Source organism: Nibrella viscosa, from assembly GCF_039541875.1.
Lineage (GTDB): Bacteria > Bacteroidota > Bacteroidia > Cytophagales > Spirosomataceae > Nibrella > Nibrella viscosa.
Genome location: NZ_BAABHB010000016.1, coordinates 1 through 57671, shown reverse-complemented (window position 1 = coordinate 57671; position 57671 = coordinate 1). Strand labels below are relative to the sequence as shown.

Annotated in this window: 50 protein-coding genes and 1 rRNA gene; 26 read left to right on the top strand and 25 right to left on the bottom strand. The window is 54.6% G+C overall.

The features are described from left to right. Positions 1-17 precede the first annotated feature (17 nt). Complete coding sequence (locus ABD931_RS25695; RefSeq protein ID WP_345270894.1) at positions 18-905, bottom strand: YicC/YloC family endoribonuclease; 888 nt, start codon at positions 903-905, stop codon at positions 18-20. Between the two features lie 108 nt (positions 906-1013). Further along, positions 1014-2621 carry a 4-hydroxythreonine-4-phosphate dehydrogenase PdxA gene (gene pdxA / locus ABD931_RS25690; RefSeq protein ID WP_345270893.1) on the bottom strand — a complete coding sequence of 536 codons (1608 nt, stop codon included), beginning with the start codon at positions 2619-2621 and terminating at the stop codon, positions 1014-1016. Between the two features lie 57 nt (positions 2622-2678). On the opposite strand from pdxA, the gene ABD931_RS25685 reads away from it, so the two are divergent. Both ABD931_RS25685 and ABD931_RS25680 read left to right on the top strand, forming a co-directional pair. Further along, positions 2679-3626 carry a 2-hydroxyacid dehydrogenase gene (locus ABD931_RS25685; protein WP_345270892.1) on the top strand — a complete coding sequence of 316 codons (948 nt, stop codon included), beginning with the start codon at positions 2679-2681 and terminating at the stop codon, positions 3624-3626. Positions 3627-3782: 156 nt separating this feature from the next. Then, on the top strand, positions 3783-3929 hold the full coding sequence (locus ABD931_RS25680) for a hypothetical protein (protein ID WP_345270891.1): 147 nt from the start codon (positions 3783-3785) through the stop codon (positions 3927-3929). A gap of 62 nt (positions 3930-3991) precedes the next feature. On the opposite strand, the gene ABD931_RS25675 is transcribed toward ABD931_RS25680, so the two are convergent. Both ABD931_RS25675 and ABD931_RS25670 read right to left on the bottom strand, forming a co-directional pair. Continuing rightward, positions 3992-5512, bottom strand: coding sequence for a sodium:solute symporter family protein (locus ABD931_RS25675; RefSeq protein WP_345270975.1), 1521 nt, complete (start codon positions 5510-5512; stop codon positions 3992-3994). A gap of 31 nt (positions 5513-5543) precedes the next feature. After that, positions 5544-6509 carry a dihydrodipicolinate synthase family protein gene (locus ABD931_RS25670; protein ID WP_345270890.1) on the bottom strand — a complete coding sequence of 322 codons (966 nt, stop codon included), beginning with the start codon at positions 6507-6509 and terminating at the stop codon, positions 5544-5546. A 142-nt stretch (positions 6510-6651) separates the two neighbouring features. Between ABD931_RS25670 and pafA the strand changes: the two genes are divergently transcribed. The 3 genes from pafA to ABD931_RS25655 all read left to right on the top strand — a co-directional run bounded on the left by pafA (position 6652) and on the right by ABD931_RS25655 (position 10138). After that, entirely contained in the window at positions 6652-8313 is a 1662-nt protein-coding gene (pafA, locus tag ABD931_RS25665; RefSeq protein ID WP_345270889.1) for an alkaline phosphatase PafA, read from the top strand. Between the two features lie 8 nt (positions 8314-8321). Continuing rightward, the gene (locus ABD931_RS25660; RefSeq protein ID WP_345270888.1) at positions 8322-8723 is read left to right on the top strand and encodes a methylglyoxal synthase; all 402 of its coding nucleotides are present in this window, start codon (positions 8322-8324) and stop codon (positions 8721-8723) included. A gap of 257 nt (positions 8724-8980) precedes the next feature. After that, positions 8981-10138, top strand: a complete 1158-nt coding sequence (locus ABD931_RS25655) for an acyltransferase family protein (protein WP_345270887.1) — start codon at positions 8981-8983, stop codon at positions 10136-10138. A gap of 5 nt (positions 10139-10143) precedes the next feature. On the opposite strand, the gene ABD931_RS25650 is transcribed toward ABD931_RS25655, so the two are convergent. Next, entirely contained in the window at positions 10144-10524 is a 381-nt protein-coding gene (locus ABD931_RS25650) for a hypothetical protein (RefSeq protein ID WP_345270886.1), read from the bottom strand. A gap of 142 nt (positions 10525-10666) precedes the next feature. Here ABD931_RS25650 and ABD931_RS25645 point away from each other — a divergent pair, with 142 nt between their 5' ends. Then, a complete protein-coding gene (locus tag ABD931_RS25645; protein ID WP_345270885.1) occupies positions 10667-11824 on the top strand; it encodes an acyltransferase family protein in 1158 nt (385 codons plus the stop codon). A gap of 7 nt (positions 11825-11831) precedes the next feature. Here ABD931_RS25645 and ABD931_RS25640 read toward each other — a convergent pair whose 3' ends face one another. After that, positions 11832-13325 carry an ATP-dependent DNA helicase gene (locus tag ABD931_RS25640; RefSeq protein ID WP_345270884.1) on the bottom strand — a complete coding sequence of 498 codons (1494 nt, stop codon included), beginning with the start codon at positions 13323-13325 and terminating at the stop codon, positions 11832-11834. A 139-nt stretch (positions 13326-13464) separates the two neighbouring features. On the opposite strand from ABD931_RS25640, the gene ABD931_RS25635 reads away from it, so the two are divergent. Beyond that, complete coding sequence (locus ABD931_RS25635) at positions 13465-14817, top strand: sensor histidine kinase (protein WP_345270883.1); 1353 nt, start codon at positions 13465-13467, stop codon at positions 14815-14817. Positions 14818-14849: 32 nt separating this feature from the next. Then, positions 14850-15686 (top strand): SGNH/GDSL hydrolase family protein, encoded by an 837-nt coding sequence (locus ABD931_RS25630; protein WP_345270882.1) that lies wholly within the window; start codon positions 14850-14852, stop codon positions 15684-15686. Between the two features lie 48 nt (positions 15687-15734). On the opposite strand, the gene ABD931_RS25625 is transcribed toward ABD931_RS25630, so the two are convergent. After that, positions 15735-17888 carry an FUSC family protein gene (locus ABD931_RS25625; protein ID WP_345270881.1) on the bottom strand — a complete coding sequence of 718 codons (2154 nt, stop codon included), beginning with the start codon at positions 17886-17888 and terminating at the stop codon, positions 15735-15737. Positions 17889-18107: 219 nt separating this feature from the next. Here ABD931_RS25625 and ABD931_RS25620 point away from each other — a divergent pair, with 219 nt between their 5' ends. Both ABD931_RS25620 and ABD931_RS25615 read left to right on the top strand, forming a co-directional pair. Then, positions 18108-19049, top strand: coding sequence for a sugar phosphate isomerase/epimerase family protein (locus ABD931_RS25620; protein ID WP_345270880.1), 942 nt, complete (start codon positions 18108-18110; stop codon positions 19047-19049). An 84-nt stretch (positions 19050-19133) separates the two neighbouring features. Further along, positions 19134-20087 carry an NAD(P)-dependent alcohol dehydrogenase gene (locus ABD931_RS25615; protein ID WP_345270879.1) on the top strand — a complete coding sequence of 318 codons (954 nt, stop codon included), beginning with the start codon at positions 19134-19136 and terminating at the stop codon, positions 20085-20087. 390 nt (positions 20088-20477) lie between these two features. Here ABD931_RS25615 and ABD931_RS25610 read toward each other — a convergent pair whose 3' ends face one another. Further along, the gene (locus ABD931_RS25610) at positions 20478-21026 is read right to left on the bottom strand and encodes a GAF domain-containing protein (RefSeq protein WP_345270878.1); all 549 of its coding nucleotides are present in this window, start codon (positions 21024-21026) and stop codon (positions 20478-20480) included. Between the two features lie 141 nt (positions 21027-21167). Here ABD931_RS25610 and ABD931_RS25605 point away from each other — a divergent pair, with 141 nt between their 5' ends. The 3 genes from ABD931_RS25605 (at position 21168) to ABD931_RS25595 (ending at position 25806) form a co-directional block, all read left to right on the top strand. Then, entirely contained in the window at positions 21168-22307 is a 1140-nt protein-coding gene (locus ABD931_RS25605; protein WP_345270877.1) for a flavin-containing monooxygenase, read from the top strand. A 265-nt stretch (positions 22308-22572) separates the two neighbouring features. After that, entirely contained in the window at positions 22573-22809 is a 237-nt protein-coding gene (locus ABD931_RS25600) for a CsbD family protein (RefSeq protein WP_345270876.1), read from the top strand. A 198-nt stretch (positions 22810-23007) separates the two neighbouring features. Next, positions 23008-25806 carry a M16 family metallopeptidase gene (locus ABD931_RS25595; protein ID WP_345270875.1) on the top strand — a complete coding sequence of 933 codons (2799 nt, stop codon included), beginning with the start codon at positions 23008-23010 and terminating at the stop codon, positions 25804-25806. Positions 25807-25879: 73 nt separating this feature from the next. On the opposite strand, the gene ABD931_RS25590 is transcribed toward ABD931_RS25595, so the two are convergent. Continuing rightward, a complete protein-coding gene (locus tag ABD931_RS25590; protein WP_345270874.1) occupies positions 25880-26638 on the bottom strand; it encodes a mechanosensitive ion channel family protein in 759 nt (252 codons plus the stop codon). A gap of 219 nt (positions 26639-26857) precedes the next feature. Between ABD931_RS25590 and ABD931_RS25585 the strand changes: the two genes are divergently transcribed. Both ABD931_RS25585 and ABD931_RS25580 read left to right on the top strand, forming a co-directional pair. After that, positions 26858-28264, top strand: coding sequence for a leucine-rich repeat domain-containing protein (locus ABD931_RS25585; protein ID WP_345270873.1), 1407 nt, complete (start codon positions 26858-26860; stop codon positions 28262-28264). 152 nt (positions 28265-28416) lie between these two features. Beyond that, positions 28417-29337, top strand: coding sequence for an EamA family transporter (locus ABD931_RS25580; protein ID WP_345270872.1), 921 nt, complete (start codon positions 28417-28419; stop codon positions 29335-29337). Between the two features lie 88 nt (positions 29338-29425). Here the strand turns inward: ABD931_RS25580 and ABD931_RS25575 are convergent, their stop codons facing one another. From ABD931_RS25575 to ABD931_RS25555, 5 genes are all read right to left on the bottom strand, one after another. Then, positions 29426-31321, bottom strand: a complete 1896-nt coding sequence (locus ABD931_RS25575; RefSeq protein ID WP_345270871.1) for a glycoside hydrolase family 2 protein — start codon at positions 31319-31321, stop codon at positions 29426-29428. A gap of 157 nt (positions 31322-31478) precedes the next feature. Continuing rightward, the gene (locus ABD931_RS25570) at positions 31479-32084 is read right to left on the bottom strand and encodes a porin family protein (protein WP_345270870.1); all 606 of its coding nucleotides are present in this window, start codon (positions 32082-32084) and stop codon (positions 31479-31481) included. Positions 32085-32133: 49 nt separating this feature from the next. Then, positions 32134-32451, bottom strand: a complete 318-nt coding sequence (locus tag ABD931_RS25565) for a hypothetical protein (RefSeq protein WP_345270869.1) — start codon at positions 32449-32451, stop codon at positions 32134-32136. A gap of 197 nt (positions 32452-32648) precedes the next feature. Then, the gene (locus tag ABD931_RS25560) at positions 32649-33122 is read right to left on the bottom strand and encodes a Dps family protein (RefSeq protein ID WP_345270868.1); all 474 of its coding nucleotides are present in this window, start codon (positions 33120-33122) and stop codon (positions 32649-32651) included. 91 nt (positions 33123-33213) lie between these two features. Next, positions 33214-33990: an SDR family NAD(P)-dependent oxidoreductase gene (locus tag ABD931_RS25555; RefSeq protein ID WP_345270867.1), complete on the bottom strand. Its 777-nt coding sequence runs from the start codon at positions 33988-33990 to the stop codon at positions 33214-33216. 181 nt (positions 33991-34171) lie between these two features. On the opposite strand from ABD931_RS25555, the gene ABD931_RS25550 reads away from it, so the two are divergent. Together ABD931_RS25550 and ABD931_RS25545 are read left to right on the top strand one after the other, a co-directional pair. After that, positions 34172-34771 carry a nitroreductase family protein gene (locus ABD931_RS25550; protein ID WP_345270866.1) on the top strand — a complete coding sequence of 200 codons (600 nt, stop codon included), beginning with the start codon at positions 34172-34174 and terminating at the stop codon, positions 34769-34771. A 199-nt stretch (positions 34772-34970) separates the two neighbouring features. Beyond that, entirely contained in the window at positions 34971-35162 is a 192-nt protein-coding gene (locus ABD931_RS25545) for a cold-shock protein (protein WP_345245011.1), read from the top strand. Positions 35163-35225: 63 nt separating this feature from the next. On the opposite strand, the gene ABD931_RS25540 is transcribed toward ABD931_RS25545, so the two are convergent. Both ABD931_RS25540 and ABD931_RS25535 read right to left on the bottom strand, forming a co-directional pair. Beyond that, on the bottom strand, positions 35226-36932 hold the full coding sequence (locus ABD931_RS25540) for an IlvD/Edd family dehydratase (protein ID WP_345270865.1): 1707 nt from the start codon (positions 36930-36932) through the stop codon (positions 35226-35228). 186 nt (positions 36933-37118) lie between these two features. Beyond that, positions 37119-40037 (bottom strand): M16 family metallopeptidase, encoded by a 2919-nt coding sequence (locus ABD931_RS25535; protein ID WP_345270864.1) that lies wholly within the window; start codon positions 40035-40037, stop codon positions 37119-37121. 224 nt (positions 40038-40261) lie between these two features. On the opposite strand from ABD931_RS25535, the gene ABD931_RS25530 reads away from it, so the two are divergent. Continuing rightward, on the top strand, positions 40262-41917 hold the full coding sequence (locus ABD931_RS25530; RefSeq protein ID WP_345270863.1) for an MFS transporter: 1656 nt from the start codon (positions 40262-40264) through the stop codon (positions 41915-41917). 86 nt (positions 41918-42003) lie between these two features. Here ABD931_RS25530 and ABD931_RS25525 read toward each other — a convergent pair whose 3' ends face one another. The 3 genes from ABD931_RS25525 to ABD931_RS25515 all read right to left on the bottom strand — a co-directional run bounded on the left by ABD931_RS25525 (position 42004) and on the right by ABD931_RS25515 (position 43435). Continuing rightward, a complete protein-coding gene (locus tag ABD931_RS25525; RefSeq protein WP_345270862.1) occupies positions 42004-42402 on the bottom strand; it encodes a type II toxin-antitoxin system VapC family toxin in 399 nt (132 codons plus the stop codon). Then, complete coding sequence (locus ABD931_RS25520; protein ID WP_345270861.1) at positions 42399-42635, bottom strand: type II toxin-antitoxin system Phd/YefM family antitoxin; 237 nt, start codon at positions 42633-42635, stop codon at positions 42399-42401. The genes ABD931_RS25525 and ABD931_RS25520 overlap by 4 nt, the downstream gene beginning before the upstream one ends. Before the next feature lie 227 nt (positions 42636-42862). Further along, positions 42863-43435, bottom strand: a complete 573-nt coding sequence (locus ABD931_RS25515) for a DJ-1/PfpI family protein (RefSeq protein WP_345270860.1) — start codon at positions 43433-43435, stop codon at positions 42863-42865. Between the two features lie 134 nt (positions 43436-43569). Between ABD931_RS25515 and ABD931_RS29325 the strand changes: the two genes are divergently transcribed. Beyond that, positions 43570-43980, top strand: a complete 411-nt coding sequence (locus ABD931_RS29325; RefSeq protein ID WP_370469355.1) for a DUF3592 domain-containing protein — start codon at positions 43570-43572, stop codon at positions 43978-43980. Between the two features lie 195 nt (positions 43981-44175). Here ABD931_RS29325 and ABD931_RS25510 read toward each other — a convergent pair whose 3' ends face one another. The 4 genes from ABD931_RS25510 to ABD931_RS25495 form a co-directional block, all read right to left on the bottom strand. Then, a complete protein-coding gene (locus ABD931_RS25510) occupies positions 44176-45087 on the bottom strand; it encodes a DMT family transporter (RefSeq protein WP_345270859.1) in 912 nt (303 codons plus the stop codon). Between the two features lie 318 nt (positions 45088-45405). Then, positions 45406-47640: a monovalent cation:proton antiporter family protein gene (locus ABD931_RS25505; protein ID WP_345270858.1), complete on the bottom strand. Its 2235-nt coding sequence runs from the start codon at positions 47638-47640 to the stop codon at positions 45406-45408. Between the two features lie 119 nt (positions 47641-47759). Further along, complete coding sequence (locus ABD931_RS25500; RefSeq protein WP_345270857.1) at positions 47760-48065, bottom strand: hypothetical protein; 306 nt, start codon at positions 48063-48065, stop codon at positions 47760-47762. A gap of 192 nt (positions 48066-48257) precedes the next feature. Continuing rightward, on the bottom strand, positions 48258-48632 hold the full coding sequence (locus ABD931_RS25495; protein ID WP_345270856.1) for a hypothetical protein: 375 nt from the start codon (positions 48630-48632) through the stop codon (positions 48258-48260). A gap of 134 nt (positions 48633-48766) precedes the next feature. Here ABD931_RS25495 and kefF point away from each other — a divergent pair, with 134 nt between their 5' ends. The 3 genes from kefF to ABD931_RS25480 all read left to right on the top strand — a co-directional run bounded on the left by kefF (position 48767) and on the right by ABD931_RS25480 (position 51870). Continuing rightward, a complete protein-coding gene (gene kefF / locus ABD931_RS25490) occupies positions 48767-49369 on the top strand; it encodes a glutathione-regulated potassium-efflux system oxidoreductase KefF (protein WP_345270855.1) in 603 nt (200 codons plus the stop codon). Further along, positions 49366-51291, top strand: a complete 1926-nt coding sequence (locus ABD931_RS25485; protein ID WP_345270854.1) for a monovalent cation:proton antiporter-2 (CPA2) family protein — start codon at positions 49366-49368, stop codon at positions 51289-51291. Before kefF ends, ABD931_RS25485 begins: the two co-directional genes overlap by 4 nt. Positions 51292-51396: 105 nt before the next feature. Then, the gene (locus tag ABD931_RS25480; RefSeq protein WP_345270853.1) at positions 51397-51870 is read left to right on the top strand and encodes an FKBP-type peptidyl-prolyl cis-trans isomerase; all 474 of its coding nucleotides are present in this window, start codon (positions 51397-51399) and stop codon (positions 51868-51870) included. 43 nt (positions 51871-51913) lie between these two features. Here ABD931_RS25480 and ABD931_RS25475 read toward each other — a convergent pair whose 3' ends face one another. Next, positions 51914-53278: a D-arabinono-1,4-lactone oxidase gene (locus ABD931_RS25475; RefSeq protein WP_345270852.1), complete on the bottom strand. Its 1365-nt coding sequence runs from the start codon at positions 53276-53278 to the stop codon at positions 51914-51916. A 187-nt stretch (positions 53279-53465) separates the two neighbouring features. On the opposite strand from ABD931_RS25475, the gene ABD931_RS25470 reads away from it, so the two are divergent. The 4 genes from ABD931_RS25470 to ABD931_RS25455 all read left to right on the top strand — a co-directional run bounded on the left by ABD931_RS25470 (position 53466) and on the right by ABD931_RS25455 (position 57389). Next, positions 53466-54125, top strand: coding sequence for a hypothetical protein (locus ABD931_RS25470; RefSeq protein ID WP_345270851.1), 660 nt, complete (start codon positions 53466-53468; stop codon positions 54123-54125). Between the two features lie 130 nt (positions 54126-54255). Continuing rightward, positions 54256-55308, top strand: a complete 1053-nt coding sequence (locus ABD931_RS25465) for a methyltransferase (protein WP_345270850.1) — start codon at positions 54256-54258, stop codon at positions 55306-55308. Between the two features lie 516 nt (positions 55309-55824). Then, entirely contained in the window at positions 55825-56136 is a 312-nt protein-coding gene (locus ABD931_RS25460; protein ID WP_345270849.1) for a hypothetical protein, read from the top strand. 83 nt (positions 56137-56219) lie between these two features. Next, entirely contained in the window at positions 56220-57389 is a 1170-nt protein-coding gene (locus ABD931_RS25455) for a thioredoxin domain-containing protein (protein ID WP_345270848.1), read from the top strand. Positions 57390-57576: 187 nt separating this feature from the next. Here the strand turns inward: ABD931_RS25455 and rrf are convergent. Then, positions 57577-57671: ribosomal RNA gene (gene rrf / locus ABD931_RS29400) — 5S ribosomal RNA — on the bottom strand; the annotation flags it as partial.

Genomic DNA, 57671 nt, shown 5'->3' with positions numbered 1-57671 from the left:
TAACTCTTCACTCTTAATTAGATAACGTTCATCGTCTGCTCCTTGATCTTTTCCAGCTCATCTTTCATCTGGACAACGAGTTTCTGGATGGGCGCGTCGTTGGCTTTGGAGCCGATGGTGTTGATTTCGCGGCCGATTTCCTGGGCGATGAAGTTCAGCTTTTTGCCGTTGGCATCCTCGTTGGTGAGTACTTCAATAAAGTAGTCGAGGTGGGTACGCAGACGGACCTTTTCTTCGGAGATGTCGAACTTCTCCATATAGTAGATCAGCTCCTGCTCAAAGCGGTTGCGGTCGAACTCTTCATTGCCGACCAGTTCAACCACGGCGGCCTGCATGCGCTCGCGCACGGCCGGTATCCGCCGGACATCCTGTTCCTCCACAGCCCGCAGCCGGTCGGCAATGGCCTGGATGTATTCCTTAAATTTGCTGTCCAGCGTAGCGCCCTCCTGCTGCCGGAACGCGTCGCAGCGCCGGATAGCCTCTTTCACGGCCCCCAGGATAACTTCCCAGTCGGAAGCACCGGCTTCCGGGTCGGGGGCTTCGGTCAGATAAGCGTTGGGTTGCTGGAGGGCCAGTTTCAGCAGTTCGGCATCGGGTACGGTCAGCAGCATCCCGTTGGCGGTTTCGCGAAGGTCCTGCATGTAGGCCGCTACCAGCGAGCGGTTTATCATCACCGCCGGGCGGATGTCGCCCGTGCGGACAAGATTCAGGCTGAGTTCCACTTTGCCGCGCTCCAGCTGATGCGTAATCAGATTGCGCAGTTCGATTTCTTTGTCGGAATAGCTCTTCGGTATCCGGCAGAAAATATCCAGAAATTTTGAGTTCAGGGTTTTCACCTCGGCCGTAACAGTCAGGCCATTTGCTTCTACAGTCGCACTGCCAAAGCCGGTCATTGATTTGAGCATTTTTTTGGGTTTGGAGGAAGTCTGAAGTCTGAAGTTCGTAGTTTGAGGTTAATTGGGCGGAGCTAACTTCAACCACCGGGCGGCCCCGTTCAGACTTCAAACCTCAAACTATTTTTCCACAACTTGTTTTGGGTTCAGCGCATTCGCTTCCAGATCCTGATGTTCCTTGCGCCGGCGAGCCACATCGCAGGCCATGTACAGGGCCTGGATCATGGAAGTCTCGTCGGCCTGGTTCTTGCCGGCAATATCGTAGGCGGTGCCGTGGTCGGGCGAGGTACGCACAATGGGCAGGCCGGCCGTAAAGTTAACCCCTTCGTCAAAAGCAATAGCCTTGAAAGGAATCAGACCCTGATCGTGGTACATGGCCAGCACTCCATCGAAATCGCGGTACGAGCGGGTACCGAAGAAACCATCGGCCGGGTATGGTCCATAAACCAGTCGTCCCTGCTCACGTAGGTCCTTGATCAGCGGTTTAATGATCTCGTTTTCTTCCTGCCCCAGCAGGCCTTCTTCCCCCGCGTGGGGGTTCAGACCCAACAGGGCAATTTTAGGTTTCTGAATGCCGAAGTCTAGTTTCAGCGACTGATACATTAAATTCAGCTTCTCCACAATCCGCTCCCGCGTAACACTTGAGCGAACGCGCCCCAGGGGAATGTGTCCTGTAACAACGCCCACCCGTAAGGTTTCGCTCACCATGAACATAAGGTTGTCCTGAACGCCAAATTCGTGCGCCAGATACTCGGTATGGCCGGGAAAGGTAAACTCCTCCGATTGAATATTCTGTTTGTTGATGGGAGCTGTAATCAGCGCGTCGAGCTTACCAGCCTTTAAGTCCTCAACGGCCCGTTGGAGACAGGCAAAAGCCGCCTGACCAGCCTCGGTGGTGACTTTGCCGGGCTGAATTTCGTGGTTCTGGTCGTTCCAGCAGGTGATGACATTGGTCAGTTTGTGGCTGGCCTGACTGATATTCTGGATGCCGTTGAGGTTCCAGTCTTTCAGGTTCAGGATGTTCCGGTAGCGGTTTAGGATCCGCATAGAGCCGTAAATAACGGGCGTACAGATGCGCTGCATCCGGTTGTGCTGCAACGCTTTCAGGATGACCTCCGGCCCGATGCCGTTGTAATCGCCCAGCGTAATACCCACCACCAGCCGGTCGGCCGTACCCCGGTCGGCCGTACCCCGGTCGGCCGTACCCCGGTCGGCCGGACCCCGCTCACCGGCACTGCGGTCTTGCCGCTCGGATGAGCCGTTATCGGCCGACCGACGCCCCTCTCTGGCGATTTCACCTGCCATACGGTCTGGCGCAACCCGATCGACCGGTTCATGCCGGTCAGCTACCCCCTCGTTCCGGTCTTTATCCCGTTGGTTTCGATCATTGCCCTGACGATTACCTGAGTTTCGTTCCCCGGGATTTCGTTCCCCGGGATTTCGCTCCCCGGGATTTCGTTCCCCGGATGCCCGTTCTACAGATTGGCGCTCTCCCGACGTTCGCTCTGTCGGCTGACGCTCTCCGCGATTGCGCTCTCTGGAGCCTCGTTCCCCGGCATTTGGCTCGGCGGGTTTGCGTTCTCCAGGATTGCTATCAATAGCGTTGCGCTCTCCGGGGTCTTGCTCCGCCTTATCGCTCTCCTGTCGTTCGGGTCGGTCTTTCAGGTTTTGGTCGGATGTCAGATCAGTATTACGGTCGTTTCGTTTCTCAGGATGGCGCTGTTCCATTAAAGTTTGTTAGTTTCGCCCACGTTTAATCTGTCGCAAGTTACAAAAAGCATACGGATGTCCCAGAATAGACCCAGCATTCTGATTGCCGATGAAATGCACCCGTCTCTGTTTGCCATGCTCACCGAAGCCGGGTTTGCCTATACCTATCTCCCCACCATCAATCGCCAGGACCTTATCGTGCAACTGGCTGATTATGATGGACTCATTATACGTAGTAAAACAACCATAGACGACGATCTGTTACAATCGGCCCCCGGGCTTCGCTTTATCGGTCGGGCCGGAGCCGGCCTGGACCTCATTGACTTACAGGCCGTTGAAAAACGCAACATCCAGGTGGTTCACGCGGGCGAGGGCAACCGCGACGCCGTAGCCGAGCATACCGTCGGGATGCTGCTGACCCTGTTCGCCAGCATCCTGAAAGCCGACCGCGAGGTAAGGCAGGGAATCTGGGACCGAGAAGGCAACCGGGGCATTGAGCTGATGGGCCGGACGGTTGGTCTGCTGGGTTACGGCAACAACGGGCAGGCCACCGCCCAACGGCTCAGCGGCTTCGGCTGCCGTGTCCTGGTCTACGATAAATACCGCACCAACTACGGCGATGCCTACGCCACCGAAGCTACGTTGGACGAAATTATGGCGCAGGCTGATGTGTTGAGTCTGCACATTCCGCTGACGGAGGAGACGAGGATGATAGTGAATAATGACTTGGTAGAACGGTTTGGAAAACCGTTTTACTTAATTAACATCGCCCGCGGGGAGATTGTCTCCCTGTCGGCCGTTGTAAACGGGCTGAAGAGCGGCAAAATCCTCGGTGCCTGTCTGGATGTGCTGGAGAACGAAAAGCTGAAAAACCTAACGCCCGCTCAGCAGGAAGCTTTCGATTACCTCCGGCAGTCGGATCGGGTGGTGCTGACCCCCCACATCGCCGGCTGGACACACGAGAGTTATGTCCGAATCAATGAGGTACTGGTGCGGCAATTGAAAGAGCGCTGGGCACGCTAAATAACTAGCTCGTTTTCTGTATTTTCACCAAAGAGACTAAGCTGTTTCTGCCAATGGAAACGACGCCAATCCCGCGCATCCTGATTTATGAAGAGTTCGATGGGCACCCAATTTACCGGAAAGGCTAGCGAGACGTGGTGCTTGGCCGGAAAACAATTGACGAAATCAGTATGGGGGCCAGCGCGTTTGGCCGATAACCTGCAAAAGTGGGAATTCATCCGGTGGGACTTCCCCTTCACCGTTATCGACAACCACGAGTGCTCTGTTTGGGAGCTCATGCTCGCCAATGGCTTTGACGCCTGACATAAAGCGCTAATTGCTCAGGACCGCACCGCTTGGGCGACAGCTTCGGTGATGACGATCCGCTACCTGCCTTCACCGACAGCCTCATACCGGCGTGCCCTCTTCCCTGTAACCAGCAGCGTCGCCAGGAAGCCGGTCAGGAAGATGGTGACCGTGCCGAAGACGATAGTGAGGTAGCTGTGGAACGGACTGGCCCAGGCCTTAGCGGCTCCCTCCGTCCAGACCAGGGGCGATATACTCATCCACAGAATAAGCAGCAGACCCAGCACAACCCCGATTATTGCGCCCCGTACGTTGATCTTCTCGACAAAAGCGCCCAGCAGAAATATTCCCAGCATCCCCCCGCTGAACACCGACGCCAGCTTCCACCACGCATCCAAAGCGCTCTTCACATTGATCATAGCAATACCGATCAGGATACCCAGAATACTGATAACCAGCGATGCGCCGTACAGCACCCGCATGGAGTCTTTTTCTGAGACGGCCTTCCTGCGAAACCGCTGGTAATAGTCGATCAGAATCACGGTGGAGGAACTGTTGATGCTGGTGGACACGGTACTCATGCCGGCGGCAAAGATGGAGGCAATCAGCAGACCGGTGAGACCGGCGGGGAGTTTGTAGACGATGAAATACGGAAAGACCCGGTCACTCATGCCGGCTTCGCGCAAGGCAGTCGGCAATTCTGCCGGGAAAGCCGTATAGTAGGCGAACAGGGAGGTGCCGATCAGGAAGAACAGCAGGGATACCGGCAGGTACAGCAAGCCGCCCTGAAACGCCGATCGTTTGGCCTCCCGGTCTGATTTGGAGGCCATGTACCGCTGCACGTAGTTCTGGTCGATGCCAAAGTTTTGCAGGTTGATAAAGATGCCGTAGATCAGCACCACCCAAAACGTGGGCTCCGACAGACTCAGGCCAAAGCTGCCCAGGCTGAACTTGTTGTTTTCCTGGGCGATGGCAAACACCTGTCCCGGCCCCTCCGGCATAGAAAACCAGATGTACAGCAGGCAGAGGATGGCTCCTGAAATGAGCACGATGCCCTGAATGGCATCCGTCCACATCACCGCCTGAATCCCGCCCAGCAACGAATACGCCATCACGGTAAGGCCCGTCACGGCAATGATGGTCACGATGTCCCAGCCGAACATAGCGTTGAGCGGCAAGGCCAGCAGGTACAGAATGGTCCCCACCCGCATCACCTGCGTCAGCAGGTAACAGGCCGACACATAGACCCTGGCCCAGAGCCCAAACCGCATTTCCAGGTAGGTGTAGGCCGAGGGGCTGTTGATCTTCCGGTACAGGGGCACAAAGAAGGTAACGGCCACAAACGAAGCAATGGGCAGCGACAGGCTGAAGACAAAGGCGTTCCAGTTGGTCAGGTACGCATTGCCGGGCAAGGCCAGAAAGCTGATACTACTGACAAAAGTGGCAAAGATCGACATGGTAACCACCCAGGCCGGAAAGCTGTGGTTACCAAGCGTGAAAGCTTCTGATGACGTATTTGTCTTATAAAACGAGCTACCCAGCAGGGTCACACCGCCCATGTACAGAAGAAAAACGATCAGGTCTATGGGTTGCAAGGGAATAAGGGGTTAGGTTAGGAGACAGGAGAAACGGTTAATGGACGGGGGCCGGGGTTTGTTCGGTATGCAGTGCCAGCGGAACGGAATACATCTCGGCCAGGGCCTGGAAAGAGTCCTTAAGCGCGTTAAGCCGGATATGGTCCACATTGCTTAAGGTCTCCGTGGGAATACGGGTAACGGTTTCGATCTTCAGCCCGCGCTGTTGCAGAAACAGCTTGGCGGCATAGGGGTAGAAGCTATGCGTCACGCGGTCCATCATGGTCAGAAACGCGTGCAGCCGGTTCAGCGCTTCGGTCCTACCCTTTTGCCGGTATTGGGTCAGCAGGTAGCTGTACAACTCCGGATAAAAATTAGCCGAAATCGGAGACAGGCCACTGGCCCCGGCATCCAGCGAATCGAGGGCCGTGGCGGTATCGGCATTGTACAGATTCAGCAGACTGCCGTGCACGGCCGCGCATTTCCGCGCCAGCAAACCAGAATGACAACTGGTGTCTTTGTGGTACAGAAAACGGCCCGATGCCGCCAGCCACTCCAGCAGTGCCGGACTCAGCAGCCGCTTGTATGGCACCGGGCATTCGTAAACGCCCAGCGGTATATCGCCCGTCTGTGCCATAATCTGCTCCAGACGGCTTTTCAGCACCTCTTCGCTCTCGTCCGGCTGCGCCAGCATATTGGTTACCAGCACCACTGCCTGCACGCCGGTATCGTAGATCTTTTTGATAGATTCCGCCACGGCCGTCACGTCCTGGCTAAACGAGCCGGTCGCCACCACCGGGACATGCCCCCGGCCGGTCTTTACCACTGTCTGCGTAATCAGCAGCCGCTCCTCCTCCGTCAACTGAAACATCTCACTCGACAGGCAGTTGGCAAACAGCCCGCTGCTACCGGCATCCAGGTAGAACTCCGTCAGCCGTTCCAGCCCCGCTACATCTACGGTATTACCCGGCGTCAAGGGCGTAATCATTACCGGCCAAAGCCCGTCCGGCAGTTTCTCAGCCATAATTTTTCTTTTTTAAGTATCCTCTTTCCCGATTGAATCAGACCTTTACCGGCTGCGAATAATTCGCTGCGGGTAGCCTCATCCGTCAAAACTTCAGTATGATAGACGCATCACCGTCTTTTGCGTTCGTAATGCTACCCTCATGAAAAAACTGTCCATACTCGCCGTAACGCTTTTTGTTGCCTTAACCGCTACGGCTCAATCAGCCCGAAAATCCGCTCCGGCAGCTTCCTCCACTACCTTACCCCAGCCTAAACTGGTGGTCGGCATTGTGGTCGATCAGATGCGGTACGACTACTTCTATCGCTACTACGACAAATATAGCGAAAGCGGGTTCAAGCGCATGTTGACCGGCGGCTTCAACTGCCGCAATCACCACTACCCTTACGCGCTGACGGTTACCGGACCCGGTCATGCGGCCGTGTATACGGGTTCCATTCCGGCCATCAACGGCATTATCGGCAACGACTGGTTTGACCCCATGGCCGGCCGGATCATGTACTGCGCCGAGGACAGCACCGTGCAAACGGTCGGCAGCAGCAATGCGCCGGCGGGTAAAATGTCGCCCAGAAACATGCTGACCAGCACCGTTACCGATCAGCTCCGCATTGCCTCCAACTTCCGGTCCAAAACCATCGGTATCTCCATCAAAGACCGGGGCTCTATTCTGCCGGCCGGTCATGCGGCCACGGGTGCGTACTGGTACGATTCCAAAACAGGCAACTGGATCACCAGCACCTACTACCGGACGGAGCTGCCCCAATGGGTAAAAGACATCAACACCCGAAAACTCTATGCCGAGTACACGAAAAATGGCTGGAACACCCTGCGCCCCATCGACGAGTACACCGAAAGTACGCCCGACGACCAGCCGTACGAAGCCCGCATCGGCGGAGCGGCCCGGCCGGTCTTCCCCTACGAACTGGCTGGTACCGCCGGCAATGCCTTTGGGGTAGTCACCGGCACACCCGGCGGTAACACCATGACCAAAGACATGGCCATTGCCGCCATCAAAGGCGAAAACCTGGGCAAAGGCAGTTTCACGGACTTCCTGGCGGTAAGCTTCTCGACACCCGATGGCGTCGGTCACTCGCTCGGGCCAAACTCCATTGAGCAGCAGGATATTTTCCTGCGCCTTGACCTGGATTTTGCCGAGCTGCTGAACTTCCTTGACAGCTGGGTCGGCAAAAACAACTATACTGTTTTCTTAACGGCCGACCATGGCGTAATGGACATTCCGGGCTTCTGGAAACAACACAACCTGCCGGCCGGCATAATCAACAGCACCGAACTCCGCAGTGCATTAAAAAACAAACTGGAAGCAGCCTTCGGACCCGGTGAATACATCCGGTCGACCAGCAACTACCAGCTTTACCTCAACCATCAGGTGCTGCGAGACAAAAAGCTTTCGGTCGATGCGGTGTACGAGGTGGTTCGGGAAGCCCTGCTACCGCTGCCAGGGATTGCCGATGTAATCGACCTGAGGAGCTTAGGCACGGCCAATCTGAACTCGTACCAACTGGAACTGTACAGGAATAACCGCAATGCCAAACGCAGTGGGGATATTCAGATCGTCACCCAGTCGGGCTGGATTTCCGGCAGCGGTACCGGCACTACCCATGGTTCACCGTACAACTACGATACGCACGTACCGTTCCTGCTCTACGGCTGGGGCGTCAACAAAGGCGAAACACTGCGACGTACCTATATCTCCGACATTGCCCCGACTATCTCCGCCCTGCTCCACATACTGCCGCCAAGCGGCAGCGTGGGCAATCCGGTGCAGGAAGCGCTGAAGAAGTAGAAACCGACATGGACATAGAAACTGGACATCGCAAACGTATTGCCCTGATTGCGCATGATGCGCGCAAAGATGAGCTGGTTAACTGGGTAACCGAACATCGAGACACCCTCCTGCGGCATGAACTATTAGCCACGGGTACTACCGGTCGATTGGTAGAGGAGGCCCTGCAAACTCCGGTGCATAAACTCCTGAGTGGTCCGTTAGGGGGCGATCTCCAAATCGGTGCGCTTATTGCCGAAGGGCAGGTTGACGTCCTTATCTTCTTTTGGGACCCCCTGGCCGCCCAACCACATGATCCTGACATAAAAGCGCTGCTTCGGGTCGGTGTGCTGTATAATATTCCCACCGCCAGTAATGAAGCAACGGCGAACCTGATTTTAACGGGGCTATTGGCGGTTATGGATGGTTAAGGTCAAAATCATGGGTTAGTGCTTCTGCAAGACAAAAAGCAAGCAAACTATCATCCGATTTTAATTTGTTTGCTGCCACCGTAACCGTATTGGCAAAATATAGGTTGCTTTAGGTTCGAGCGTATTATCCGGGCCGGAGTTTCCAGAAAATCTTTTGTAACTTGGGCTCGCCGGCTTCGGGATCTCAAGGGTATGCGCTATAGCCAATTGCCTGGCCCCGAAGGCTGCCTAACCCTAGCCTGTTTCCTGAACCCGATATGCACCAACCTGCTCCTGTTACAACACCTGAACCGGCGGTGGCTCAGCCCGCTCCGGTCCGGCGGCTTCTCTCGCTGGATACCCTCCGCGGTTTCGATATGTTCTGGATCATCGGCGGAGAAGATATTTTCCACGTGCTGGCCAAAACTACCGGCTGGGCCTGGGCAGTGCTGATAGCCGGGCAGTTTGTCCACCCCGACTGGAACGGCTTTACGTTTTACGATCTCATCTTCCCGCTCTTCCTCTTCATGGCGGGTGTATCTACCCCTTTTTCCATCGGCAGCCGCCTGGAGAAAGGGACGCCAAAAGCCGCTCTGGCCCAAAAGATCATTACCCGTGGCCTTATTCTGGTGCTGCTCGGTATCATCTACAACAACGGGCTGTTCACCCGGACGCTCGACGATATCCGGTACCCCAGCGTGCTGGGCCGCATTGGCCTGGCGGGCATGTTTGCGCAACTCATCTATGTGTATGCCGGCCGGCGGGCGCAGTACGGCTGGTTCGCCGGATTGCTGCTGGGTTATTGGGCCTTAATGATGCTGGTACCCGTGCCCGGCTGCGGAGCGGGCATCATTACCACAGAGTGCAATCTGGCCAGTTACCTGGATCGCACCCTCCTACCCGGTCGGCTATTACGCGGCATTCACGATCCGCTGGGTATTTTGTCGACCCTGCCGGCCATTTCCAACGCGCTGCTCGGCATTTTTGCGGGTAACCTGCTGCGCACCGACGGCCGGACAATAAGTCAGCCCCGCAAAACCGGTATGCTGGTGATCGCGGGGCTGACGCTGCTGCTGCTGGGCTGGGCCTGGAACTTCGCCTTTCCGGTCAACAAAAACCTGTGGACCAGTTCGTACGTGCTGGTTACCGGTGGCCTGAGCCTGCTGCTGCTGGCCCTGTTTTACTGGGTGATCGACGTGAAGGGTATCCGGAAGTGGACCATCCTCTTTACGGTCATCGGCATGAACTCCGTGCTGATCTACCTGGCCGGCAAGTTCATCGATTTCAACCACACCGCCCAGTACATCTTCGGCGGGCTGATCGGCTTTCTGTCGTCCGATACCGCCAAAGGGCTGGCCGGGGTACTGGCGCTGCTGGCTGTAAAGTGGGTGTTCCTGTATTTTCTGTATCGGAAAAAGGTTTTCCTGCGGGTCTGAGCTATTCACCCTTTAGGATCTACTTCCACGGCCCCGCAGTCTTCCAGAATCTCGACGGCCAGCATGCTTTCCTCGACAGAGTCTATATGCACGGCCACCACAGAACACCGGCTGGCCAGGTCGGCATACTGTTTATAGTAGTCGTCATCGTTACTGCCCAGCAGCGACCGGAAGAAGCCCAGAATACCATCGGTCTGATCCGCATCATCAGCCGATGCGGCCGGGCGTTCTCTGTTGCCGGCAGCCTCCGTATTGGTCGTATCCGTATCAGTCTGGCAGTCGCGCTGATTGACGTCAGCCTCGTCGAAGCCATTGTTTGTTAGTCGGGTTACCGCGTTTTGTGCTTCCGTTGTTGTATCAAAAAAGCCCACCACCAATCGTCTCATGGATCACTAGTTTTAGCGTTGTTAACAAATCATAGTCGTAAACTATATTCAACCCTTACTTTCTCTTTTCTGCGGGTCGCGAATTGCAAAAATTTTCGTATTATCAACCCCTGTTCGCTTAACCTATTCAGTAACACGCAGTATGCACCAACCCATTACCGTAACAACATCTGAACCGGCCGTGGCCCAACCCGCTCCGGTCCGGCGGCTCCTATCCCTCGACACCCTCCGCGGCTTTGATATGTTCTGGATCATCGGCGGAGACAACATCTTTCACGCGCTGGCCAAAACCACCGGCTGGGCCTGGGCCATCTTTATGGCGGAGCAGTTTGAGCATCCCGCCTGGAACGGCTTCAGCCCCTACGACCTTATCTTTCCGCTGTTCCTGTTCATGGCAGGGGTCTCTACGCCCTTCTCCATCGGCAGCCGGCTGGAAAAAGGAGCCCCCAAAGCCGAACTGGCCCGGAAGATCATCACGCGAGGGCTCATCCTGGTGCTGCTGGGCATCATCTACAACAATGGCCTGTTTACCACACCCCTTGCCGAGATGCGCTTCCCCAGCGTGCTGGGCCGGATCGGTCTGGCGGGGATGTGTGCGCAGCTTATCTACGTCTATGCCGGCCGGCGGGCACAGTATAGCTGGTTTGCGGGGCTGCTGCTGGGGTACTGGGCCATGCTCATGCTGATACCGGTGCCGGGCTGCGGGGCGGGTGTGCTGACGATGGAATGCAGCCTCGCGGGGTACGTAGACCGGCTGCTCGTTCCCGGCCATCTGTATAAGACCGTTCATGATCCCGAAGGGCTGTTGTCTACCCTACCGGCTATCGGCAATGCCCTGCTCGGCATTTTTGCAGGTACGCTGCTGCGCACCGACGGTCGGACGGTTGGGCAGGCGCGAAAAACAATCCTGCTGGTACTGGCGGGCGTGGCCTGTCTGCTCGTGGGCTGGGCCTGGAGCTTTGTGTTTCCGCTCAACAAAAACCTGTGGACCAGCTCATTTGTGCTGGTAACGGGTGGCCTCAGCCTGCTGTTACTGGCCTTGTTTTACTGGGTAATCGACGTGAAGAACATCAAACACTGGACCCTCTTTTTCACGGTCATCGGCATGAATTCCATCCTGATTTACATGGCCGGCTCGTTAATTGATTTTGAGCATACCGCGCATTATCTCTTCGACGGCCTGATTGGTTTCCTGTCCTCCGAGCCGGCCAAAGCCGTAGCAGGTGTGCTGGCGTTTCTGGGCGTAAAATGGGCGTTCCTGTATTTTCTTTACCGGAAAAAAGTCTTTCTGCGGGTGTAAGATACGGTTAGCCAAAAAACTGCGGACTGAAGTTCATCAGGTATACCTCATCGGTAGCCCGCGTCAGGGCGGTGTACAGCCAGCGCACAAACTCGTTGTTGACCTGCCCTTCCGGCAGAAAGCCCTGGTCGATAAACACGGCACTCCACTGCCCGCCCTGCGCTTTGTGGCAGGTGAGGGCATAGGCAAACTTTACCTGCAAGGCGTTCAGGTAGGGGTCGCGCCGGATGGCTTCGGCCCGTTCTTTTTTGGACTTGATGTAGAAATAGTCCTTCATCACGCTCTCGTACAAGGCCCGGTGTTCATCGGCGTTCAGCGAGGGCGTGGGCGAGTGCAGCGTATTCAGGATGATCTTGGCCTCAAATTCCGGCTGCTCCTCGTAGTCGACCAGCCGGAGGGTGACGGTCGCAAAGTTAAAGCCGTGCATTTCTTCTTTCTTCCGGATCTTCATCACCTCGGCAAACTCGCCGTTGGCCAGAAAACCGGCGGGCGAGTCTTCTTCCAGGGTGGTGTAGTTGTTCCGGGCAATCATCAGCATATCGCCCGCGTCCAGCTCTTCTTCGCACTGGTTAATCATCCGGCGGACAAACTGGTTATACTGCACCGCCATTTTGTTGGACCGGCACAGAATCACGCTGTTCTCCCGGCCGTATTTATCATAGGCGTAGCGGATACCGTCTTCCAGCCGGGTCAGGGGCATTTTATAAATATCGCGGTACGACTTCGTATCGAGCCGGATGGCCAGCGCACCGGCCGGCCTGGGGGCGGGCTCGGCCACCAGGGCATCGAACCCCAGCAGGTCCGCCGGCAGGGGGGCGGGTTCATCCCCCAGCAGGCTCCGGAGGCTGGTAGCGTTCAGCAGAATACCGGATTCTTCATCCTGCCGCATCACTTCGGTCAGCTCCTGCTCGTAAACGGTCATGTCGAAATTCCGGGCCAGAAAGCCTTTGTCCAGCGCCGGGCTAATATCGCGGCCTACCGGCGGCAACTGAGCGGTATCGCCCACCAGCATCAGCTTGTTGCCGGGGCTTTCGAACACAAAATCGATCAGGTCGGTGAGCAAGCCCTGCGAGCCGTGTTCGGCTTCGTCGGAGATCATGGAAGCTTCATCCACAATAAAGAGGGTATCTTCGTGGTAGTTGCGCTGCCGCTGAAAGCTGAGGCCACCCGATGCGGGGTCGGCCACCTGCCGGTAAATTTTCCGGTGGATAGTCTGCGCCGGCTTTTTGGCGTAATTGGCCATCACTTTAGCCGCCCGGCCGGTGGGAGCCAGCAGCACCGACTTGTACCCGAAGCGGGGCAGCACTTTGATGAGGGTACTGATGAGGGTGGTCTTACCGGTACCCGCGTAGCCTCGCAGCAGAAAGCAGTCCCGGTAGTGTTCAAAGTCTTCGCGGGCGATAAAGACACCGATCTGCTCAAAAAACTGAAGCTGCCCGGCTGTAGGTTTATGGGGGAAACGTTTAGCCAGTAACTGGGCCGCCGTTTGGGTATCATTCATACCTCTAAATTACGAAAGAATTGGCGGATTATCAACCAGGCCGGCCGAGCATTCCATTCCCGAAAGCGGCCTCCCTATTGCTCAATCTTCCGGTTTATTCGTACCTTCATTGCCGTTTACCCACCAACGCGACATACGGTTGAACTACGACGACTGGCTCTTTATTTTCCTGGGCATGATTCTGTCCATGCTGCTGTACAATAGTGTACAGTGGTACATGTACCGGGAGCGGATTTACGGATTGTACACGGCCTATATGCTGGCCTGGCTGGCGTACTTTTCCCTGCGCTCACCCTGGTTCATCAGCCGGCTGGACTATCCGACCTGGCATTATACCCGCATCATCGTCCCGATGGTAGCGTACTTTTTCTACTTCAATTTTGCGAATACGTTTCTGGGGCTCCGGGAAAATAACCCCAGGCTCCTGCGCCTGTTTCGATACGTGCAGGCCGGCCTGATGGCTTATGCGCTGACCGAGGTTGTTTTTTGCTACCTGACGGATTACTGGCAACACCCAATGCACGAACTAGTGCATACGGTGGTCCGGACACTCCTGGCGGTACTGTCGGTGTACATTATCATCAACATTTATCGACGGCCGGAACCGGGTAGCCGCTATTTTATTTCCGGCTCGGCTTTTCTGGTGGTAGGTGGCGTTATAGCGATGGTGTTAACCCTGGTCATCAAGGATTTAGACAACATACTGAGCGTCTGGCAGGCACCCATCACCTACCTGCAACTGGGTATTATTCTGGAACTGGTGTGCTTTTCGCTGGGTCTGACCTACCGCCACCGCCAGGCGTCGGTGAAAGAAGCGGTGGTGGAACAGGCCCTGGCCCACGAACGCGAACAGCGCCGGCGCGAACACCTGGAAGCCGAACTGGCCGTGCAAAAGCTGAAGCAGGAAATGACCGAAATGCAGATGCGGGCGCTCCAGGCCCAGATCAGCCCGCACTTTCTGTTCAACAGTCTCAACTCGCTGTCGTCGCTCATCACCGATGACCCCGATAAGGCCGAACAGTTTGTGGATGAGATGTCGAGCGTGTACCGTTACCTGCTTCAGGCCAACGACCGGGAACTGACGACGGTCAGCACGGAAATCAGCTTTATCAACTCGTACTATCACCTGCTGAAGACCCGCTACGGCCAGGGTATCCACCTCGACCTTGCCATCGGCGACAGCGTCCGCGAGCGGCTGCTGCCACCCCTAACCCTCCAGTTGCTGGTCGAAAATGCGGTGAAGCACAATATTGTCTCCGCCGACCAGCCCCTGCACATCCGCATTGCCACCGATCAGGCTGATTCGCTCATCGTGAGCAACAACCTGCAGCGCAAGCCGAACAGCAGGCTCAACTCGACCCGAAAAGGGCTGCTGAACATTACCGAAAAATATAAGCTGCTCAACCAGCCTGCCATTGAGATTGAGGAGACCAGCGATACGTTTCGGGTGGTGGTGCCGCTGATCGCCAAAAAACTTTCCAGAACCGGGTAATTACCTGCCTCCCCTTTTCTTTTACCTGTCAGATGAACAACCAACGCACTCTGCTATTCGTACTGGTCGCCCTGCTGGGCATACTCGGTGCGTTTGCGCCAAAACCCCGCACCTGGGTGGCTATCGGCGACTCGATCACGTACCTGAATGAGCATCCCGACGAAACAAAGAACCGCATAACCAAAGGGTACATGACTCGGGTGGTTGAGAAGCTGCCGCATATCCGGTACACCAACCAGGGGCATAATGGCTGGACCGCCGGCCGCATTGCCCAGTCTATCGATCAGCTCGGCCTCAATCAGGCAGATATGTACACCATCTTTCTGGGGACCAACGACTGGTGGGCGGGGCGCCCGCTGGGCCGGCTCGCCGATTATCAGGCCAACGCGGGAAACAGCACCGTTTACGGGTCCTTTCGCATCATCATCAACAAACTCCGCAGCCTGAATCCGCAGGCCCGTATCGTCTTGATCACGCCCATGCAGCGTGCCGATTTTGTGTACCTGTTCAATTTCAAAAACAACGCGTTCGGCTCCTACCAGCCCAAAAACGGCCAGTCGCTCGAAGCCTTTGCCAATGCCATTGACTCCATCGGTCGCCTGGAGAAGATCCCCGTGGTAGACCTATATCACACGCGGGCACTGCGGCTCGACAAGCTGATTAAATACAAACGGCTGAAAAACCCCCAGACCGGAATGTACCAGAACTATCGGTATCCGGCGTACACGACCATTCCCTTCAATCCGGAAACGGATGAGTACCCTTATCCCGCTGATGCGGTGGACCAAACCTACGACGGCCTGCATCCCTCCGACGCAGGCTATGACGTGATTAGCCGGAAACTAATCAGGCTGCTCCGGAAATACTGAACCAAAGCCGGCAACAAAGCCGAAAATCGTCTTTGAACGATCTTCAATTCAGGAAGTTTCGCCGGCTATGGTTTCGGTTACCCGGCGGATGTCTGCACTGAGGTTCTGTATGTATGTAAGCTGTTCGGTCAGCAGGTGGTCGTCTTCCGGCCGGGTAGCTACCGGCAGGCGCTCCGGTTCCGCTGCCGTGTCGGGTAAAGGCAGGTCGGTGTCGGGGGCCAGCCGCATCAGCGCCCCGTGCAGCAAGGCTATGGCTTTTTTCACGGGCTTTAAAACGTCAGCGGAATGGGCCGTGTGCGGCTGGTGAATGCGCTCCGACGCAATAGTGGCAATATTGGACGAAACAATATGGTTCAACACCACAAATTCGAGCAGTTCGCTCTGGTGGCGCTGTTTGCTGCGGGGCTCCGACAGCATTCGCTGAAAAGCCGCCGACAGATTGGCCGAACGCACATATACCTCTTTCCGGGCCAGTTTGTAATCGGCAACCGGCACGGCCTTGCCGGCCAGCGTCTGCGCCAGTTGCGACAGGTAATGGAGATTAGCCTTCAGCACGGCGGCCATATGCCCGGTCAGCTGGTCCGACTCCCAGTTGGGAAAAATCAGGTAGCCGGCCGAAAACGCAATGCCGCAGCCGATCAGCGTATCCAGCACACGCTCTTCGGCAATATCCAGAAAACCCAGGCCCATGAAGTTGAACAGGATCAACACAAAGGGGGTGACGCACACCACCATCACAATGTAGTTTTTACGCTGAAAGCTGTACAGCCCCAGCATAAAGAGCAGCAGAAAGATAAACTTCACGGTCTGGTTCTGCACCAGCAGCAGGATGGCCGCGCCAATTACCCCGCCGGCCAGGGTACCCACGATGCGCTCGTAATTTCGCTGCCGGGTGAGGCTGAAGGCTGGTTTCAGAATGGCCGTGATCGTCAGCAGTACCCAGTAGCTATGCTGTCCGTAGGCGAGCAGCCTGATAACCACAAAGCCCGTCAGGCAGGCCAGGGCCATCCGGAGCGAATACCGGAACACCGACGAGTCGAAACTCAGGTTTGTCAGCAACTCCTGGATGTCGATCCGCTGAGCAGAAACAAAGCGGATGTAATCGGCACTGATCCAGCGGTCGGGCGGGTGGGTGGCCCCGCCCGCGAGCAGTTGCCGCATATCGCCGATGCGCCGGTAGAGGTTGCGGAGGTTGACCAGAATTTTTTTCAGCACCAGATTGCTTTCGCCCGTCCCGGTTTCCCCTACCTGGTCGATCCGGGTTTTCAACTGGTCCAGCCTATGGTCAGCATCGGTAGCAGGAGCCAGGGACCGGTTGGCCTGAATGGCTAACCCGAGTTCGTCCAGCTCAACCACCAGGTGATTAATCAGCTCGGCCATCTGATCCAGCACCCCCGTGTGGCCGAACCGTTTCCGCAGCGAGGCATAGTCGTAATACATAGCTGAAATCTGCTCGTATAGGTCTACCGTATCCACAAAAATGAGTACCAGCATCCGCCCGATCGTGGTAGGTTCCTCCACAATCTGCCGGCTTTTGAACAGAATTTCGCGCACCACCTCCTGCTTCTCGCTGACCACCACCTGCTGGGTCACCAACTGCTGATAATCGGCTTTGAGATTGGTGCGGCTATCGTAGAACCGGGCTTTGACCGCCAGGAAGCGGGCAATTTCGTGGACACACTCGCCCAGGGCCTGCTGCGCCAGCCGGTACGGCCGGATACGAAAAAACAGCAGCCCAATGGCCATATACCACAAGCCGCCCGCCAGAATCAGGGCGCTGTGCCCCAAAACGTCCATCGGTGGCAGCGGTCGGTCCATCATCAGGATCAGGGCCAGCAGCGCGGCCGAGCCCACGGCAGCCGCCCGGTTGCCGTATACCACAAACATGGAAAAGAAAAAGCTGCCCAGCAGAATCTCCAGGCCCAGGGTATAGGTATTCAGCCGGGCAAAGCCGGTAATCAGGGCCACCAGCCCTACAAATACCACCCCGGCCAGCATGCCGTTGCGCTTATGCTGCCACGGCCCCGGCATGTCGGTGATGCTGACGCAGAGCGCCCCCAGCGACAGCATCAGTCCGGTATCAAGGGTGTGCAGTTGCCCGACAATCAGCGCCGGCAACAGAATTGCCAGGGTCGTTCGCAGGCCATCCGAAAGGTATTGACTAAAGAGAAAGTACCGGATGCTCCGCAGCGATTTATTCATTCGGGTAGAGACGTCGGCCCCGCCAACCGGCGAAGTCTCTTAACATAAACCGCCGACCGGTCGCTGTGGTTCCGACCGGCCGGCGGCTTCGGCCGGTAAATTGTCAGTAGCCCGCGGCAGCCGCCGTCTTTTACCAGAAAGAATCCTTATTTTGCGCGTTAGTAGTCCGCATATCGCGCGTTAGTAATCCGAAACCCGAAATTCCCAATCCAAAATCCAATGTCCGACTCCCTACCGAACCGCCGTCAGCTTTTAACAACCTTAGCCGCCACCGCCGGAGCCACGCTGCTGCCCCGCGTCAGCCGGTCTCAGCCGAAACCCAAAACGCCCCCCGCGTTTATTCCCTGCCTCAACATGAGCACCATCCGGGGGCAGAAACTGGGCTTTGTCAAAGAACTCGAAGTAGCCTCGAAGGCCGGGTTCCGCTCCGTCGAAATCTGGATCAATACCCTCCAGGATTTTCTGAACAGCGGGGGTACGCTGGCCGATGCCCGGAAGCGGCTCAGCGATCTGGGCCTGAAAGCCGAGCAGGCCATCGGCTTTGCGCAGTGGATTGTAGACGATAACAACACCCGCGCCAAAGGCCTGGAGCAGATGAAACGCGAAATGGACCAACTGGCGCAGATCGACTGCCGGCGCGTGGCCTCTCCGCCCATGGGAGCCACCCAAACGCCCGGTCTCGACTTACGGAAAGCCGCCGAACGCTACCGGGCCATTCTGGAGCTGGGCGATCAGACCGGCGTTGTGCCCAACCTGGAACTCTGGGGCTTTTCGGCCAATCTGAACCGGCTGAGCGACGTTATGTACGTGGCCGTTGAAAGCGGTCACCCCTCGGCCCGGCTCCTGCTCGATGTGTACCACCTCTACAAAGGCAAATCAAGTCTCGATAGCCTCCCGCTGGTGGGCAAACCGGGCATTGAGATCTTCCACGTGAACGATTACCCGGCTACGCTGTCGCCGGAGGTCATTACCGATGCCGACCGCGTGTATCCGGGCGACGGTGTTGCCCCGATCCGGCGCATTCTGCAAACGATTCGTAATCCGGACCGTCCCATTGTGCTGTCGCTGGAAGTGTTCAACAAAAACTACTACGCCCAGCCGGCCGAACAGGTGGTCCAGACCGCCCTGGCAAAAATGAAAGCCCTGACCGACGGTATCTGACCAGTGCTGCGCAACTGCTTTCGGAGACGTTTTGGCGGGAAAATTGTTATGACAAAAATAGCGTGTTCCCCCACTCGTTCATCTATGAAGGCAGTTGTAATCAACCAGAACGGCGACAGCAGCGTATTGCAGCTCCAGGACGTACCCCAGCCGGTACCCGATCACCACGATGTGCTCATCCGCGTGTACGCCACCAGCATCAATCCCCTCGACTGGAAACTGCGGGCAGGTTTCTCTAAATGGCTGCCGGGAAAGTTCCCCAGGATTCTGGGGGCCGAATGCGCCGGCGAAGTAGTGGCCACCGGGCTGATGGTGACGGACTTCCGGCCCGGCGACCGGGTAGTGGCCGAACTCGGCCTGGACGGGGGCGGCTATGCCGAATACGCGCTGGCCCATCAGAAGAACGTGGTGAAACTGCCCGACGATCTTGATTACGTGCCGGCGGCTGCCATTCCTATTGCGGGTCTCACGGCCTTGCAGGCCCTACGGGACCTGGGCCATCTGCGACCCGGCGATCAGGTGCTGATCAACGGCGCTGCGGGCGGAGTGGGCACCTTTGCGGTGCAGATTGCGTGTATCCTGGGCGGCCGCGTTACGGCTGTATGCAGTGACCGCCATACCGACCTGGTGCGCCGGTTAGGAGCCGGCCGCGTTATCGATTACCGGAAGGAGGATTTTACGCAGCTCCCCGACCGCTATAAAATCATTTTTGATACGGTGAGCAAGCGGTCTTTCAGCGAGTGCAAAAAGGTGCTGACCGACGACGGCATTTACATTGCTACGGTACCCTCGGCTGCGCAGCTTTTTCAGGATGTGGTCACCACCTTTACCAACCAGAAGACCGATACGATTGCCATGAAGTTCAGCAAAGACGATATGCACTGGCTGCTGACCCTGGTAGCGGCCGGTCGGCTGGAACCGGTGATCGAGCATGTGTATCTGCTGCCGGAAATAGCCAAAGCGCACCAGCACAGTGAAGCCGGCCACGCAACGGGCAAACTGGTGGTGGCCATTAATCATTCGGACGAGGAAAAATAAGAGAAAAAAGCCTGATCGGCTTACATTTCCCAACCAGGCTTTTTTTGCGCTAACTGTTCCGATCCGGAAATTTCTCTACGATTCGTTCGACCTGCCGGGTCAGTTGCTCATTGATATTGGCGGGGTTACCCACGGCATCTTCAATAGAACCGTCCGGTAGCGGCTAAAATCCACGTTCTGTGCCTTATCGACAGCAACGCGGGGGAGCTACTTTCCCAAAGCAGCAAACAAAAAACGAACCAGGTATATTTCATAACGTTGGTAAAATGGTAGTAGTCTACCAACCATCTGTCTGCCGGAAAGGTTATGCCCCATTGACGCCACCGACCGTTGTTTAACCGACAAATACCTTTAGGTTTGAGCGGATGCAGGCAGGATTCAGCGAGACGGTTACCCGTTTTTCTGCGCTTCCGCCAGCGCTTTGCGGGTCTCCTCCAGCGCCTTTCGGGTGCGCCGGAGCTCAAAGTTGGTTGTGACCAGCCTGGCCAGGGCTTTCAGGGCCAGTAGCTGGTTTTCGGTAAGGGTGCGGGGGCGGTTGTCGATCACGCAGAGGGAACCCAGCGGAAAACCGTCGTTATCGACCAGGGGGACCCCGGCGTAAAAGACCACGTTGGGGTAGCCCGTCACCAGCGGATTGTCGGCAAACCGCTCGTCCTGCCGGGCGTCCGAGACAATGAATATCTGGTCGGGCTGAATAATGGCGTGGGCGCAAAACGACTGGTCGCGGGGCGTTTCGGTGACTTTCAGCCGCTGCCGCGATTTAAACCACTGCCGGTTCTCGTCAATCAGACTAACGAGCGATATGGGTGCCCGGCAGATTTCGGTGGCAATCCGCGTTATACTATCGTACTCCTCCTCGGGCATTGAGTCCAGAATTGAATAGGAGTTCAACGCCTTAAGACGGGCGGCTTCATTGTCGGGAACAGATGCAGCTTTCATGATGTAACCTGGTGAATCATGTTGATACACACAAATGTCTGTAGATAACCGGTTCTCACGATTAAACACTCATTAAAACAAATGACAATTTCCGGATTACTCCGTTTACACCCATACGTATAGCCGCTTTGATCCTTAGCCATGACCAAACCAATCCTTATTATCGGGGCCGGGCCGGCCGGACTGGCTATGGCCGGCCAACTGGCCTACCATCATGTCCCCTTTACTCTCCTGGAAGCCAGTGCATACATCGGCTATGCCTGGCGGCAGCATTACGACCGGCTGCATCTGCATACGGTCAAAGAGTACTCGGCCCTGCCTCACCTGCCGTTTCCGGCGCATTATCCCCGCTACATATCCCGGCTGCAACTGGTAGAGTATATGGAGCGCTACACCGAACACTTCGGCATTACCCCGCTTTTTAATCAACAGGTAACCGGCATACGGCGGGGCAGGCAGGGCGAGTGGCGGGTCGAGACCCAGACCGATCGGTTTGAGGCCCGGCAGGTGGTGGTGGCCACCGGTTATAATCGCGTACCTTACCAGCCCGAACTGCCGGGGCAGCAGACCTTCCGGGGTATTATCTGGCACAGCCGCGACTACCGCAACGGGGCCCCCTTTGCCGGGGAGCAGGTGCTGGTGGTGGGTATGGGCAATACCGGGGCCGAGATTGCCCTGGACCTGTACGAATACGGCGCAAAGCCTTTTATTTCGGTGCGCGGCCCGGTCAATATCGTCAAACGCGATATGTTCGGGCGGCCCACCCAGCCCACGGCTATCTTCCTGAACAAATTCCCCAACTGGTTTTACGATTTGATGGCGGGCCTGTCGCAGCGGCTGACGGTGGGTGATCTGTCGGCCTACGGTTTACAGAAGCCGCCGTACCCGCCCTCCTACCAGATCCGGAAATTAGGTAAAATTCCGGTAATCGATCTGGGTACACTCGATCAGATCAAAGCAGGCAACATCAGCGTAGTACCCGGCATCCGGCAGGTCAACGCCAAAACCGTTACCTTCACCGACGGCCGGGACATTCCGTTCGATGCCATTATCATGGCCACCGGCTACCGTACTGGTCTGGCAGCGCTGCTGGGGCCACTGGCCGATCAGGTGCTGAACCCAAAGGGATACCCCCGGCATATGTGGTTCGACACCAGCGAGCTGACCGGATTATGCTTCCTGGGTTTCACCACGCCACTCACAGGCATTTTACGGAGCATTCAAATGGACTCCGAGCGGGTGGTGCAGCACCTGCTGAAACATCAACCTATGGATGGGTAAACATTTTTGCGGTTTACCCGTTATAAGATGTATAGTCACGTCATAAGACCGTACTCTGCACAGAGACTCTCCTGACCTGATATTTTCTGAGGTTGTGATGTAAGAAGGCCGGGGCTCATGCTTCGGCTTTTTTACGCGCTCCCTATCAGCTGTACAATCTCTGCATACCCGATCAGGCAGGCATTCAAATTACTCCCATATAAAATTACAACAATTCCATCCTTCGATAGTTATAGAATGGTGAACTTAAAAAACACAAAACGTTATGAACAGAGACAGAGATTTGGACAATGACAATCTGGCTGCCGATGGCGCCAAGGATCGGGTAAAAGGCGGCTGGAACGAGTTTAAAGGCAAAATGAAGCAGGCCTGGGCCGACCTGACCGACGATGATTTCGACTACGCCGACGGCAAGAAAGACGAAATGTATGGCCGTTTGCAGCAGAAAACCGGTAAGACCAAGCAGGAACTGCACGATATGATGAACTACCGGGACGAGTAACGGTGTACGTTACGTGTCAGGCACATGTATACAGAAGGCCGGGGCAACTGCTCCGGCCTTCTTCTTTGCCCGCTCTCCCCTTCTACTGCGTTTTTTAACCGCTCACACCAGAAGTTCTTGACTTCTGTCCCACCTTTTAGTAACTACGGAATATACTGACAAAGCTGATTCAGGCCCTCTAACTAACCCCCTTTCTCTATGTCTACAGGCTTACAGATTACCCGTCGGCTACTGATTGTAGCCCTGTGGTTGTTCAGCATCTCAACGTTGCCGGCCCAAAAGCTGCCCGAGGGCATCACCAAAGTCACCTCGGTGGAAGGCATTACCGAATACCAGCTCAAAAACGGTCTGCGGGTGCTGCTCTTTCCGGACCCCTCCAAACCAACCATTACCGTCAATATGACCTATCTGGTCGGCTCCCGGCATGAAGGGCTGGGTGAAACCGGAATGGCGCATCTGCTGGAACACCTGGTCTTTAAAGGCTCTACCAGGCACCCAAACATTCCGCAGGAACTAACCGAACACGGCTGCCGGCCCAACGGGACAACCTGGTACGACCGTACCAATTATTTTGAGACCTTTTCGGCTACCGAAGACAACCTGAAGTGGGCGCTCGATCTGGAATCGGACCGCATGATCAATTCATTTATTGCAAAAAAAGACCTGGAGACCGAGTTTACGGTTGTCCGAAACGAGTTTGAAATGGGCGAAAACTCCCCCCAGTACGTCCTGATGAACCGAATTCTATCCACCGCTTATCTGTGGCATAATTACGGAAAAGCAACGATCGGCTCCAAAGAGGACATTGAACGGGTACCTATCGAAAACCTTCAGGCGTTTTACCGAAAATATTACCAGCCCGACAATGCCATTCTGCTCGTGGCTGGTAAATTCGATGAGGCCCAAACGCTGTCTTTGATCAATCAGTATTTTAGCCCTATTGCCCGACCGACCCGTGTGCTACAGCCTACTCATACGGTAGAACCCGTTCAGGATGGAGAGCGGTTCGTTTCTCTCCGGCGCGTGGGCGATACCCAGGGCGTCGGCGTTGCCTACCACACCCCCGCAGCCGCCCATCCGGATTATGCCGTGCTGGACGTGGTACTGGATGTCTTGACAAATGAACCCTCCGGACGACTTTACAAAGCGCTCGTCGAAAGCAAAAAGGCGGCCTACCAATGGGGCTGGTCACCCTCGCTGCACGACCCGGCGTTTGCTTACTTCTTTGCGGAAGTACGCAAGGAGCAGTCGGTAGACTCGGCCCGCCTGGCTATGGTGAACACCTTCGATGAACTCGCCCGCAAAGCCCCCACCGAAGAGGAGGTAGAACGGGCTAAAACGAAACTCCTGTCGGACATTGATCTGCTCTTTAAAAACACGGACCGCATCGGGCTTCAGTTGAGCGAGTGGATGGGTGCCGGCGACTGGCGACTGGTTTTTCTGTATCGCGACCGGCTTCGTAACGTCACCGCATCTGACGTGCAGCGCGTAGCCGCTACGTACTTCAAGCCCTCGAACCGGACGGTTGGTGTGTTTATACCTGAGCAGAACCCCGACCGGACGGAGGTGCCGGCCACCCCTGATGTGCAGGCGTTGGTTAAAGACTATAAAGGCGATAAGGCTGTTGCCGCCGGAGAAGCCTTCGACGTATCACCGGCTAACATTGATGCCCGGACGAAGCTCGGTCAGGAAAGCAACGGATTACGCTTTGCCCTGCTGCCCAAGAGCACACGGGGCGGATCGGTAAACGCCCAGATCCGGTTGCGCTACGGCGACGAAAAAAGCCTCATGAACCGCACCCTGGCCGGTAGCCTGACGGCATCTATGCTGGAGCGGGGCACCCGGACCCGGACCTACCAACAAATAAAGGACGAGTTGGATAAGCTAAAAACCCGCGCCTATGTGTACGGTGGCGGCCAGGAGGTCAACATACAAATAGAAACCTCAAAGGAAAATCTGCCGGCCGCGCTCACTATCATTATGGATTATCTGCGTAATCCCTCCTTTCCGGAAAGTGAGTTTGAGAAGTTAAAGCAGGAACGATTAGCGCAGATTGAAGCCCAGAAACAGGAACCGGACGCCCTGGCGTTCAATACCGCCGAACGCTTACTGAATCCGTACCCGAAAGGTCATGTCTGGTATGTCCGAACGTTCGATGAGGAAATTGACGAACTAAAAGCCCTCAGGCTCGACGACATCAAACAGTTTTACAAAGACTTTTACGGTGCCCAGCATGGGGTGGTTTCGGTAGTCGGTGATTTTGACGAACCTATCGTCCGGAAAACCGTGAAAAACGCACTGGGCACCTGGAAAGCAGCCAGGCCCTTTGTTCGGGTGCCGCTCCAGCTTACATCAACTACCACCAAAACAGAAACCATTCAAACCAACGACAAGGCCAATGCCATGTTTGTGACGGGTATGAAGTTTCCCATGCGGGATGATGATCCGGAATATCCGGCGCTGTACATGGCAAATTTCATTTTGGGCGGTGGCTTCCTGAATTCCCGGTTGGCTACCCGTATCCGTCAGAAAGAAGGGGTCAGTTATGGGGTAGGCTCCTACATGTACGCCGATGACAATGACAACGTGGCCAACTTTGGTTCATACGCCATTTATAACCCGGAAAACTCCGAGCGACTTGAAAAAGCTTACCAGGAGGAACTTGTAAAACTGGTCACCGATGGAGTATCCGACGCCGAACTGAAAGCGGCCAAATCGGCCGTATTGCAGAGTCGTCAGGTAACACGCTCGGAAGATGGTTCGCTGGCCGGCAAATGGGCTCAGTACCTGACCAAACCAGGCCGGACCTTTGCCTACGATGCCGATTTTGACAAGAAAATTTCGGCCCTCACGCCCGAGCAGGTCAACGCAGCCGCGAAGAAATACATCGACTACGGCAAGCTGACCATTGTCAAAGCCGGCGATTTCGAGAAGGCCGCCAAAAAGCTGGCCGAGAAACAACCGGCCGCCACAGTAGGCGACGGGAAGAAAAACTAATGGATTGAAAAGACCGCGGATGACGCGGATTTACACAGAATTAATATAAAAAATTTTTCCGTGTAAATCCGCGTCACCCCCGTTCCGGCGAATCCTGCTCCGGCTTAGGATTGGGATACGAGGTACCGATGCGCGTTGTTGGCGGAGTACCCACTGTGGAGTCAGTGGGCGGGTTACGCACGTAGCGGTTGACGATGTCGGCGGCCCAGTCGCGGGCACCGAAACCGAAAGCAATAGCCAGTGCCAGGCAAAACGCACCCAGCACCAGCGTGACCACCGCCGTAATGATGTCCTGGGCAATGCGCAGCTGCGAAAGCGCAATGGCAAATACCAGGAAAATCATGAGCACCCGCACGGCCAGCCCAATCAGGCCGGCCTGGGCGATATTGGCGTTGCGCAGGGCCGCCACTACCAGGCCACGCACAAAATCGGCCAGGTACATGCCAATGATCAGGATAACGGTGGCCACAATGATATTCGGCACGTACAGGATAATGTCGTTCAGCAGGCCCGAGATGACTTCCAGGCCCAGGCTGTTGAAGAAGGCTTCAAAGACGATCAGCATCAGTATCCAGTAGATCATCGTCGCAAACAAATAGCTGGACGAATGCTGAATACCCCCTTTTTGCAGGAAAGTATCGATACCGACTTTGGCCGTAAGGTTGTCGAACCGGATCGTTTTCAGTAGTTTCTCTACGCCCCAGCGCACGGCGCGGGCAATAAGCCAGCCGATCAGCAGCAACAGCAGCGCCCCGATCAGGCGCGGGAAAAAGCCGACAAATTGCCGGGAAAACGTAATCCCGGTATTTTCAATATCATCAAACGGTTCCATACAGCAGCAAATGGTTATGGTAAGGTTCTTGTTCTAAAAAAATGCCTTCTACATCCGCAACATACTTATCCTCAAAATGTTGCCGCATCCTCCTGAATGGTCCATCATTTGAGGGACGGTTGAAGAAAGCGTTTGGTGACGGGAATTTCAACTAACAGGCGGCTAATACATACATTTATAACTGTCGGCTTCGTTATTCAACTAAACATTTCGTTACAGATGAAACCCCTCTCCGTTAGTCTACTTTTGCTGTGCGGTCTTGTCCTGAATGCGTACGCACAAAGCCGGGTTGTGCTGCTGCGCGATACGGCCACTGTGCAGGTATCACCCAAGCAGTTAGCCGGTCGCTACCCCTCGGTGACAGGTATCAGGCAGCGTAAGGAAGATTTCGACTCCTTAAGGAAATATCAGGGCCAATGGGATCAGTTTCTCCGGCAGAACCAGAAGCAAATACCCGTAAAAGGCGTATTGTTGCAGGCCGATGAGTTTATCAGACCCGATGGATCCTACGACTGGGTTTTCTGTCGATTTTACCAGGCCGCTTTAACCCCTGAGCAGGAAACGCAGCTTCTGGAACTAATGCGAGAGTGGTACGAGCGGCACCCCCATCCGGTAAAAACCACAACCGGATTCCGGCAGACAGGCATGCAAACCATTGGGATTGTAACCCCTCCGCGCACCACACGTAAAGGCCCCGGCATCATTAACACCCTCGAAGCCGCCAAAGCCACCACCCGGCCCGATACCGTTAAAGCGCTTTTGCTGAACCAGCTCGAACTTACCAGTATTCCCGACGAAGTGTACCGGTTCCCGAATCTGGAAGAGCTCGACCTGTCGAGAAACAGCCTCAACCGGATACCGGGACGGCTCACCCGCGACATTCCCCACTTGAAACGCCTGAGCGTGATGTTCAACGGCCTTCACGCCGATAGCCTCTCGTTTGTGAAAAACCGTCACCTGCTGGCGCTGAATATTCAGGGCAATAAATTTACTGACATTCCGGTGTCGGTGCGGCAGAACCGGAAACTGGAAAGTCTTTGGCTGGGCAATAACAAGCTGACAACCCTGGATATTAGCCGCATCCGCTCCCTGCGCCGGCTTACCGACCTGAACCTCTATAACGTTGGCCTAAGCTCGATACCGCCCCAGATCCGGCGGTTCCGGCGGCTGAAAGTCTTGGACCTGTACTACAATAAGCTGACGGAACTCCCGCCATCCATCGGACGGCTGCGCCGGCTGGAGCAGTTGGCCATTTCGCACAACCAGCTCAAGACATTGCCCCAATCGGTGCGGAAACTGCGCCGGCTTCAGATGCTGTACGCCCATCACAACCAGCTTAGCGACCTGCCCGCCCGGCTGAACCAACTCAAGGCCCTGCGTATTGTTGATGTGGGCTACAACTGGTTCAGCACCGTGCCGCCTGTGCTATCCAGGCTGCCGTCGCTGGAAGAACTGGACCTGAGCAGCAATAACCTGCACGATTTACCCGGCTCGCTGGTCAACCTGCGGCAGTTGAAAAAACTCTACCTCCGGCAAAACCCCGTTACCCGGAAAGCGGCTTCAGAAGCGCCCTATACACTGCTGATCGACCAGCTAAAAACTAACCAGACAGAGGTATTTTATTAGTTGCCGATGCCGTTTAATAACCCATCCTGAGAGAACTGCCAAATTGCCTTGGAAAATTCATATTCAACGCATAATTTCCCGAAAAAAATTAGCAGCAGCCGGAGAAAAATACCAATTTTGAGTGTTGACTTAGTATTGTCAATACGCTGGCCATGCAATCTGTTTCTACGTCTGTTTCTGCTCCCAACCACCGCCTTACGCTGATCCTGGCGCTCACATCGGTGTACATTCTCTGGGGCTCTACCTACCTGTTTATCCATTTCATGACTGAGCGGATGCCGCCCCTGTACATGGCGTCTATGCGCTTTCTGGGGGCTGGGAGTATCCTGTACGCCTATGGTCGGATGACGGGCTCACCCATGCCGACCCGGAAACAATGGATGGCTGCCGGTACCATTGGTATGCTGCTGCTGGGCATTGCCAACGGCTGTCTGACCATTGCCCTGCAATACATTCCTACGGGTGTTGCCGCCCTACTGGCCGGTATGCTGCCTATCTTTCTGCTGTCACTCAACTGGATTTCGTTCAATAAGGTCCGGCCGTCTAATCTGGCCATTGGCGGGCTGTTGCTGGGGCTGGTCGGTGTTTATTTCCTGATTAAACCAGACAAGCTGCAAAGCGCGGGCGGAATGCACGACAACCTGGTCGGTGCCGGGCTGATCACCATCGGGAACCTGGCCTGGGCGGTGGGCACCCTGCTGTCCGGGCGGCTGTCGCTGCCGGGGCAGGTGATCTCCAGCGGCATGCAGATGCTGGTGGGTGGCCTGGGTCTGTTCACCGTAAGTATGCTGACCGAGCCCGTTACGCTGTTCTCCATTGTTCAGGCTCCGCCCAAAGCGCTCGGTTCCATGCTGTACCTGGTGATCTTCGGCTCCATCATCGGCTTTTCGTCCTACGCCTGGCTGGCCCGCAATGCCCCCCCGCAATTGGTAGCCACCTACGCCTACGTCAACCCCGTGGTCGCCCTGCTGCTGGGGTCCCTGTTTGCGGGCGAAAGCATTACCGGCCAGTCGCTGATCGGCGCGGCTATTATCATCTCCGGGGTCGTGCTGATTACGCTGGGGCGGAAGTAAGTTTGATGTTTAAAGTTTGAAGTTTGAGTTTGCTTCGCCAGTGTCAACTTCAAACCTCAAACATTAAACTTCAAACTTCACTCAAACCCTACTGCCGCCGGTCCTGGGCGGTGAGTGACGACACGGATAGGGGTGAGGGCTGAGGCATCAGCGGTTTAGAGTGCAGCAGACCCGCCGGTACCGACAGTTCGCCCGTGTGCGGGTCGATGAGGCCGTTGCGTTCGTCTTCGATGTTGGTTGCCTGCGTGTATACATCACCGGCAATATCCCGCCTGCGCAGCTCCTGCTTAAACTGCCGGATACGTTCCGCCCGCTCCGCCGATTCTGCCGGGCCACCGTAATCGGCAAAGCCGAAGCCACCCCACTCGCTCACAATCAGCGGCACCTGCCGCCGGTAGAAGAACGGGTCACCCACCACCAGCGGATTAGCCGCTACGCCCTCCATCTGCCCCGCCACCAACCGATCGAGCAGGTCGCGCCAGCGCTCCAGGTCCGGCGTGTACAGATGAGCTGTCAGCAGGTCCGATTTCAGTCGGCCTTCGCACGAGATATGGTGCCAGCCGTCGTTATCGACCACCAGAAACTGCGGGTGATGGATTTGCATAAAATGGTACATCTCGATGATGTACTTCCGCGTCTCGGGATTGATGGCAATATCCTGCGCGCCCCAGTCCTCGTTGTATAAGCTCCAGATTACCACCGACGGATGCGTTTCGATCAGGCTCAGCATCCGCAGCAGTTCGGCGCGGTGATTATCCCGGCTCAGTTGATTGGAACTGTGTGGACTGGGCACTTCTATCCAAAGCAACATCCCCATTTCGTCGGCCAGGTTATAGATGCGCGGATCGACCCCTGCAATATGCACCCGCACCAGGTTACAGCCCAGTTCTTTCATACCGTGCATATGCCGGCGCATCTCTTCATACGTACCTGTGCCTGGCTGATACAGAATTCCGTCGAGATAAACAGGGATATTGTTCAGGTACACATAACGCCCACGGGCCTCTATTTTACGCAGCCCAAATGTCGATTCAATCTGCGCCGGATAGCCATCACCGTCGATCAGTTGAGCCACCAGCCGGTACAGATTGGGTGACTCGGGCGACCAGAGTTTTGCCCCCGGCACTTCCATAACCACCCGCTGCTGCTTTTGGCCTACTTCCAGCTTCAGCGGAAAATCAGAGGTAGCCAGCGGCTCTTTTGCTTTCTGCCCGCGCTCAAAAACCATGAGCCGGAGCGTATAATCGCCGGGGTCATGGATACGGGTGGTCAGGTTAAAGCGGACGAGTTGATCTTCTACCACGCTCACCACCCCCACCCGTGAGCGCAACCGGTTTCGTTCTACCGTTTCCAGCCACACACTGCGTACCGCGCCGGTAAAGGTCTGGTACCAGATGCCCCCACGCTTATACACGTGCGACTCCTGCTTGCCGCGCGGAATATCGGCATCCATCGTATCGGCAATACGCACGGTCAACCGGTTTTGCGGCTTCAGGCACTCCTCCGGCAGTTCGTACGAAAATGAGGTGTATTCGCCGTAATGGGCTTCATCGCCCTCGATGGTCGTGAGCGGATGGCCGTTCAGCCAGACGCGGGTTTCGTAGCCGCAGGCCCCGAAGGTAATCTGAAACATGGCCCGCTCCGCCGACTCCGTGCGTTCGGGTTTCGGAAAATCCCGCTCGTACCAGACCACAACCTTATCGCGCCAGAACGTGGTCTGATGCTCTTCTTTTGCCTTCGCCATATGCTCTTCAACGGAGCCGGGCCAGTGGGCCATATGCTGGTACTGGTGGCCTAAATACCAGTTTTCGGTCATACCCCGGTCGTCGTGGTCGATGGCAAACCGCCATTCGCCATCCAGCAGCATGAAGTTGTTTGGGCGGAGTACCGCACGGGGTAAGGGGTTGACATATTCCTGTTCGTCGACGGGCGTATCTTCCTCTCGGCTGGCGGCAAAGCCATAATTCAGGTGTTCCGGATTCATAGGGTTTTGTTGGATCGGCGATGGTGTCGCCCGGTTTACTAGGCTGTAAACTCTCGGGCTGTATAGCCGGTTTCAGAAACGTAGGCTACGGCCGGACCGGCCGGCAGAAAAAAAGCCGGAAAAATTCCGGCTTTCGTAATCAGCAAAAAGAAACGGCTTAGCGATGATACCCCAACAGGTAAAAAACACCTAGCTGCGCCCCGTTATTCCGGCTATAGGTGTTGGTATTATTCTTGTAGATATTGGTCAGGCCAAACACCCAGCGGGCATCGACCCCGAACCCCGTGGCTCCCACATAGCTCACCCCTGCCGTCAGCCCGGCATCAACCGGGTTATAATTAGGGGTTACGTTGGTAATTACCCCTTCCCGGTTCAGTTTGGCGCTGGTCAGAAAACCGACCTGCGGACCACCCTGGATCCGGAAGCCATCGCCGAACATATATTGAGCCAGCAGCGGCACAGTGAGATAGTTCAGATTCCACCGGCTCTCAACTCCCGATACCGTCTGGCGACCACCCTGGCCCGAGAAAACTACCTCCGGCTGCACGGCCCACCGACGTGAGAGATGAATATGCGCTAATCCCCCTGCGTGAAAACCTGTCCGGTAATCCATTTGACCTATCTTCATGCCCGTATTCCGACTGGCGTCTACGGTATTAAATGCGTTCACACCCGCCTTCAGGCCCAGGTGAACATTCTGCGCCATTCCCTGCCCCGCCAGCAACACACTCAGAGCTATCCCAATTAAATTTACCTTTTTCATAACGTCAGTATTTGTGTTTACTAAAAAGCTGTATTAACTGCAGTCTTTATTACTCCTGGGTTACTACCTTATCAGCTTTCTTGGTTTTTGCCTTTGCCCGGGCTTTCATATCCTTGGCATCGCTCTTCATCGCCTTCTTACGGGCCTTTTCTACTTTCTTTTCGGCTTTGGCCAGCTTTGTCTTGTCATCGGTTAAACTGATGCCCCGATCAGTTTTAGCATTCATCACCTTCTTTTCGGCTTTGTCCAGCTTCTTTGCGGCCTTCATTTCTTTCTTGGCTTCTTTAGCCTCCTGAACAGCTTGCGCGTTGGCCGTCTGAGCCAACACGAATGCGGCACAAAAAGCCGCTAAAATCACCTTTTTCATTTTACGTTGAGAGTTGTTTGTAACTTTTACCTGCCATACGGTCAGGCATTACAGACCTATTAACATATAGCATAATCCAATTGTTTGACATCCTGTTTTACGGCACGCTACAGGCAACATAAAAAAGCTGCTCCGGTATAAACCCGGGCAGCTTTTTGTTCAGGTAATCACGCTGAATACATCGGCAAGCGGCTTATTCAGGCATTCAGGTAGGCGTTGTACATCCAGACCATTTTTTCCTGCTGCCGGATGTAATCACTCATCAAAGCGTTGGTACCTTCGTCGTTAGCCTCGCCGGCCAGTTGCAGGATCGCCCGCTGGAGGGGCAACAGGATCGAAAACGCATCCCTGATCTTTTCAATGGCCGTTTTACCGTCGCTAATGTTTTGAGCCTCCGGTACGCTGCTGTGAGTGAGATAGTCGGAGTACGAGTGGAACGGCACCGCACCCAGCGTTAGAATCCGCTCGGCCAGTTCATCGTTTTTCAACTGAAGGTCGTTGTAGAGTTCTTCAAACTTGGCGTGCAGCTCAAAGAACTTTTCGCCCTTGATGTTCCAGTGAAAGCCACGGGCGTTGATGTAAAATACCTGGTAGCTGGCCAGGAGCTTATTCAGCCGGGAGGCAATTTCCTGGGTCGACTGCTGTTCCAGTCCGAGTTGATTGGTCACCATAGTTTTCGTTGATAAACTGATCAAAAGTGGCACTTACCGCTATAACTCGCAAATTAATCTTTCTGATTGACCGGCGTCATAATTGCTGACGCTACTCCGCCACGGGCGGGGGGCTCACGGCCGTCCAGCCGCCATCCACAACCAGGCTCTGACCCGTAATATGCCGCGACCGGGGAGCCAGCAGAAACAGGGCGGCATTGGCAATATCATCTACCGTGGCGGGACGGCCCATGGGCGTGATGCGCGACCAGACAGGAATGTACGTCGGATCGTCGGTGGTCCGTTCGGTCTGGGTAGCGCCCGGTGCCACGGCATTAATGGAAATGCCGTGTGGAGAGAGATCCAGCACCAGGTTTTTGGCCAGCATCTCCAGCGCAGCCTTGGTCATGCTGTAAGCCGCCAAACCCGGATGCGCCTGGTGACCCACCACCGACGACATCAGCAGAATACTGCCCCCTCCGCCCTGGCTGCGCATCTGCCGGGCAGCCGCCTGGGTCAGAAAAAAGCTGCCGCGCAGGTTCAGGTCTACTACCCGCTCAAAATCTGCCGGATTGTAATCAAAAAAGTCGCCGAAGATGGTGATCCCGGCATTGGCCACCACGAGGGTGAGTTTGCCGAAGGTAGCCACGGCTACCTGCACCATATCGGCAATAAAGACAACGTCGGAGGCATCACCGGGGTAAGCCAGGCAGAAGCCACCGGCCTGCCGGATGGTTTCGGCTGCCTGTTTGGCCAGTGTTTCGTCGAGATCGTTAACCAGGACAGCAGCACCCTGGCGGGCCAGTTCGCGGGCAATGGCAAAGCCGATACCCTGACCGGCACCGGTAACCAGGGCAACCTCATGTAGAAAAGAATCAGATTGGGGCATTGTTCAGGAACAGACGTCAATATATTTGGATAGACACCCAAGTTGCGGCCAAACTTTTGCTATTCCAAATGCTGGGCCCGTCGGAAAACGATGAAAAAACGAAAACGAACCAAATCAGGGGGAAATAAGTTAGTATAGTGTATATACACTAATTGTATAAACATCTTAAATAAACGGAGCTATGCTAACCGACGTTACCCCTATAAAAGAAGCGCACACGCAGTACCCGGTTGCCGCCTTTATCCGGAACCGCTGGAGTCCCCGCGCATTCTCCAGCCAAGCCATTCCGCAGGACGAACTGAATACCTTATTTGAAGCAGCCTCCTGGGCATCGAGCGCCATGAATGAGCAACCCTGGCTGTTTGTCTACGCGCACCGGGGCGACGAAGCCTTTCAGAAGTTTGCCGATGCCCTGCTGCCCGGCAACAAGGCCTGGGCGCAGCACGCGGCCGTACTGGTGCTGACGCTGGCGCACAAGAACTACACGGCCAACGGCACCCCAAACAAATATTACCTGCACGATACCGGCGCGGCCACGGCCAACCTGATGCTACAGGCTGCCGAACTGGCCATCTACGGCCATATCATGGGCGGTTTCGACCGGCAGAAGACCATTGAGACCTTCGACCTGCCGGAGCATATCGAACCAGTATCATTCATTGCCCTGGGGTACCTGGGTAATCCGGAAGAACTGGCCGAGCCGTTCAAATCACGCGAACACGCTCCCCGGCACCGGAAAGAGTTGTCGGAGTTTGTGCATAAGCACGATCTGAGGCTGTAATCGGGACGTATCAATCGTTTCAACGGTTTACCCATACTCAAACCGATGAAACGCCTACCCACCGTCCAGTTCTCCTCTTCATAGCGTCCCGCTAAAGCAGGGGGCCACAAAGGAGCCCCTGAAAAAACTAATTTCAGCCAAAATTAGGATGCATGAATAAAATGCCGTAACTTTATAGAAATTCTAGAAAATACAAGTAATGCAAACAGGAACAGTTAAGTTTTTCAATGACCTCAAGGGGTTTGGATTCATCACACCATCCGATTCGGACAAAGACATTTTCGTTCACGTATCTGGTTTAATCGACGAGGTTCGTCAGAACGACAAAGTTAAGTTTGAGGTTGAAGAAGGTCGCAAAGGCCTCAACGCCATCAATGTAGAACTTATTTAATCGAGAGATATAATAATACTGCAAGACAAAAAATGCCCGCCGGTTTCGGCGGGCATTTTTCGTTTAGTGCGAATCCCGTTTCACTACCGGCCCGGAAGCACCCCGCAGAAAGTCGAAATCGGCTCCCTCGTGCGCCTGGGTGACATGGCGGATAAACATGTTGACATAACCCCGGTCGTAACCGAGTTCCGGCAACTGCCACTTCACCAGCCGCTGAGCCAGTTCTTCGTCGGAGACGTGCAGGTGCAGCAGCCGCTGCTCTACATCGAGGGTAATCATATCGCCGTTCTGCACCAGGGCGAGGTTTCCGCCGATGGCCGATTCGGGCGAAACGTGCAGCACCACCGTACCGTAGCCGGTGCCACTCATGCGGCCGTCGGAGATCCGGACCATATCGTGTACGCCCTGAGCCAGAACTTTGGCCGGTAACTGCATATTACCCACCTCCGGCATACCAGGATAGCCTTTCGGTCCTACGTTTTTCAGCACCAGCACGCAGGATGGATCAACGTCCAGTTCCGGATCGTCGATACGGGCTTTGTAGTCGTCTATATTCTCAAACACTACGGCCCGGCCGGTATGCTTCATCAGTTCGGGTGTGGCAGCCGAGGGTTTAAGTACCGCTCCATTTTTGCACAGGTTCCCCCGCAGCACGGCAATACCGGATTCAGGTTTGAACGGCTCCTCCACGGTAGCAATCACGTTACGGTCGAAACACTGGGCTTCAACGCAATTGTCGCCGATGGGCCGGCCGTTGATGGTCATGGCATCGTTGTGCAGGAAGTCCTTCAACTCCCTGATTACCGCCGGCAAACCACCCGCATAGAATAGGTCTTCCACAAAGTGTTCCCCTGATGGCTGCACATTGGCCAGCAGCGGAATCTTCGCCGACAGTCGGTCGAAGTCATCCAGGCTCAGTTCCACGCCGATCCGGCCGGCAATTGCCATCAGGTGGATGATGAAATTGGTAGAACCTCCCAGGGCCGCGTTTACCATGATGGCATTCTCAAACGCCTGCCGCGTCAGAATATCCGAGGGCCGCACATTCTCTCTTACCAACTCTACCGCCCGGATGCCCGCCATGTGGGCCAGCACTTTCCGCCGGGAGTCAGCCGCCGGAATGGTGGCATTGTCGGGCAGAGCCAACCCCAGCGATTCGACCATCGCGGCCATCGTAGAGGCCGTGCCCATCGGCGCACAGTGACCGATGGAACGGGCCATGCAAGCCTCAGCCGCCACAAATTCCGCCTGCGACATTTTGCCGGTCTTAAAATCCTCGGCAAACCGCCACAGATCGCTCGTGCCAATTTTCCGGCCCTGAAACCGCCCCGCCAGCATGGGGCCACCCGATACCACCAGCGTCGGTATATTCACGCTACAGGCCCCCATCATCAGCGAGGGCGTAGTTTTGTCGCAGCCACACATCAGGATCACGCCGTCGATGGAGTTGCCCCGGATGGACTCCTCCACATCCATACTGGCCAGGTTGCGGAACAGCATGGCCGTGGGTTTAATCTGGCATTCGCCCAGCGACATCACTGGAAATTCGAGCGGAAAGCCACCGGCCTCCCAGACACCCCGCTTTACGGCCTCGGCCAAATCGCGGAAGTGCGCGTTGCAGGGCGTCAGCTCCGACCAGGTATTGCAAATGCCGATAACGGGCTTTTTCTCGAAAAGGTGGTGGGGTAAGCCCTGATTTTTCATCCAGGCCCGATAAATAAAGCCGTCTTTTCCGGTGCGGCCGAACCATTCCTGGGAACGCAAATCCATTTGTGGGTTTGAGGTTAATCGTTTGACGTTTGAGGTTTGAAGTTAAAACCTTTTCGGGAAAAGCGGGAATGGCGTCAATTTTACTAACCCGCCTTAGCCCTGCTCGTCCGGCGGACCGGCGGACGAGCAGAGGTGCATAAACAGCAAAAGCCACCCGAAGGCGGCTTTTGCTGTTTATGCACCAGTTTAATTCTTCTTCTGGCTGGCGGGGGCACCTCCTACCGAAGCCGGGGGGCTGGTGCTGCCGTCGTTCACTACTTCGGCTGTAGTTATCGCGTTGCCGTTTTTGTCCAGTTCGATTACCTCGTAGCCCAGCCGGCTCAGGCCAGGTTTTACCAGCGCTTTGTCGCCGACCACGGTAATGATCATTTTATCAACGGGCAGCAGCTTTTTGGCCAGGGCGTCGGCCTCTGCTTTGGTCATCTTGTTCAGGATCGCCATCCGCTTTTCCACAAAATCACGCGGCAGGTTATACTCGATGATGTTGTTCAGGAAAGCCGCCTTCTGGAACGCCGTTTCGTACCGCAGGGCATCCTGCTGACCAACCGAACTCTTCAGGAACGCCAGTTCAGCTTCGGTAATACCGGTTTTGCCGTAGTTGGCAATCTCCTTCACAAACTCAACCACAGAACTGTCTGTGGCCGTGGCTTTTACGCCCGCCTGCGCCGTAAACGGACCAGGCGTGTGGGTGCTGGAGAAACCCGAGCGGGCACCGTAGGTCCAGCCTTTGTCTTCGCGCAGGTTCAGGTTAATGCGGCTGTTAAACGCCCCACCCAGAATGTAGTTCATCAGATAGGCCCGGTAATAGTCACCCGTAGCATCGTACGGCATATTGGTCAGGTAACCGATGCGGATTTCCGACTGGGCCGCCTTTTCTTTATCGACCAGGAAAATACGGGTCTTATCGCCGGCCTGCGCCGGAGCCGCCGTCGGGATGGTTACGTTCTTTGCCGCCCATTTGGAGAGGAACGCCAGCTTGGGCATCACCGCCGACTGCTCCACATCACCCACGATCACCAGATTGGTTACCGACGGAGAGAGGTAGTTGCGGTAGAACGCTTTTACATCGTCCAGGCTAATGCGCTGCACTGTTTCGGCCGTACCGATCACCGGCACCGCCCGGATACTGTTATCGCCGTACAGCAGCTTGTTATACACATTGTTGGCAATAGCTACCGGCTGCGTACTCTGGTTGGCGATTGCTTCCAGTTGCTGCTTCTTTAGCCGGTTGAAGTCTTCGTCGGCAAACTTCGGATGTAGCAGTTTTTCTTCCAGCAGGGCCAGGGTTGCGTCCAGGTTCTTGGTCAGGGACTGAACAAACACCGTGATTTCTTCCGTACCGGCATTGAACGAGATGCTGCTTCCCAGTTTCTCAAGCTGGTTACTGATCTCTTCCGCCGAATATTTCTCGGTACCTTCGTTGAGCAGGCTGGCGGTTAGTTGCGCCACCCCGGCTTTCGATGGGTCGTTGGCCGACAGCAGGTGACCGCCTTTGATGGCAAAACGCATGGTTACGGTCGGTATTTCGTCGTTTTTGGTACCGATAACCCTGATACCGTTCCCGGCTTTATCGGTCCAGTACGGCGGCACATTTACGACGGGATTAGGGCCGGATGCCGGTTTCTTACTGCGGTCGAACGAGTCCCTGGCTTTAGTATAGGTCAGGCCTTTGTAACCGTAGTCGGGGGCCTTATACTGGGTCGAATCAACCTTGTAGTTGTCGGCAGCGGCTACCAGTTCCGGCTTCCCTTTGGGGTACACGCTCAGCAAAACAGCTTTTTTACCTTTGATGTACTGATTATACACCCGCATCACATCGGCTTTGGTTATGTCCTGGTAACGCTTCAGTTCCTTCGGCAGGTAGTTCGGATTACCCGTAAAGGTCTGGTACTGCGCCAACTGCGACACTTTACCGGAAACGCTCGACAGACCCTGAATAATATCGGCCTCGCGTCCGGCTTTGGCTCTGGCCAGATCATCATCCACCACCCCACGGGCATCAAATTCAGCAATGGTCCGGCGCATGATCGCTTCCAGCGTATCCGGACGAACACCCGGGTAGGCCAGCGCGGTAAAGGTAAACTCGCCGGCCAACTCAAAAGTAGGATGACTGGCATTGGCCTGAATAGCTTTCTGGTTCTTAACCATGTTTTTGTACAGCAGCGAATTTTTGCCGCCACCCAGAATTTCGGCGAGTACATCCAGAGCAGCTTCATCGGGATGATAGGTTGGCACCGTCGGGAAGGTCATCCGCACCATCGGGAAACGAATGTTGTCTTCGTACGATACATAGCGATCGTTTTGCAGCACGGCGGCCGGGACCACCGTTTTGGTTACCGCCGGTCCTTTCGGAATAGCGCCATAGTACTTTTCGACCAGCTTAACTACCTGTTTCGTATCCACATCACCCCCTACCGTGACCACGGCATTGTTGGGGCCGTACCACCGCAGGAAGAAGTTTTTCAGGTCATTCACATCCACCCGGTTCAGGTCTTCGATATAGCCAATGGTGAGCCAGGAATACGGATGGCCGTAGGGATACAGGTTTTTGGCCGACACTTCACCCGCCAGACCATACGGTCGGTTGTCGTAATTCTGACCGCGCTCGTTTTTAACGGTTGCCCGCTGAATTTCAAATTTCTTCTGGGTAACGGCATCCAGCAGGAACCCCATGCGGTCGGCCTCCAGCCAGAGCGCCCGCTCCAACTGGTTGCTGGGCAGCGTTTCGTAGTAATTGGTACGGTCGCGGTTGGTCGAGCCGTTGAGGGTACCACCCGACTCCGTCACGATTTTGAAGTGTTCTTCGTCGGCCACGTGGTCGGAGCCCTGAAACATCATGTGCTCAAAAAAGTGCGCAAACCCCGACTTGCCAATCTCCTCACGAGCCGAGCCGACATGGTAGGTAACATCCACGTGCACAATGGGGTCGGAATGATCTTCGTGAACCACGAGAGTTAAGCCGTTGGGCAGCACGTACTTCTCGTAGGGGATGACAATCTCGTTGCCTTTACGGGTTACTTTTTCTACCAGTCTGGCCTGCGAAAAAGCCGTTGAGGAGGTAAACAGGCAGAGTAACCCAATTACTGGTAAGACATTTTTTTTCATGAAAGAATGACTAAGTTTATAGGGCTGACCGGAAAGCAGCCAATAGTTAAGCAAATTACAAAAAGCCTGTTGCTCAGACAAGCACATTTTGATAAGTGGCAAAGCGACACAGGCGAGGACAAGCAGGGGGACAAACAGCCACGCCTGGCAAACGATCTCCTATACAAAACAACATTCTTGCTGGTTACCAGGTTTTCAAGCAGGTCCCCGCCCGCTCGTATCGTATGGCTTCAACGAACCTCTCTGCCAATACCCCTACCGCCCCCGTTTCTATCTGGACGGCTTTTCAAACACCTGTTTTCCGCGCGATCTGGCTGGCAGCCTTTGTGTCGAACATTGGTACCTGGATGCAGAATATGGCGGGGGTATGGCTGCTGACCACGCTCTCGAAATCACAAATACTAGTTGCGCTGATGCAAACGGCCACCAGTCTGCCGGTGTTTATGCTGAGCATTCCGGCCGGTGCCTTAGCCGATTTGCTTGACCGGCGAAAGCTCCTGCTAACCACCCAACTCTTTATGGCGGTAGTAGCCTGTTTGCTGGGTGTACTGACGCTCACCGGCAGCGTTTCACCGTATACCATCCTGTCGTTTACGTTTTTGCTGGGCATTGGGACCGCGCTGAATACGCCGGCCTGGCAGTCCATTGCCCCCGAACTGGTACCCCGGCCGGTACTGCCCGCTGCGCTGGTACTTAACGGTGTTAGCATTAACTTATCGCGGGCAATTGGTCCGGCGGTGGGTGGGATGATTATTGCCTTCTACTCGCCCGGCTATGTGTTTCTGCTGAATGGGCTATCGTTTCTGGCTACGTGTGTGGTCTTGTTCCGCTGGCAACGGAAGCAGATGGAGACCAATGTACCGGTAGAAGATTTCTTTTCGGCCTTGCGCGCCGGGCTGCGGTATGTCCAATTCTCACCCGCCATTCAGTCGATTATGGTCCGGGGCATGGCGTTTACCTTCGGCACCAGCGCGATGTGGGCGCTGCTCTCGCTGGTAGTAGCCCGGCGGTTGCAGCAGGATGCGGGCGTATATGGTCAGATGCTGACCTGGCTGGGTGCCGGGGCGGTAACGGGCGCGCTGGTCCTCAACCGGCTGGCGCAGCGCCTGCATATCGAATACCGGCTACTTGCCACTACCCTCACGCTTGCCGGCGTGAATCTGGCCCTGGCAACGGTAACCTCGGCTTTCTGGCTGTATCCGGTGATGTTTCTGGCGGGTATGGCCTGGCTGCTGACGCTGACCAGCCTGAACGTGACCATTCAGTTGAACCTGCCCAGGTGGGTACAGGCCCGCGTGCTGAGTATGTACATGCTGGCGTTTCAGGGTGGCCTGGCCATCGGCAGCATTGTCTGGGGGAACGTAGCCGAGCAGTTCAGCTTATCGACTGCATTGATGCTGGCGGCCGGCTGGCTTGGACTCGTCACCCTGCTGCCCCTGTTCTTCCGGCTCCCGTACGGACAGATGCCCGATATGACACCCGCCGAAGACTGGCCCGAGCCGCCCGCAACGCAGCCGATCCGGCCGGAGCAGGGGCCGGTGGTGGTCATGATCGAATACCGGATCAACCCCGCCGAACTGGCTGATTTCCTGAAAGCGATGGAGCCTCTGAAGCGGTTGCGGTTACGGGATGGCGCGTTGCGGGCGGGGGTCTTCTCCGACATAACCGACCCCGCCCGGCAGGTTGAGTTTTACACGGTAGCCTCCTGGGGCGAGCACCTGCGGCAGCACCACCGCTTCACCCGCGAAGATACCCGCATTGAGGAGCAGGTTCGTCGCTACCATACCGGCCCCGACCGGCCTATGGTCTCTCATTTTGTCACCCAGCCAGGTAATGAGCAGCCACCGTTTGTGTCTGATATGGAGACGATGAACGGTTAGTTCCAGGGGTTCGACCTTGTTGTAGGCGCAATAAGGCTGATCGGCTGCACAAAGGCACCGTTGGTCGCCACTATCATCTGGTAACACTACCAGATTACGTTCAGGCCTTCGCTGGTGTACTTTTTAATAGTCTCGTCTTTGCTGATCAGGGTGTAGCCCGTTTGGAGTGCCTGCCAGATCAGCATACGGTCAAAGGGATCACGGTGGTAGTTGGCAGATAATTTATGATAGGAAACGGCGGTTGCCCCATCGAGATCCAGTAACTGAAACCCGGTATCAATAGCCGCCTTTGTGAAATCTTCGGGTACTAAGCCCTCCAAATGGAGTTTTTGAATGGAGTGTTTAAGGGAGATTTCCCAGAAGCTGATTGCACTTACCCAAACTTCCTGATTCGTATCTTCCAGAATACGTATAACGGGCTTCGATAACTTCCGAGGATCTGTAACAGCCCAGATAAGCGTATGCGTATCGAGCAGGTAGCTCATAAGCCCAGAAACTCTTCCTCCGTGATCTTAAAATCGCGGGCAAACGTAACACTCCCTTTATTTTTCAAGAGCCCCAGTTGCCGTTTTACAGGCTTTTTGGCTGATTTAGGAACCAGATACGCCACAATCTCTTTTTTCTTACCAAACGCTACAGCAATCTCTTCCCCGGCTTTTACTTCCTGAATCACCTCCGAAAACCGGGCTTTCAAATCCCCAATTGTCATCGTTTTCATAGCTTCTGACTTTTGTACAAAGCTATCCTTTTCCTGACAACTTGTCAAGAATAAACCGTCCGCCACCCGATGCAAGCCCTGCTCGCCCGCGATTGCATCGCGTGGCGGGCGAGACCAGCGTTTGTAACGCGATTCGAGCTCATCAAGCAGTACACTCGCGTTACAAACGCTGGTCTCGCCCGTCGCCCGACGTAGTCAGGGACGAACAAGGACGATGAACGGCTGATTTACGCCTTACCCACCAACTCAGCCTCCTTCAGACACGCAAACACCTCGCGGTAAAAATCCGGATGCGATTGCCAGGTCTGGGCCGTTACCAGGTTCCCGTCCCGAACAGCCTGTTGGGTCGAATACGTCCCCCCGCCCATTTCGATCTCGGCGCGGACATGTTCGTAGGCGGTAAGCGTGCGGTTATTGGCTAAACCGGCCGTAACCAGAATCTGAATACCGTGGCAGATGGCAAACACCCATTTGCCCTGCCGGTCGAACTCGCGCACCACCTCCAGCAGGGCGGCATGGTTACGCAGGTACTCAGGAGCACGCCCGCCCAGCAGCAGAATGGCATCGTAATCATCCACCACAACGTCCTGAATGGTTAAATCCGATGCCAGGCAGTAGCCGGGGCGCTCGATGTAGGTATCCCAGCCGGGCTCAAAATCGTGCATCACCAGATTAAGCCGGCGCTTGCTGGGCGCGGCAATCACGGCGGTGTCGCCTTCTTCCTGAAAGCGGTGCAGGGCATACAGGGTCTCGTAGCTTTCGCCACCATCGCCGGTAACGATCAGTATCTTGCGGTTCATGGGTGTAAGAATTTGCTTTAAATTTCGTAACTTTTTTAGTTCAGTATTAAGAAGCTTTATAGAGACAGATTTTACTATCGCAAAAATCTGAATATAGTCAAAAGAAAACACCACCAGCCCGTTACCAGTGGCCTATGAACGGAATAAACATCCTGATTGTATGCGTTGCCCTGCTTGGCTTTTTGCCTCTTGTCATTTTTATGTACAAAAAGAAATTGACAAGCCGCCTTTTGACAACCGGCCTGTCTGTTAGTGCGAGTGTTTATCATATCACTACCAACAGAAAGACAAACACTACGGTAGTGTATTATCAGTTTATTGCCTCGAACGGAAGACAGTATAAGGGGAACCTAACCGCCAGGCCGGGTGAGTACAGAATAAACGGGACAATCGAGGTATTCTATTTGCCGGAAAATCCATATCACAATACGGTTAAAGGAGCCTGGAACGACAACTGGTTCCTGGCTTTTGTCATTGCTATAGCGCTCGTCATTGTCTATATGATGTATAAACTGTATGTACTGGTGAATAAGGGTACAATATGAACATCCGAATTTGATTTTACATATGATTCTTGCCTGTAAAATCACACCGTCTCCGACATAGAAGATGCCATTGAGGAGTAGTCGGACGGCCGATGCCGCTGATTTCCGCTTTTGTCCCCCTTTATTTACCGCCTTTTAAAACAGGCGGCAAAATGGATGCACTAGTTTCCTAACGGCAGATTTCACAGAAAATCCCTACGCCCCTACCCCCAACCCCGCCAACTCCTGCCACGAAATCAGCGCGATGGCCATAACGGCCAGGGCCAAACCGATTTTGTTGGCGGTCGATAGTCTCTCGTGGAAGAACAGGGCTGCGGTGAGGGCGGCTACCAGAATGACGCCGATGTTGTACAGCGGATACACAAAGGCTCCGTTGCCGCCAAAGGCCGAGAGGGCGAGCAGCAGCGTGTAAAAACTCAGGAAGTTGGGCACCCCCAGCGTTAGGGCCGCTGTCAGACTGCGTACTTCCAGCTTTTCTTTCCCCTGCACCAGCCGCACCGCGAGCATCAGCAGGCCGGCCATGATGGCCCCCAGCACCATTACGAGCGTAACCACCACAGTTTTGTCGGCCGAGGGAATGTAACGGATGTTCATATAGTTAATGAGTGTGTTGGTAGCCCCGTACAACAGAAACACGGCTATGGGCAGCAGCACATTCATGCCCCGCTTTCGGCCTTGCACGCCTTTGTCTTTCCGGAAGGTACTCAGCGCCACCGCCACCAGGGCCAGCACCAGCCCGAGGTAATTCAGGCCGTCAAACGTTTTGCCGCCCACCCGGAACACAAACAGACTGAAACAGACCGGCACCACCAGCGACAGGTTGTTGGCCAGCGAGGTCACCGTAATGCCCATCCGCTGCGTAGATTCCCCCGACAGGATAAACGTGATGATAAAACCCACACCCAGCCCCAGGGCCAGCCACGTCCAGGTCTGCGAGCCATCCAGCGTAAACGACTGCCCGGCCGGCATCAGCAGATAGCCGGTCAGAAAGCAAACCGGGTAGTTGAACACAATGGCCTGAAAGGTATTGACCCCGTAGCGGGGAAACAAGCGGAAGTTCAGCAGCAGCACCACCGATAGCAGGATGCTGATTATCAGATAAAACATAAGGGTTACGAGTAGGTACGCACAGACCACAATGGCCGGAAATCAAGGCCAAGTTGCAACGAATTACGAAGCAATATACACCGGGTCATGTCTATTTTCGTACAAACTGCCTGCTTTCAACCCGGCGGTCTCAGACGACCGGCCCCGCTGGACCGTTGACCTAATATTTCAGGAACCAAAACTGGCGACGAATATCCGCGAAGGCTGACACGCGAATGATATAGAGCCCCGGCGGAAGGTGGTAGACGGGTGACGTTAGATGTCATGCTTGTTGCTTATATCTAACGTCCATTGTATACCATCTAACAGCCAAAATCTCTACTGGTCCCGCATCTGTTTCTGCATGTCCCGGATCAGCCGGGTGTTGCCGGCCAGCCAGACCACGTCGCCAGGCAGAAAAACCGTTGAAGAGTCCGGATTCAGCAGTCGCCGGCCTTCCCGCTCAATGCCCACAATGAGCCCCTGTGTTCGCTCGCGAATGCCCGACCGGCGAATGGTCTGGCCGATGTACGGAAAGGTTTCGTCGACCATTATCCGCTCCAGCGACACCTCCTGCCCCGGTGCGTCCCCCGGTGTATCGTTGGCTTCTACCAGCGTCCGAAACTGCTCCAACTGCTGGTCCGTACCGATCACGGCCAGTTTATCACCCGGAAACAGCCGGTCATCCCGCGTCGGCACCAACCGGGTAATACTGCCCCGCTCAATAGAAACAATGTTTACCCCGTACCGCTCCCGCACCGCCAGCTCTTCCAGTGTTTTACCCACACTGGCCGATTCCGGCACGACGTCTACATAGGCCAGGTGGGCATCCCAGGGCAGCAGATTTCGACCAGGCCGGGCCACCTCCTGAAGCTGCCGGGCGTGCAGATTGACCAGAAACTGCTTCTCGATAAGCTCATACAGAAACGGAATCCGCCGGCCTATCAGCCACCAGATCATCAGCAGCAGTACAATAGCCCCAATCATCAGCGTAAACGAGAAGAGCTGGTTCAGGTAAAGCAAAATCAACCCCAACGCCAGAACAATGCGGCCGTTGTTCAGCACCACCAACGGCCCCCGGTACGCCTTTTCTTCGTTCCAGATATGGGTATACAGCGGAGGACTCACCGGCTTGAGGGCCAGCGCCCATAAGAAAGGAAGCATAAGCACCAGTGAAACCAGTCCGGTCAGTGCCTGCGCCCAGGGCCTGCCCAGCTCTTCCCGGAGCAGAAACGGCAGCAGTCCCCTGGATGCCAGCAGGATAATACCCACAACCACAACCATATTGACGAGTATGTTCTGGAGGTAGGCCCTGATCAGCAGCCGCCAGTCACTCACACTGCCGATGGTTTGTGCCCCTGTACTGTAGCTGCTCAGGATCATCCGCGTCCGCTTGCTCAGCCGCCCCTCGAGCCAGCCGGACACCGGACCGGCCGCCCGGATCAGGTACGGGGTGGTAAAGGCCGTCAGCGCCGATACCCCTACCGCAATTGGGTACAGAAACTCACTGGTTACCCGCAGGCTTACCCCCAGGGTGGCAATAATGAACGAAAACTCTCCGATCTGCGTCAGGCTCATTCCCGTCTGCAGCGCTCCCTTCAGGGGCTGCCCCGCCACCAGCGCCCCTACCGTAACATACAGCGCTTTCCCCAGAATGACAACTACCGTCAGCAGCGCAATAGGCCCGGCATACCGAACCAGCATAGCCGGGTCGATGAGCATGCCCACCGACACAAAAAAGACAGCACCAAACAGGTCCCGGATGGGTTTGAGCAGGTGTTCAATCCGCTCGGCAAACAGGGTTTCGGCCAGAATAGAGCCCATAATAAACGCACCCAGGGCCGGCGAAAATCCCACATTGGTTACCAGAATCACCATGCCCAGGCACAACGCCAGCGCAATGACCAGCAAGGTTTCGTCGCTCATGAACGTACGATTGGTCCGCAGAAACGAGGGAATGAGAAAAATACCGCCCAGAAACCAGATCACCAGAAAAAACACCAGCTTCACCACCGCCATCACCATCTCCGGACTGAAAAGCTGATTCGTAACGGCCAGCGTCGATAAAAGCACCAGCAGCAGAATAGCCACCAGGTCTTCAATGATGAGAATACCGAACACCAGGCCGGCAAACTGCTGGGTTTTTACCCCCAGCTCGTCAAAAGCCCGGAAGATGATGGTTGTGGATGAAATGGCCACTATGCCACCCAGGAAAATGCTGTCCATGGTCGACCAGCCCAGGACCTGACCTGTCAGGTAACCCAGCCCCATCATTCCGCTAATTTCAATAATACCGGTCAGGGCGGCCGTTCCGCCTACCTGAGCCAGCTTTTTGATGCTGAACTCCAGCCCCAGATTGAACAGCAGAAAGATAACGCCGATCTCGGCCCAGATGCGGATAGTATCCTGATCGGTAATGGTAGGAAACAAAGGCAGATTAGGGCCTACCAGCAATCCGGCCAGGATGTAGCCCAGCACCAGCGGCTGTTTCAACCGCTTGAAGAGTAGGGTTGTAACGGCCGCTGCACCCAGAATTAATGCCAGGTCACGGATCAGGTGGGGTACATGAACCATATTGAATCACAAAATCAGAATACAGGTATACGAATAGCATATTTGGCACCCGGTCTTATGTCAACCAGGACCGGACCGGCTATTGTTTTCAAAAAAGCAGATGACCTTTTGCCGGGCGTTTATCGCGGCCCTGACCCAACAGCCGGTCTGCCCGCCGATATCGACGTAGTAGTATCCCGGTAACAATGAATAGGATTGCGGCAGTTGCCCTTGTGAGTGAGCAGAGCATAGCCGTGGGTTGCTTCAAACCGCAGGTACTCACAACCCTCCAGCGTGATTACCCGATAGGTTGGAGCTATTTGTCGGCGCTCTTCAAGTTTCCGGGCTTGCTTTTCTCCATACTCCTGACAATTTACAAGCCCAAAGGCCGTACATAGCAGTGCAAAGGGCGCGCCCATGAAATATTTCTTTCTATAAATGTTCATACAGGGTGATCGTTAATGAATGGCAGATACTACCTCATTTACTAAACTCAGCTACCGCTCGCCAGGCACAGGCGAAACCATTAAGCGTTGGCCCGGAAGACAGGTTACCAGGATTACATAGACATAATCAGCCGGCCGTCAAGAGGGTTGGCCGGCGCTTGCAAGCAACTGGAAAGAAAAAGGAGAAATCGGTCAGGGGGCATTAATGGCAATCTGATGCTCCAGGAGTGCACGCAGAAAAGCCAGCGAAAAGAAAGGCCGATAGTGCAGTAAAAACCACAGCCGCGTAAATAACCGGTAAATGGCTGTGGGTATTACCGGCAGGAAAGCCGCTGACGAAAATACAGGTGTACTTAACCGGAAATTCAGCAGCGCCATTGGCGGCTGAATCTGAGCATCCGAAAAACGGCAGGACCGCTGCCGGGGATAAGCCGAAAGATAGGTCTGCCGCTCCGCCAGAGGCTCCGCATCTGCCGATACTAGCGGCAGAAACACCAGCAGCAACGCTCCCCACAGCCCCATTATCCGGCTGATGGCACGCCCTGTATTCAGCATCCTTTCTTTCATAACGCAAACAAAAGTCGTGTATTTCCCCAAGAAGCGCAACCGGTAAAACGCAGGTCGTACGCCAACATTCGGCCTAATTGCTTAACTTGCCTCTTGTAATGCGTTTAACCTGTTTCCTCACTATTCTACGTTGCATGACTCGTCTTTTGATCCAGTTTGCGCATCCGGCTTTAGAGAAATCCAGAGTACATCGACGGTTGCTGACGATGACCAGGTCGCTTGATTTCGTCACCATCAATGACCTCTACGAAAATTATCCTGATTTCGATATCGACGTGGAACGGGAGCAGCGCCTGTTGCTGGAACACGAATACATTATTTTGCAACACCCGTTTTACTGGTACAGTTCTCCAGCCATTGTAAAACAGTGGGAAGATCTGGTGCTTGAACATGGCTGGGCCTATGGCCGGGAAGGGGTGGCGCTCGCCGGCAAGAAAATGATGAACGTGATTACAACCGGCGGACGCCAGGAGGTGTACCAGGAAAATGGCTTCAATCGCTTCACGGTCCGTCAGTTTCTGGCCCCCTTCGACCAGACGGCCAACCTGTGCAAAATGACCTACCTCCCTCCGTTTGTCATTCACGGCACACACCGCATGACCGAAGATGATATCCGCAACTACGTAAAGCGCTATCAGCAGTTTCTGGAACTGCTGGCCGCCGGGCAGCTTGATCTGGATGCAGTGAAAAATATAGAGAACCTCAACGACCTTATTCCCCACAATCAACTGTTATGAGTCGTACTGTACTGCTTCAGGCTATTATTTATCTTGCTTCCGGCGTTGTATTCGTTCCGCTGGCCAAGCGGCTGGGGCTGGGGTCGGTGCTGGGCTACCTGCTGGCGGGCGTGGCTATTGGGCCGGCCGTGCTGGGCCTGGTCGGGGCCGAGGGGCAGGACATCATGCACTTTGCCGAGTTTGGTGTTGTTATTATGCTCTTCCTGATCGGCCTCGAACTGGAACCCGAACTGCTCTGGAAATTACGCATACCCATTTTAGGGCTGGGGGGCCTGCAGGTATTGCTCACCACCCTGCTCATTGGCGGGCTGGCCATGCTGGCAGGTCTCGCCTGGCAGCCTGCCCTGGCGCTGGGCATGATCCTGTCTATGTCGTCGACGGCCATTGTGCTCCAAACCATGAACGAGAAAGGGCTCATGCAGACCTCAACCGGGCAGAGCACGTTTTCGGTACTGCTGTTTCAGGATATTGCCGTCATCCCAATCCTGGCCCTGTTACCGCTGCTGGCTACCTACCCGATAACGTCCCTGACCGATGACCACGGCCACGATTCGCTGGTAGATGGGTTACCCGGCTGGAGCCGGATGCTGGTGGTCCTGGCAGCCGTTCTGACCGTTGTGTTTCTGGGGCGGGTGGTGATGCGTCCGGTCTTCCAGATTATTGCCCGTACCGGTCTGCGGGAGGTGTTTATCGCCACGGCCCTGCTGCTGGTAGTGGGGGTAGCGGTACTAATGGAAACGGTCGGACTCAGCCCCGCCCTGGGCTCCTTTGTGGCTGGCGTAGTACTCGCAAACAGCGAATACAAACACGAACTGGAAAGTGATATTGACCCGTTCAAAGGGCTCCTGCTGGGCTTGTTCTTTATTTCCGTGGGCGCTTCTATCGACTTCGGACTTATTCTGGCGAACCCTGGTCTCATTGCGGCTATTGTTGTAGGCATGATGCTGGCCAAAGCCACCGTGCTGGCTTTGCTGGGCCATCGGTTCAAACTCAGTACCGATCAGAACCTCACCTTCGCCCTGGCCTTATGCCAGGTTGGCGAATTTGCGTTTGTGTTGCTGTCCTTTGCGCTGCAAAACGGTATCCTGCCAGCCCAACTGGTCAGTCTTCTGACGGCTTCTGTGGCGATCAGTATGGCCCTGACGCCCCTGGTTTTTCTGGCCAACGAGAAACTCCTTCTGCCCCGGATCGGTACCCGGCAAACGCCCGAAAAACAAGCGGATCATATCGATGAACACCACCCGGTCATTATCGCTGGTTTTGGGCGGTTCGGTAATATTGTCGGGCGGTTTCTTCGTGCCAATAAAATTGGAACCACCGTCCTCGACTTCGACTCCGACCGGGTCGATACGCTCCGTCGAATCGGTATAAAAGTGTATTATGGCGATGCCTCCCGGTACGATTTATTGCGCTCGGCCGGTGCCGAACACGCTAAACTCATCATTGTAGCGCTGGAAACACCGGAGAAATCAAAAGCCCTGGTCGATACGGTGCAGAAGCATTTTCCCCACCTCGAAATACTGGTTAAAGCACACGATCGCGACGATGCCTACGATTTTATGGACTCGGGGGTCGGGCATATTTACCGGGAAACTATCGACACGTCTCTACGGATGGGGGTCGATGCCATGAAGCTGCTGGGCATACGGGCGTATCATTCCCAGCGGGCGGCCCGGCTCTTTCTGAAACACGATGACAAAGCCCTGGCCGATCTGGCTGCGGTGCGGCACGACCGGAAGCAGTACTTCTCTACCGCCCGCCGGCGCATCCAGGAACTGGAACAACTGATCGGCTCCGACGAAAACGACCGCTGGCTACAGGAAGTTGAGGAAGGCTGGGACCCCGAGAGCCTTCGCGAAGAAGCCAACCGCATGGCTCCCCTGAGGCCGGAGAACGGAACCGGCGATCCGGTTCCCGCCTGACAAACCATATACTCAGTTCGTAGCAAATTGGAAAGCAGTTGGGCTGGTTCAGTTGTTTACCACTAAAGATTATGCAACCTTTGTCGACTTAATCCTCTACAGTCCATGCAAATCTCAAAACACAAAGTAGCCGGCATCAATTACACGCTTCGCGATAATGACGGCAACGTACTTGACTCCAGTGAGGGGCGCGATCCGCTCTACTACCTGCACGGAGAAGGCAATCTGATTCCAGGCATGGAAGAAGGCCTCGAAGGCAAAGAAGAAGGTGACAAATTCGAATTGAAGGTATCTCCCGATAAAGGTTACGGTGACCGTGATCCTGAACTGGTGCAGGAGGTTCCCCGCAGTGCCTTCGGTACGCAGGAGGTTCGGCCGGGTATGCAGTTTCAGGCCAACCACGGTCAGGTAGTGACTGTTACCCAGGTTGGTAGTGATCAGGTTACCATCGATGCCAACCACCCCCTGGCCGGGCAGGAACTGAATTTCGACGTTGAAGTGATTGAAGTTCGCGACGCCACGCCGGAAGAAATCGCCCACGGCCACGTTCACGGCCCCGATGGGCATGCCGGGCACTAATGTACGTTGAAAAAGGCCGTTTTTACGGCCTTTTTTGTTTGGCTCATCGCCTAGGTGCCGCGTCTGTTGCGTACAGCGTCCGGGCGATGAACTCATTGCGAAATTTCTCTTTTGGATCGTACTGCTGCACCAGCTTTTTGAAATCCGGCAGCCGCTCATAAAGGGCCTGTAGTTTTGCCGGTGCCATCGTAAAGAGTTTTCCCCAGTGCGGCCGGGCCTTATACGGTGCCAGCGCATTCTCAATCAGAGGCAATACGTTGCTCACCGCCGGCCAGTTCTGTTTCCAGGTAAAGTGCAGGGCAATGCTTGGTTGCTTATAACAGGGGCTCATCCACAGGTCATCGGCGGCAATGCTGCGGATCTCCGAGATCATCAGGTGCGGGCTGATCTGATTACGCAGCCGTTCCACCGCCAGAATGGCGTCGACGGCATGCTGCCGGGGCACAAAATATTCAGACTGCAACTCCTTACCACTGCTGGGCGTAAATCCCATTCGGAAATGTGGCAGTCGTTCGTACCACGGCCCCGCTACCCCCATCTGCTCCGTGCAGTTTTCGGCGGAGAGATCGGCTATCGGGTGCAGATTCTTTTTGGCTTGCTTAGCTCCGTAGAACTCAGCTTCCGGTCTGAAAACAACGCCTGCTTCCAGCCGGCTTTTTATCCATACTTCATTGACCCGCTGCTTCTGCCAGTCGGTAAACAGGCTGACGCTATAGCCGCTCGCCATAATGGCGTCAAAATGCTGTTTTAACTGGCTGAGCGGCAGGCTTTCGTACACATACTGCTTCATCATAAACGTCGGCAACAGGTCGAGCGTAACTTTGGTAACTACACCCAGTGCACCCAACCCCACTACGGCTCCGCGAAACGCATCGCCATCCTGCTGGCGCGATAACTTCACCACCTCGCCGTTGGCTGTTACTAATTCCAGCCCCGACACCGCCGTGGCCAGGTTACCATTTTTCACACCTGAACCGTGGGTGGCTGTTGCGCAGGCCCCGGCAATGGATATGTGCGGCAGTGAGGCCAGATTATGAAGCGCAAAACCTTGTTTATGCAGATACGGAGCTAACTGGCCATACTTGAGTCCGGCATCTACCGTTACGGTGCGGGCGGGCGCATTAATAGCCACAGCCTGTTCGTCAGGTTTGGGCGAGACGAGGTTCCGGGTACTGTCGGCGATTCCGTTGAAACAGTGTCGGGTCCCCAACACCCTTAGTTTATCGAGCTTTTTTACAAGTGCCCGGAGTTCCTCTACCGATACAGGCTGGTGCAGCCGGTCAGTACTATAGGTATAATTTCCCGCCCAGTTCTTTAGCTTCGGATCACCGGCCCAACTCAACAGGGGCGAAAGTACAGGACTGGCTATCATGGCCGACGATAACTTGATAAAAGTACGCTTTCTCATACGTGTAAGGGTCTGGGCGAATGTAACGGAATAATTGCAAATGATAAAGTGTCTGTCCTTGACCCTCTCGAGTTGGTCAGCGGCTCTGCTTCCGGTCATGCTCCGGTTAACCATGAGTTCGTAAACGGTTATCTGGTTACTGAATTGCCGTATTATCTTTACTGACGAAACGTACACTACATGAATCATGAAAAAACTTTTTTATTTAGCCCTAACCGCCTGCTTAAGCCTACCGGCACTGGCCCAAACGGATGCGAGCGCAAACACATTTTCGGTAAAAGTAAATGGTAAAGAGTGGAAGGGCAAAGCGCAGCGACTGGCACTGCCGTTAGGCTTGAACTACATTGCCATCGCGGGTATGTCGGTCAACCCTGACATTCAGACCTGGGTCCGGTTTGTGTACATGGATAACCTGAAGCCCGGCACTTACCAAATTGTTCGTGAAGCCGACATGGAGAGCAAACTCCGGTCAAACGGTATGATTGCCTTAGTAGACTACACCGAAGAAACGGGTAAGCTGGGCATGGGCTTTCATGATGGAGAATCGAATGAAGGAACGGTGACCATCACTAAAGTGACAGACACTTCGATTGAAGGAACATTTGAAGCAAAGCTAAAAGGCGTTTACTACCAGAAACGAGCGTCTGCCGTACTCACTGGTTTGGGTATTCAGAATAACCTGGAAGAAAAAGCCATTACGGCCGCCGGTGGTGGTATGCTGGTTAAAGGCGATCCGCACGAACACGACAACTGCCGCAAGACCAACAAAACAGATGAAATCACGCTGACTGAAGGCACATTCAAGGTAACCTGGAATAGCAATCAGGCGCAGAAAAAAAGTAAGTAGGCAGTGGGCAGTTGCTGGTTGGCAGTAATTTGTCTAAAGATACCACTTTTACAAATCAGAAAACTCAGTTAAAAGCCTGCGAAAGCCGGCTTTTTGCTTTATTAGCGCTCCACCAACTGCCAACTACTGTATGTCCTTACCCATTCACCCTGACCTTGCCCCAATTACCCGCCACTTGCGGGCCATGTATAGTTCCCGTTTACTCATTGCTGCGGTTCACCACCTGCATGTATTCGATGAATTAGCGGATGGCCCACTTTCAATAAACGAGTTACGCATGCGGCTCGGCTTAAAGGAGCGCCCGGCCATGGTTCTGTTCCCCGCTCTTTGCGCAATGGACATGCTGAGCTACAATGACTCCGGTCAGCTTCAACTTACAGAGGGAGGGTGTTACCTTACTCAACAATCAGTACCCACACTGGCCGGCTATGTGGGCCTGGAAAAGAGTGACCCGGCGGTTCTAGAAATGGTGGAGCGGCTGAAACATGACGGGCCGCTTGAGGCTCCGTCCGGCATTGCCTATGTCAAAGAAGGAGAAGGCCCATCTCCCATGGATGATCCGGAAGTCGCCCGACGGCTGACACTTGCCCTGGCCGGCCGGGCACAAATTTTAGCGCCAATTGTAGCCGATAAACTGCCAAAGCATAACGGTCACCTGGTAGACGTAGCCGGCGGCTCCGGCTTTTTCACCTACGAATGGCTGCTGGTGAACCCCGACGCCACTGCCACCGTGCTGGACCGTCCGCAGGTCTTAGCCGTCGCAGCCGAATGTCTGTTCACGTTCTCGCAGAGTGGTCGTCATGGTGCCCATACGGTTCCCGAGCGAGTTACCTTTCTGCCCGGCGATATGCTAACCGACGAATTACCCCAAACCGACCTGCTGCTGGCCGCCAGCCTCTTTCACGACTGGCCCACAGAAACCTGCCAATTACTGGCCCGACGCTTTGCTGATGCTTTAGTATCCGGAGGAGAGTTATGGGTACACGATGCTTTTCTGGACGATACGATGGATGGGCCACAGGCAGTCACAGACTACTCTGCTCAACTTTTCTGGGTTACCAAAGGGCGAGCGTACAGTCGCAACGAATACAGACAGTGGTTTGCCGAAGCGGGGTTAATGCCGAGCGACAAAAACAGTTCTACTCAGATGGATTACGGATTGATTTGGGCCAGAAAACCGTAGCATTAGAGATTTTATGCGTAGACGAACAGCGCGGCTGCATAGGTTGAAAGCGTTAAGCGTGCCAAAAATCGAGAAAAGTTGAGAATTGTGTCACCTTTATGGTCGCCAAAATGAAGACCGCGCTTTCAAAAAAATTATTATTGAACGGTAATGACGAGTCATTAAATAATGAGTATTGTTGTTTAACATTTATCAGAATGGTCGTATTTTACACCAGGGCCTGATTACTTATTTTCACTTTTATAACCAGGGACGCACCAATCGTTAGGCTATCAGACGCCTGGGGAGTTATTTAACAGGGAAAGGAAAGCGAAAAAGTACAATATTTGTCTCCTGCTCAGTTAAGTTTAATCTAGCCCAGAACCTGCCATACATTTATGGAATAGTATAATTTACGTAATCTGTTTCGCTTTTATTTTCTTAGTAAAGCAGTAAGAATCCTATTTAAGCAAAGTTGTATATCCATGTTTTACTAGTTATTTCTTAATTCATTTCACCCTTAAAAAGTACACAAATATGAAAAAGTTACTAATGCCTGCTGTTATGGGCGTACTGTTCCTGGTTGGTTTAACATCCATGATTAGCACACCGCCACCACCACCTTATGATTGCGAAAGCGATTGCAGTGTTTTCGTTGGCTGGGGGCTGTTCCCCACTGAGGGGGCTTGCATGAGCGCCTGCCGGACCTGTACAAATCCTGCCTCTAACAATGACAAATCTGCTACCTATGCCGTTTGTATGTGCAAAATTGCAGGGCCTTTTTACAATATTGAAAACGGAGGGCAAAAGAACTTTGGCCAATGTGTCGAGATGATAAAGAAGAATTAAACAGATACTCGTGTATTATAAAGGCAGGAAAAGATACTTTTCCTGCCTTTATAATACACGAAACATTGTTCCGAACCTTATAAATGAATACGATAAAATATATCCTTGGAAGAAGATCATTGACCTTACTGCTTGTTGTTCTATGTTGGAGCTTGTGTGGGTACTTAATGCTTCGTTCCACGCAGGTAAGAACCAACATTATTAGTTTACCCGACCTATGCCGGCTTATTTTCGGCACGAGTTGCGATAAAGCGCTGTCGAGTTCTATTGCCTGGCATCTGGGTTATCCTCTATCAAGCTGGGGCCTGGTCTATTTTGGTCTGCTAGGGCTATTGGTATCTATTCGGGAATTGCTTACCGACCGGCTGGCAACTCTACTGGCTGCCCTCGGGGCAGGGGTTAGTATAATACTAGGTGTTCTTATTATTGATGGGCATATTGCCTGCCCATTGTGCTTAGTCATTCATTTAGCTAATATTCTGATTCTAATTAGCTTAGCGTCAAATACCCCAGGCGTTCGGACCGCTGCTTTGTTTACATTCCAAAAGCAAGCCAGCCCCCCCTACACCCTCGTACAGTGGGCGGCTCTGGTTTTAGTTACCCTTTTTGTTGGTGGGATATCAGAGATAGGCATATTGCAAAAATCCCTCAACAGACAGCCAGCGGTTGATCTTGATGAAGTCGCCCAAAATTTTCAGACGGCAAAAGTTGAGGCTATTCCTATAAGCGCTAACCGATCAGTTTTGGGTTCAGCCAGGGCCCCTGTTCAGGTTGTTGTCTTCAGTAGCTTTCAATGCCCGGCCTGTAAGACACTAGCGCCTTCGTTGGCACACATTTATAAAAAATTCGGTAATTCAATAGGCATTTCATTCAGGAACTTTCCGCTTAGTTCAGCTTGTAACATGGCCTTAAGTGAAGATATGCAACCGCGATCCTGTGAGGCTGCCTTTGCAACCGTCGCTGCTGAACAACAGAATCGCTTCTGGAACTACCATGATCATCTTTTTGAGACAAGCCTGGAGCAAAATGATAAGACACTTACCTCCATTGCAAAAAATATAGGTTTAGATATAGACAAATGGAACCGGGACAGAAACTCAGAAGAAGTCAAAAAAATAATAGCAGATGATTTAGCTATAGCGTATAAACTAGGCATAAATGCTACACCAACTGTATTCATTAATGGTCGCCGGGTAAATAGTTTTCAAGAATCGGTTCTAACTTTTATTATAAAGAACGAACTAAAAAAATAGTTTAGTAAAGCTAATCTGTTAGCTCTTGAATCAACCGCCCTCTGAGTAGTAATCCGACAAAAAATATAGTTAACTCATCGGCAAATTGAACACAAGTCGATTCGGAAGAGTATCATTAAGCGAGTAAGGAAACCTAAAAACGCCAAAAGCCGACTTTGTGGGTCGGCTTTGTCTGGCTTGATAGTTGAGGTGGCAGCTACCTACTCTCCCACCGGTGAAGGCAGTACCATCGGCGTTACGGGGCTTAACGGCTCTGTTCGATATGGTAAGAGGTGTCCACCC

Excerpts from the sequence above, each read along its gene's own strand:
- ABD931_RS25485 (WP_345270854.1), top strand. The coding sequence starts at position 49,366 with ATGAGTCGTACTGTACTGCTTCAGGCTATTATTTATCTTGCTTCCGGC.
- ABD931_RS25625 (WP_345270881.1), bottom strand. The coding sequence starts at position 17,888 with ATGAATAAATCGCTGCGGAGCATCCGGTACTTTCTCTTTAGTCAATAC.
- ABD931_RS25670 (WP_345270890.1), bottom strand. The coding sequence starts at position 6,509 with ATGGCTGAGAAACTGCCGGACGGGCTTTGGCCGGTAATGATTACGCCC.
- kefF (WP_345270855.1), top strand. The coding sequence starts at position 48,767 with ATGACTCGTCTTTTGATCCAGTTTGCGCATCCGGCTTTAGAGAAATCC.
- ABD931_RS25595 (WP_345270875.1), top strand. The coding sequence starts at position 23,008 with ATGTCTACAGGCTTACAGATTACCCGTCGGCTACTGATTGTAGCCCTG.
- ABD931_RS25685 (WP_345270892.1), top strand. The coding sequence starts at position 2,679 with ATGTCCCAGAATAGACCCAGCATTCTGATTGCCGATGAAATGCACCCG.
- ABD931_RS25495 (WP_345270856.1), bottom strand. The coding sequence starts at position 48,632 with ATGAAAGAAAGGATGCTGAATACAGGGCGTGCCATCAGCCGGATAATG.
- ABD931_RS25615 (WP_345270879.1), top strand. The coding sequence starts at position 19,134 with ATGAAGGCAGTTGTAATCAACCAGAACGGCGACAGCAGCGTATTGCAG.
- ABD931_RS25695 (WP_345270894.1), bottom strand. The coding sequence starts at position 905 with ATGCTCAAATCAATGACCGGCTTTGGCAGTGCGACTGTAGAAGCAAAT.
- ABD931_RS25535 (WP_345270864.1), bottom strand. The coding sequence starts at position 40,037 with ATGAAAAAAAATGTCTTACCAGTAATTGGGTTACTCTGCCTGTTTACC.
- ABD931_RS25660 (WP_345270888.1), top strand. The coding sequence starts at position 8,322 with ATGGACATAGAAACTGGACATCGCAAACGTATTGCCCTGATTGCGCAT.
- ABD931_RS25580 (WP_345270872.1), top strand. The coding sequence starts at position 28,417 with ATGCAATCTGTTTCTACGTCTGTTTCTGCTCCCAACCACCGCCTTACG.
- ABD931_RS25575 (WP_345270871.1), bottom strand. The coding sequence starts at position 31,321 with ATGAATCCGGAACACCTGAATTATGGCTTTGCCGCCAGCCGAGAGGAA.
- ABD931_RS25640 (WP_345270884.1), bottom strand. The coding sequence starts at position 13,325 with ATGAATGATACCCAAACGGCGGCCCAGTTACTGGCTAAACGTTTCCCC.
- ABD931_RS25570 (WP_345270870.1), bottom strand. The coding sequence starts at position 32,084 with ATGAAAAAGGTAAATTTAATTGGGATAGCTCTGAGTGTGTTGCTGGCG.
- ABD931_RS25510 (WP_345270859.1), bottom strand. The coding sequence starts at position 45,087 with ATGTTTTATCTGATAATCAGCATCCTGCTATCGGTGGTGCTGCTGCTG.
- ABD931_RS25530 (WP_345270863.1), top strand. The coding sequence starts at position 40,262 with ATGGCTTCAACGAACCTCTCTGCCAATACCCCTACCGCCCCCGTTTCT.
- ABD931_RS25565 (WP_345270869.1), bottom strand. The coding sequence starts at position 32,451 with ATGAAAAAGGTGATTTTAGCGGCTTTTTGTGCCGCATTCGTGTTGGCT.
- ABD931_RS25505 (WP_345270858.1), bottom strand. The coding sequence starts at position 47,640 with ATGGTTCATGTACCCCACCTGATCCGTGACCTGGCATTAATTCTGGGT.
- ABD931_RS25585 (WP_345270873.1), top strand. The coding sequence starts at position 26,858 with ATGAAACCCCTCTCCGTTAGTCTACTTTTGCTGTGCGGTCTTGTCCTG.
- ABD931_RS25455 (WP_345270848.1), top strand. The coding sequence starts at position 56,220 with ATGAATACGATAAAATATATCCTTGGAAGAAGATCATTGACCTTACTG.
- ABD931_RS25610 (WP_345270878.1), bottom strand. The coding sequence starts at position 21,026 with ATGAAAGCTGCATCTGTTCCCGACAATGAAGCCGCCCGTCTTAAGGCG.
- ABD931_RS25500 (WP_345270857.1), bottom strand. The coding sequence starts at position 48,065 with ATGAACATTTATAGAAAGAAATATTTCATGGGCGCGCCCTTTGCACTG.
- ABD931_RS25520 (WP_345270861.1), bottom strand. The coding sequence starts at position 42,635 with ATGAAAACGATGACAATTGGGGATTTGAAAGCCCGGTTTTCGGAGGTG.
- pafA (WP_345270889.1), top strand. The coding sequence starts at position 6,652 with ATGAAAAAACTGTCCATACTCGCCGTAACGCTTTTTGTTGCCTTAACC.
- ABD931_RS25555 (WP_345270867.1), bottom strand. The coding sequence starts at position 33,990 with ATGCCCCAATCTGATTCTTTTCTACATGAGGTTGCCCTGGTTACCGGT.
- pdxA (WP_345270893.1), bottom strand. The coding sequence starts at position 2,621 with ATGGAACAGCGCCATCCTGAGAAACGAAACGACCGTAATACTGATCTG.
- ABD931_RS25620 (WP_345270880.1), top strand. The coding sequence starts at position 18,108 with ATGTCCGACTCCCTACCGAACCGCCGTCAGCTTTTAACAACCTTAGCC.
- ABD931_RS25525 (WP_345270862.1), bottom strand. The coding sequence starts at position 42,402 with ATGAGCTACCTGCTCGATACGCATACGCTTATCTGGGCTGTTACAGAT.
- ABD931_RS25605 (WP_345270877.1), top strand. The coding sequence starts at position 21,168 with ATGACCAAACCAATCCTTATTATCGGGGCCGGGCCGGCCGGACTGGCT.
- ABD931_RS25545 (WP_345245011.1), top strand. The coding sequence starts at position 34,971 with ATGCAAACAGGAACAGTTAAGTTTTTCAATGACCTCAAGGGGTTTGGA.
- ABD931_RS25480 (WP_345270853.1), top strand. The coding sequence starts at position 51,397 with ATGCAAATCTCAAAACACAAAGTAGCCGGCATCAATTACACGCTTCGC.
- ABD931_RS25515 (WP_345270860.1), bottom strand. The coding sequence starts at position 43,435 with ATGAACCGCAAGATACTGATCGTTACCGGCGATGGTGGCGAAAGCTAC.
- ABD931_RS25540 (WP_345270865.1), bottom strand. The coding sequence starts at position 36,932 with ATGGATTTGCGTTCCCAGGAATGGTTCGGCCGCACCGGAAAAGACGGC.
- ABD931_RS25650 (WP_345270886.1), bottom strand. The coding sequence starts at position 10,524 with ATGAGACGATTGGTGGTGGGCTTTTTTGATACAACAACGGAAGCACAA.
- ABD931_RS25465 (WP_345270850.1), top strand. The coding sequence starts at position 54,256 with ATGTCCTTACCCATTCACCCTGACCTTGCCCCAATTACCCGCCACTTG.
- ABD931_RS25470 (WP_345270851.1), top strand. The coding sequence starts at position 53,466 with ATGAAAAAACTTTTTTATTTAGCCCTAACCGCCTGCTTAAGCCTACCG.
- ABD931_RS29325 (WP_370469355.1), top strand. The coding sequence starts at position 43,570 with ATGAACGGAATAAACATCCTGATTGTATGCGTTGCCCTGCTTGGCTTT.
- ABD931_RS25590 (WP_345270874.1), bottom strand. The coding sequence starts at position 26,638 with ATGGAACCGTTTGATGATATTGAAAATACCGGGATTACGTTTTCCCGG.
- ABD931_RS25630 (WP_345270882.1), top strand. The coding sequence starts at position 14,850 with ATGAACAACCAACGCACTCTGCTATTCGTACTGGTCGCCCTGCTGGGC.
- ABD931_RS25460 (WP_345270849.1), top strand. The coding sequence starts at position 55,825 with ATGAAAAAGTTACTAATGCCTGCTGTTATGGGCGTACTGTTCCTGGTT.
- ABD931_RS25560 (WP_345270868.1), bottom strand. The coding sequence starts at position 33,122 with ATGGTGACCAATCAACTCGGACTGGAACAGCAGTCGACCCAGGAAATT.
- ABD931_RS25600 (WP_345270876.1), top strand. The coding sequence starts at position 22,573 with ATGAACAGAGACAGAGATTTGGACAATGACAATCTGGCTGCCGATGGC.
- ABD931_RS25550 (WP_345270866.1), top strand. The coding sequence starts at position 34,172 with ATGCTAACCGACGTTACCCCTATAAAAGAAGCGCACACGCAGTACCCG.
- ABD931_RS25655 (WP_345270887.1), top strand. The coding sequence starts at position 8,981 with ATGCACCAACCTGCTCCTGTTACAACACCTGAACCGGCGGTGGCTCAG.
- ABD931_RS25475 (WP_345270852.1), bottom strand. The coding sequence starts at position 53,278 with ATGAGAAAGCGTACTTTTATCAAGTTATCGTCGGCCATGATAGCCAGT.
- ABD931_RS25645 (WP_345270885.1), top strand. The coding sequence starts at position 10,667 with ATGCACCAACCCATTACCGTAACAACATCTGAACCGGCCGTGGCCCAA.